The organism is Streptomyces sp. NPDC048361, from assembly GCF_040651795.1.
Taxonomy (GTDB): Bacteria; Actinomycetota; Actinomycetes; order Streptomycetales; family Streptomycetaceae; genus Streptomyces.
Genome location: NZ_JBEZKW010000031.1, coordinates 1 through 56079 on the forward strand (window position 1 = coordinate 1; position 56079 = coordinate 56079).

A 56079-nucleotide genomic window follows, 5' to 3' on the forward strand; every position below is an offset into this window, starting at 1 on the left:
GGGAGTTTGAGGGCGGGCGCCCTTCAGGCGCGAACGGGGGTGCAGGGGGCGGAGCCCCCGCCGGGGTTCGAGGGGCGGAGCCCCTCAGGGGGTCTGGGGCGCAGCCCCAGGGAGCCGCACCCTCAAGTAGCCGCACGGGCGGAGGGCGGGCGAACCCGCCGGGGCGGAGCCCCAGGGGGCAAGCCGAGCCCACCCTCAGTGCGCGTCCTCCGTCGGCCGCAACCCCTTGGGAATCCGCGCCCAGGCAAGCACCGCCGCCGCCAACGGCAACCCCGCAGCCAGCAGAAACGTCGGAGTCATGCCCGCAGTGAACGCCACCGAAGCCTTCTCGAGGAGCTGCGCCCCGGCCGGCCCGCCGAGCGCGGCCGCCACGTGGGCCGCCTCGCCGACGGAGTCGCGTACGGACGACGTCGCGGCCCCGTCCAGACCGAGCTGCGGCAGATGCCCGCGGTACAGGGCCGCCGCGACGCTGCCGAGGATGGCCACGCCCATCGCCGCACCCAGCTCGTAGCAGGTCTCCTCGACCGCGGCCGCGCCACTCACGTGCTCCTTGGGCGCGGAGGCCATCAGGGTCACGGAGGCGGCGGTGGTGGCGATGCCGACGCCGCAGCCGAGTACGCCGAGCGCCACGGCCACCCCGGGGTAGGCCAGCGGTCCCGACTGCTGGAACAGCCAGGGCAGCGCGAGACCCGTAGTCATCAGGAGGAGTCCGCCGCCGATGACGTGCCGGATCGGCAGCCGGTGCATCAGGACGGGTGTCACCAGGGAGGTGACGACCAGGCCGAGCGGCGCCGGAAGCAGCCGGATACCGGCCGCGAGCGGGCTGTAGCCCTGGCCGTACTGGAACCACTGGGTGACCAGGAACAGCGCCGAGCCGAGCGCGATCATCCCGAGGAAGATCGAGGCGGCAGCGATGCTGAACGAACGGTTGGTGAAGAGCCGCACATGGAAGAGCGGCTGGACCAGACGCAGCTGGCGGCGGACGAAGACCGTCAGCGCGACCACGGCCACGGCGAGCAGCACCCAGGCCACCGGGTCGGCCGGGCCGCCCTTGCCCAGCTGCTTGATCCCGCCGGCCAGGGCGAGCATGCCGACCACGGACTGGCCGACGCCCCACCAGTCCCAGCGGCCCTCGCGGGGCTGTCGGGACTCGGGCAGGATCCATGCGCCGAAGGCGATGATCACCAGGGCGACCGGCACGTTGATCAGGAATGCGGACTGCCAGCCGTTCTGCTCGACGAGCAGCCCGCCGACCACCGGACCGAGCGCCATGCCGCCGCCGAAGACCGCGGCCCATACGGCGTAGGCGAGCGCGCGTTCGCGGGCGTCGGTGAAGACGTCGCGCAGGATCGACAGAGTGGACGGCATGATGGCCGCGCCGCCGACGCCGAGCAGCGCACGGGCGGCGATGACCTGCCAGGCCGCGGTCGCGAAGACCGCCATCAAGGAGGCGAGCGCGAAGATCGAGAAGCCGGCGAGCAGCAGCCGCTTGCGTCCCCAGCGGTCGCCGAGCGCGCCGGCCGTCACGAGGAGGCCGGAGAGGGCGAGCGCGTACACGTCGATGATCCACAGCTGTTGTACGGAGCTGGGCTGAAGGTCGCTCACCAGCGAGGGGAAGGCCACGTTGAGGATCGTGGTGTCCATCGCGATCAGCAGCAGGCTGCCGGAGAGGATCGCGAGGACGACCCAGCGCCGGGGATCGAGGGGCGACGTCATGGAACACTCCAGTATCGAATGAGACACGATTGTCTCACACGGGGCAGGGGTGCGCACCTCGACGTGCCTCGGGCGCTGGAGCTGCCCCTCCGCGTACCAGAACCGGAGCCGTCCCTGCCGGGAACACCGGACGGGAACAACAGAACGGCCCCCTCGCCGTTGCGAGGGGGCCGTAAGGGCCGGAAGAGTGCGGGCTACTCCGCGGTGCGTTGGGCCGGACAGGCCCTAGCGAAGGAAGTCGCTCGCGATGTTCTGCGCGACCCGTTCGAGCAGCGGCCCCGCATTCGCCATGCAGCGGGCCGGGTCGGGTTCCAGGTCGGTGAGGGCGTAGGCGCGACGGATGCCCGCCTCGCCGAGCTGACCGGGCTGGAGCAGCAGCCGGCCGCAGACCGCGACGACCTCGATGCCCGCCGCGCGGGCCGCCGCGGCGACGCCCGCCGGGGCCTTGCCGTGCAGGGTCTGCTCGTCGAGCGAGCCCTCGCCGGTGATGACCAGGGTGGCGCCGGCCAGCGCGGGCGCGAAGCCGAGCACGTCGAGCATCACCTCGATGCCCGGCCGGAACGTGGCGTCGAGCGCGACCAGCGCGCCGTAGCCGATGCCCCCGGCCGCGCCGGCGCCCGGGGCGAGCGCGGCCTCGGCGGCCTTCGCTCCGAGCACGCCTTCCAGGACCTTGGCGTAGTGGGCCAGGGCCGCGTCCAGGCTCGCCACGTCCTCGGGCGACGCGCCCTTCTGCGGACCGTAGATCGCCGGGGCGCCCTTCGGGCCCGTCAGCGGGTTGTCCACGTCGCTGGCGAGGACGAGCTCGACGTCCTTGAAGCGGGCGTCCAGACCCGAGAAGTCGGCCGTCGCGAGGTCGGCGAGCGCGCCGCCGCCGGGGCCGACGGGCTCACCCGCGGCGTCCAGGAAGCGAGCACCCAGGGCGGCCAGCATGCCGGCGCCGCCGTCGGTCGTCGCGCTGCCGCCCACGCCGAACACGATGGTCCGGGCGCCCGCGTCCAGGGCGGCGAGCAGCAGCTCTCCGGACCCGTACGTGGTCGCCGTGGTCGCCGCGAAGACGCCGTCGGGAAGGTGCTGGAGCCCGGAGGCCTCCGCCATCTCGACCACGGCCACGCCGTCGCGTACCGCGTACGCCGCGGTCACCGGGGTGCCGAGCGGTCCGGTGACCCGCGCCTCACGGCGCTCGAATCCGGCCGCCACCGCGGCCGCCACCGTGCCGTCGCCGCCGTCGGCCACCGGCAGGGTCTCCACCCGCAGATCCGGGACGACCCGCCGCAGCCCGGCCGTCACCCGCTCAGCGACCTCCACGGCCGTGAGTGAGCCTTTGAACTTGTCCGCCGCTACGAGTACGCGGGCGGTCTCCAAAACTGCGCCGTCCGTCACCTTGCTATCCCTTGCTTTCGAACAGGCAGTCGCGCCGCTTCAGACCCTATCCGCCCGGCGCGCACCTGCCCATAGCTGCCCGGGCCCACGGGCGGCGCGCCACCCCGGAAAATAGGCACATAGACCACCATAGTGGGGCGCCATGAGCATGGATTCGATCGATCATTCCGGCTCCGGCACCCCGCCGGACGATTCGCTCAGTGACCCCGACGACCTCGACCCCTCCCCCGACCGCAGCGTGATCACCATCGGGGTGGTGGCCGTGGTGGCGGCCGTCGCGTGGGCGGCCCTGGGCAAAAGCTCCTTCGACGGCGCCTCGTCGACCGCGCTCGCCTGGGTCCTGTCCAACTTCTCGTGGCTCTTCGTGGTCGCCGCCGACACCTTCCTCGTCCTGTGCGTGGTCCTCGCGATCAGCCGGTACGGGCGGATCAGGCTGGGCGCCGACGACTCCGAGCCGGAGTTCACCAATCTGGCCTGGATCGCGATGATGTTCAGCGCCGGGATGGGCATCGGCCTGATGTTCTACGGGGTCGGCGAACCGCTCACCCACTTCCTCAGCCCGCCGCCCGCGACCGGCGCCCTGCCCGGCTCGGGCGACGCCGCCCGCACGGCTCTGGAGTACTCCTTCTTCCACTGGACGCTCACCCCCTGGGCGATCTACGGGATCGCAGGGCTCGCGCTGGCGTACGCGGGCTTCCGCAAGCAGCGCGGCAACCGGCTCTCCTCCGCGTTCGTGCCGCTCATCGGCGCGCGGCGGGCCGAAGGGCCGGCCGGCAAGTGCATCGACCTGCTGGCCGTCTTCGCGACCGTCTTCGGCACCGCGACCAGCCTGGGCCTCGGCGCGCTCCAGGTCGCCGAGGGCCTCGACATCACCTCGGGCATCACCAACTCCCGGACGGCCCAGCTCGTCATCATCGCGTCGCTCTCGGGGGCCTTCGTCCTGTCCGCCTTCTCGGGTCTGCACAAGGGTGTGAAGTGGCTGTCCACCATCAACATCGTGCTGGCTGCGGTGCTGATGCTCTTCGTCTTCCTGCTCGGTCCGACCGTCTACGTCCTGGACACGATCCCGGCGTCGATCGGGGGCTATCTGCACGATCTGCTGCCCATGGCGAGCCGGACCGGCGCCTTCACCGACCGCGCGTGGCTGGGCGCCTGGACAGTGTTCTACTGGGCGTGGTGGCTGTCCTGGGCGCCGTTCGTCGGCACCTTCATCGCCCGGATCTCGCGCGGCCGCACGATCCGGGAGTTCCTCGTCGGGGTGCTGCTCGTGCCGAGCGGTGCGACCGTCATCTGGTTCTGCGTCATGGGCGGCACGGCGATCCGGCTCGAAGCCACCGGCGCGGCCGACCTCGCGGGCACGGTGAAGGACGGCGCCGAGGCCTCGCTCTTCGCGATGCTGGACGCGCTGCCGATCGGCACGGTGACCTCGTACATCGCGATGGTCCTGGTGATGACCTACTTCATCACCAGCGCCGACTCGGCCTCCCTGGTGATGGGCTCGCTCACCAGCCGGGGTTCGCTGCACCCCCCGACATGGCTGGTGGTCATGTGGGGCGTCCTCATGGCCGCGGTCGCCGCGGTCCTGCTCGTCGCGGGCGGCCTCAAGTCCCTGCAGACGGCCACGATCCTGGTGGCGCTCCCCTTCGTGCTCGTGATGCTGGGCCTGTGCTGGTCGCTGGTGAAGGAACTGCGCGAGGACCCCGGCGCGGGGCCTTCGCGCCACGGCGCGCTGCACGGGCTGCGCGACGCGGTACGGGCGATGGTGGGCGACGCGATCACCGAGCAGAATCCCGCCCTGCACCACCGGCTGCGCCGAGCCGCCAAGTCCCGTACGGGGGACGGCGGTTCCGGTCCGGCCCAGCCCTGACGGGCCGAGGTGCCGGGAGCTTGCGCTCCCTCAGGCCCCCAACGAGCGCTTCAGGAAGTCCAGTTCGAGCCGGAGCAAAGTGTCCGCGACGCCTTCCCCGGCCACCCTGTGCCCCACACCCGGCAGCAGCAGCACCCTGTGGGGCCGCCCCGCGGCGAGCAACTCGGCCGAGAGACGCGCCGTGTGCGCCGGGGCCACATTCTCGTCGGCGAGTCCGTGGACGAGCAGCAGCGGCCGGGTCAGGTTCCCGGCGACCGGCAGCAGGGAGCTGCACTCGTAGCCGAGCGGTTCGAGGTCGGGGTGGCCGAGGAAGCGCTCTTCCCAGTACGTGTCGTACAGGCGCCGGTCGGTCGGCGGCGCCCCCGCGACCGCCGCATGGAACACGTCGGGACGGTGCAGCACGGCGCCCGCGGCGAGATAGCCGCTGAACGACCAGCCCCGGATGCCCACGCGTGCCAAATCCATGGCGCCGCACTGTTCGGCGGCGGCGTGCAGCCCGTCGATCTGGTCGTCGAGGACGGGCCCGAGCCGGTCTCCCACGACGGCCCGCTGCCACCGCACCCCACGCCCGGGGGTGCCCCGCCCATCCGTGGCCAGCACGGCGAAGCCGTGCTCGGCGAACCACTGGCACACCGCCGAGTACCACCCGTGCGCCTTCGTCACGATCTGCAGGCCGGGGCCCGCGTACGGACTGAGCAGCACCGGCAGCTTCGGCATGCCCGGCTCGTACCAGGACGGCAGATGCAGCCGGGTGCGCAACTGCCGCTCCCCCAGGGTCAGATGGACCGGCCGCGGCGCGACCAGAGGCTGTTCCGCCACGATCGCGATGCTGCCCACCCGCTCGCCGCCGCGCAGCACCGTCATCGTGTGCCCGTCCAGGGTCCTGCTGTCCACGACCAGGGTGTCGCCGCCGGCCGTCGCCGTGTGCACCCCCGGGGTGTGCGTCAGCCGCTCGAAGCCGCACGCCGCGTCGTACGCCCAGACATGCGTTTCGGTCGGCTCCTCGCCGGCGGTGAACAGCACCCGCTCGCCCACCGCGCCCAGTACCGCGCGGACTTGGAGACCGGCGGGAGCGAGAACATCGCCCAGCCGGATCGTACGCTCGTCGCCTCGGACCTCGGGCAGCACCAGCATGCCCGCGGCGGTATGCAGCGGCGCGCCCGGCGGATACTGGACCCAATCGTCATCGCTCTGCCGGGCCAGTGGCTCGACGGCGCCGGTCGCCGGGTCGGCCCGCAGCACCCACATCGTCTTCTGGTCCCGGGTCTGCAGACTGATCACCGGCCCCGCGCTCTGCCAGTCGGCGCTGACGACGTATTCGAAGGCCGGCCCCCAGCTGCCGGCCGGGCCGCCCTCCGCGGGCGCCCGATCGGGCAGTTGGAGCCGCAGGGGGGTGTGGGCGCCGGTTGCCGTCACCAGGTACAGCGAGGTGACGGCGTTGGCCGTACCCGCCGCCGGATACCGGATCGAGCGGGGCGCACGCCCGGGATCGGAGGGATCGCTCAGCCAGCGGCGCTGCACGCCGGCGGTGTCGACGCGGGCGACGAGCAGGGCGTCGCTGTCCGGCGACCACCAGTAGCCGCGCGTCCTGCCGATGGACTCCTCGGCGGTGTGATCGGGCAGACCGTAGGTGATGTCCGGGGTCTCGGGGACGACGAGCGGCCGGTCACCGGTCCCGTCGGCGCCCACCACACGCAGGGCGCCCCGGGCGACGTAGGCGATCAGGGTCCCGTCCGGGGAAGGCCGGGGGTCCCGCACCGGGCCGGCGACGGGGACACGACGCGGCGGGTCGCCGCCGTCCGTACGCACCGTCCACAGTGAGCCGTCGCGGACGCAGGCGGCCACGCGAACGTGGCGGTCGGTCGCGTAGGCCGCCGCCGGCCCGGCGAGGATCCGCTCCTGGCCGCCCTCATACGTCCACAGGTGGGCGCGCGGATCGACGCCGGATTCGGACCGCAGGAACAGCACCCGGTCGCCGTCCGGGGAGACGGTGACGTCGCGCGGGACGCCGAGCGAGAAGCGCTGGGTCCGGGCGAATTGGCGGGGAAATCCTTCTACATCCATGAGCTTCCGTCTCTGCGAGGGGGCCGGCCGGCAGCCAGCCGGGTCAAGTCCCGTACGGTGAAGGTGGTTCGAGCAGACCTCATGCGCTGCACGGCCAACCCCGTCGCGCGGCGCACCGCATCTGGCCGGCCCCTCTACCCTGTGCGGCATGACGACCGACAACCTCACCACACCCGCCGTCGACTACGCCGCCTACATCGCCGGACTCCCCCGCGTCCTCGCCGGGGCCGCCACCCTGTTCCGGGACGCCGAGGGCAAGGTGCTGATCGTCGAGCCCAACTACCGCGAGGGCTGGGCACTGCCCGGCGGGACCATCGAGTCCGACACCGGGGAGACCCCGCGCCAGGGGGCTCGCCGCGAGACGCTGGAAGAGATCGGCATCGACCTGGAGCCTGGCCGGCTCCTCGCGGTCGACTGGACGCACGGCCCGGCCCGCCCGCCGATCGTCGGCTACGTCTACGACGGCGGTGTCCTCGACGATGCTCAGCTCCGGGCGATCCGCCTCCAGGAGGAAGAACTCATCTCCTGGCGTCTGGCCCACCGAGACGAGCTGCCCGCCCACCTCCCCTCCCCCCTCGAGAACGGGCGGCGGGTGGGCTGACCCCGGATCGTTCGGATCGTTCGGATCGTTGTGGCAGAACGAAGCCGCCCAGGCTTACGGTCGTGACGCCATGACCACCTGGACGACACGAGGAACGCGCCGCGCCGATGGCCAACCCGCCCCCCATGGAGGACGACCGCGGCTGCCTTCGCCTGGTCCTCGCCGTCCCCTTCGCCTGGTCCTCGCCGTCCCCTTCGCCTTACTCGCCCTCGTACCGCGTTCTTCTGCTGGTTGGCGGTGATCACCCACCCCTCCGGAATATGGGACCGCGACGCGTATACGGACATCGTCGTGTCGTGCGTCCTCGCATCGGTGCGGTGGGTGCGACCGTGGGGTTGTGGATGCTGCCGTCGGTGCGTCGGGTCATACCGGGCTGGTGGGCAGGGCCGGCCCTGCTGTTCGGAGGCGTCGCAGTGGTGCGATGGACGATGAGTACATGAGGTCGCTCCCGCCGGGCAGCCCGCCGGACGACGGCAGCGGCAGCGGCAGCGGCAGCGGCAGCGGCAGCGGCGCCAAAATACGTCGCCGGTGCCTCACGTCCCACATACGCTCACCCGCATGAGCAAGCCACTCGTCGCGATTCTTTCCGGGGCCGGGATCTCCACCGATTCGGGGATCCCCGACTACCGCGGGCCGAACGGCCTGTGGCGGCGCGACCCCGAGGCCGAGAAGCTGGTGACGTACTCCTCGTACATGGCCGATCCGGAGATCCGCCGCAGGTCCTGGCTGATGCGGCGCGACAGTCCCGCCCTGCGGGCCGAGCCGAACGCCGCGCACCGGGCGGTCGCCGAGCTCGAACGGTCCGGCGTGCCGGTGCGGGTGATCACCCAGAACGTCGACGGGCTCCACCAGCGCGCCGGCTTCCCCGAGCGTAAGATCCTCGAACTCCACGGCACCGCACGGGCGGTGACCTGTACCCGTTGCCATGCGCGCTCCTCCATGGCCGAGGCGCTGGCGCGGGTGACGGCGGGTGAGGCGGACCCGCCGTGCACGGTCTGCGGGGGCATCCTCAAGTCGGCGACCGTCATGTTCGGCGAGCGGCTCGATCCGGAGGTGCTCGCCCAGGCCATGGCGATCGCCAAGGCGTGCCAGGTGTTCGTCGCGGTCGGCACCACGCTCCAGGTTCAGCCCGCCGCCTCGCTCGCCGGGATCGCGGCGGACGGGGGCGCCCGGCTGATCATCGTGAACGCCGACCCCACCCCGTACGACGCGCTCGCCGACGAAGTCGTACGCGAACCGATCGGCACCGCGCTGCCCCAACTCCTCGGCGCGCTCGGCTAGCTGCCGTCACAACAGCGCGTCAGAACAGCGCGTCAGAACAGCGCGTTCTCGGGTTCGCCGCGTTCGAAGGCGAGCAGGCGCTGCTTGCGGTCGAGGCCGCCGCCGTAGCCGGTGAGGCTGCCGTTCGCGCCGATGACGCGGTGGCAGGGGACGATGATGCCGACCGGATTCCTGCCGTTCGCCAGGCCCACCGCGCGGGAGGCCTTCGGGCTGCCGAGGGCTTCGGCGAGCTCACCGTAGGAGCGGGTCTGCCCGTACGGGATCTGCTGGAGCTGGTGCCAGACCCGCTGCTGGAACGGAGTGCCGGCCATCTTCAAGTCCAGCTCGAACGTGGTGAGTTCGCCTGCGAAGTACGCCTCCAGCTGGTGGATCACCTCCGGGAAGGGGCCATCGTCGGCGCGCTCGCCGAAGGTCTCCTGCGGCGGTCGGTGGCGCTGGTTCTCCATGGAGAGGCGGCTCAGGACACCGTCGGTGGCGACGAGGGTGAGCGGGCCGTAGGGGCTGTCGGTGACGGTGTGGACGATGTGCACGGCTGACTTCCTTGGGCCTCGACTTCCCTATGCGGGAAGGTAGTTGATGGCGTGGTCCTCGGTCGCCCAGAGGTACTGGACGGCGTAGGCCCGCCAGGGGCGCCATGCGGCGGCGCGCGCGGTGAGGGCGGCGGGCGTGGACGGCAGCCCGAGGTTCCGCGCGGCCCGGCGCATGCCGAGGTCGGTGGGCAGGAAGGCGTCCGGGTCGCCGAGCGCCCGCATCGCGATCGCCTCGACGGTCCACGGGCCGAAGCCGGGCAACGCCATGAGCTGGGCGCGCGCCAGGTCCCAGTCGCTGTCGAGGCCGAGCTTGAGGGTGCCGTCGGCGAGCGCGGCCACGAGCGTGGTGAGGGTGGTGCGCCGGCTGCGCGGCAGCGCCAGGCTCCCGGGGTCGATCTCCGCGAGCTGGGCGGGCGTCGGGAAGAGGTGGGTGAGGCCGCCCGTCGGGTCGTGGACGGTGTGGCCGTGGGCGAGTACAAGCCGGGCGGCGTGGGTGCGGGCGGCGGCCGTCGAGACCTGCTGGCCGAGCACCGCCCGCACCGCGAACTCGGCGGCGTCGACCGTACGCGGAACCCTGCGTCCCGGCGCCTTGTCGACGAGCGGCGCGAGCAGCGGATCGGTGCGCAGCCGGTCGTCCACGGCGACGGGGTCGGCGTCGAGGTCGAGCATCCAGCGGCACCGGCTGATGGCGATGGTGAGGTCGCGCAGGTCGGTGAGGTGCAGGACGCAGCCGATGTGCTCGGGGTGCGGGGTGAGTTCGGCGACGCCGTGGCCGTACGGGAGGGACAGTGTGCGGCGGAACGCGCCGTCGCGCCACTCTTCCACACCCGGGACGCCCGTCGCGGCGAGGTGGCCGAAGAGATTGTCGGGGGTGAGGGGTGCCCGGAAGGGGAGCCGCAGCGTGATGGCGCCCGGCGTCTGACGTGCGATGCCCCGGGTGGCGCGGGCCCGCAGCTCGGTCGGGGCGAGGGCGAACACCTCGCGGACGGTGTCGTTGAAGGTACGGATCGAGGAGAAGCCGGCGGCGAAGGCGACCTCGGCCATGGGAAGCGGCGTCGTCTCGATGAGGAGGCGGGCGGTCTGGGCGCGCTGCGCCCTGGCCAGGGCGAGAGGGCCGGCGCCGAGCTCGGCGAGTAGCTGGCGCTCGATCTGGCGGGAGCTGTAGCCGAGCCGGGACGCGAGCCCGGGCACGCCCTCGCGGTCGACCACGCCGTCCCGGATCAGACGCATCGCGCGGGCCACGGTGTCGGCGCGGGCGTTCCACTCCGGCGAGCCGGGCGTGGTGTCGGGGCGGCACCGCTTGCAGGCCCTGAACCCCGCCTGCTGACAGGCGGCCGCGCTCGGATAGAAGGTCATGTTCTCGACCTTGGGCGGCACGACCGGGCAGCTGGGCCGGCAGTAGATGCGGGTGGTCAGGACGGCGGTGAAGAACCATCCGTCGAAGCGGGCGTCCTTGGACTGCACGGCGCGGACGCAGCGTTCGGTGTCGGTGTGCATGGGGGGCGGGGCTACGGGGGCCATGGGTCCAGGATCCTGCACGGGGGAGGGTGCCGCTGGCGGAAATCCGACATGGGCCTTGCGGCGGTGCGGGGCCGTCCCTCTCAGCTCCCCTGCGGCCACGAGCCCCAGGCCCCCGCCTTTGGCTGCGGACCGTGCGGGGCTGGTCGCGCAGTTCCCCGCGCCCCTAGATGATCGATTCCAAGGTTGGCTGCGCGCATGAGACGAGGGAGTCCACAGTCGGGTTGTGACGCCAGACATGGACACCCTCGCGACCGCAATCTACGTCAGGGCCGATGAACTGCTTAACAGCGGGCAGCCCGTCATGCGATCGCTGACTGCATACGACCACTGACGGCTTGAATCGATCATCTACGGTTCCGCCATGACGACTATGGAGCCCCGCCCCGATCTTCGGCCCCCCGGCCTGAACGCCGACGAGAAGGCCACTCTGCTGACCTTCCTGGACTACCTGCGCGAGTCCGTCCTCGCGAAGGCGGCCGGCGTCCCGGAGCCGGAGGTCCGCACGGCCGGCGTCCCTTCCGGGACCAGCCTGCTCCAGCTGCTCAAGCACCTGACGGCCGTCGAGCTCAACTGGTTCGTCTGGGCCTACACCGGCGCCGACCGCGAGCACTGGGAGGACGAGGGTACGGTGTCCGCCGACGACACCGCGTCGGACTTGGCGGACGCCTATCGCGAGGCAATCGCCCGGGCCAACGAGGTCGCCCTCGCCTGCACCGACCTGGACCGCCCCGGCGCGCGCTCGCTGCGTGAGACCGAGCCGCCGTCGATGCGCTGGGTGCTGGTCCACATGATCGAGGAGACCGCCCGGCACGCCGGTCACGCGGACATCCTGCGTGAGCAGATCGACGGCTCGATCGGGCGGTGATGCCAGTGCGGCAAATCAGGTGCGATCGCCAGGAAGGTCGACCTTGCCAGGGTGCCCAGCACCGGCAACCTCAGCCCGTCCGGCGTTGAGGACAAGAGCCATTCATGCGCGAACCGGGGTGTGGGGCGGAGCCCCAAGCATGTGGACACTTGTCCGGGGAGCGCGGAGTGTGATCTCGTGGTCGCGATCACACGGCGCGGGAACGAGGGGGCTCCGATGGCAGGCGGTACCGGGCAGTTACTGGCCATCAGCGACCTGCACATCGGCTACGCCGAGAACCGCGCCCTGGTCGAGAGGATGGCGCCCGGTTCCGACGACGACTGGCTCCTCGTGGCCGGGGACGTCGCCGAGAAGGCCGCCGACATCCGGTGGGCCCTCGCCACCCTCGCGAGCCGCTTCCGCAAGGTCGTGTGGGCACCCGGCAACCACGAACTGTGGACGCACGCGAAGGACGAGATCACTCTGCGGGGCGTTGCGCGGTACACACATCTCGTCGAGATGTGCCGCGAACTGGGCGTGCTCACCCCCGAGGACCCCTACCCCGTGTGGGACGGCCCCGGCGGCCCCGTCGCCGTCGCGCCGCTCTTCCTGCTGTACGACTACAGCTTCCTGCCGGCCGGCCGCTCCACCAAGAGCGAAGGGCTCGCCTACGCGTACGAGACCGGCATCGTCTGCAACGACGAATACCTGCTGCATCCCGACCCCTATCCGAGCCGTGAGGCCTGGTGCAGGGCCCGGGTCGAGGAGACGGAGCGCCGGCTCGCAGCACTCCCCGGCGACCTGCCCACGGTCCTCGTCAACCACTATCCGCTGCACCGCCACCCCATGGACGTCCTGTGGCACCCCGAGTTCGCCATGTGGTGCGGCACCCGGCTGACCGACGACTGGCATCGCAGGTTCCGCGTGGCCGCGATGGTCTACGGCCATCTGCACATCCCCCGGACCACTTGGCACGAAGGGGTCCGGTTCGAGGAGGTGTCGCTCGGCTATCCCCGCGAGTGGCGCCCCCGCGCGGCGGCGCCGGGGCAGCTGCGCCGCATCCTGCCGGTCACGGCGGACTCCGGCCGCTGATCACCACCCCGAACCGAACCTGCCCGAACCGAACCGGCCCACCCGGGTCCACCCTGACCCACCCCGGCCCACCCCGACCCGTCCCGGACCAGGCCAACTACCGTCTATCGCCCGCTAGGTGGCGCCCCGTCACTGGACCTGCGCGGCGAACGCGTCGTACGCCCGCTCGTCGAAGAGCACGAACCTGACCTCCTGGACCGCCGTCTCCGCGCCCCGAACCGCCTCCACCGCGATGCGCGCGGCATCCTCGACGGGCCACCCGTAGACACCCGTGGAGATCGCCGGGAACGCGATCGTCCGCGCGCCCAGTTCGTCGGCCACCCGCAGCGACTCCCGGTGGCAGGAGGTCAGCAGCGACGCGTCGCCGGAACCGCCCTGATACACGGGGCCGACCGTGTGGATCACATGGCGGGCCGGCAGCCGCCCCGCCGTGGTGGCGACCGCCTGGCCGGTCCTGAGGCCCTTGCCGTACCGGGAGGCTCGCAGATCGCGGCATTCGGCCAGGATGGCGGGGCCGCCGCGCCGGTGGATCGCGCCGTCCACACCGCCCCCGCCGAGCAGCGAGGAGTTCGCGGCGTTGACGATGGCGTCCACCTCCTGCTCGGTGATGTCGCCGCGTACCAGAACGATCTCCGGACGTGCCTGCGTCATCGCAGCCCCTCCTTCCGCAGCGTGCGCCACACGGCCTTCGCCGCGTTGTGCCCTGACATGCCGTGTACGCCGGGGCCCGGCCAGGCGGCCGACGAGCACAGGAACACCGAAGGGTGCCGGGTCGCGTACGGGAAGAGGGAGATCTTGGGGCGGAGCAGGAGCTGGAGCCCGCGGGCCGCGCCGCAGGCGATGTCGCCGCCGACGTAATTGGCGTTGCGCGCGGCGAGCTGGGGCGGCCCTGCGGTCGCCCTGGCCAGGACCTGGTCGCGGAACCCGGGTGCGAATCGCTCGATCTGCCGCTCGATGGCGTCCGTCAAGTCGCCCTCCCAGCCGTTGGGGACGTGCCCGTACGCCCAGAAGACATGCTTTCCTTCCGGCGCGCGTGAGGAGTCGACGAGGCTCGGCTGGGCCGTGATCAGGAACGGCGACGTCGGCGCCGTGCCGCTAGAGGCCTGAGCGAGGGCGGCGCCGATGTCGCGGCTCGACGGCCCGATCTGGACCGTGCCGGCCACCCGGGCCTCCTTCGCGGTCCACGGCACGGGTCCGTCCAGGGCGTAGTCGATCTTGAAGGCGGCGGCGCCGTACTTGTAGTGGTCGTAGGCGCGGCCCAGGCCGGCGATCCGGGCGAGCGCGGTCGGCGAGGTGTCGAAGAGATAGGCGCGGGCCGGCGGCAGATCGTCCAGACGCTTCACCTCGTACCCGGTGTGGACGGCTCCGCCCAGGTCGCGCAGGTACGCGGTGAGCGCGTCGGAGATGGACTGGGAGCCCCCGCGCGGCAGCGGCCAGCCGTTCTCGTGCGCGGCGAGCGCGAAGAGCATGCCGACGCCCGCGGTCGCGATGCCGCCCAGCGGGGCGATGACGTGGGCGACGAGCCCGGCCATCAGAGCCCGCGCCCGGTCGTCGCGGAAGCGGCGCATCATCCAGCTGTACGGCGGCAGGCCCACCGCCCCGAACCGGGCGAGGCCGACGGGATCGCGCGGCAGCGCGGTCGACGGCAGCGACATGAAGTCCCGTGCCAGAACGTCCCATTTGCCGAGGTGGGGAGCGACCAGCCGGCGGTACGTGCCGGCGTCGCGCGGTCCGAAGGAGGCCGCGGTCTCGGCGACCGAGCGGGACAGCACCGCGGCCGTGCCGTCGTCGAAGGGGTGCGCCATCGGCAGCTCGGGGTGCAGCCATTCGAGGCCGTACCGCTTCAGGGGCATGGTGCGGAAGACGGGCGAGCCGATGCCCAGCGGGTGGACCGCGGCGCACGGGTCGTGACGGAAGCCAGGGAGGGTGAGCTCCTCGGTCCTCGCGCCACCGCCGACGGTGTCCTTGGCCTCGAAGACCTCGACGCGCAGCCCCCTCCTGGCCAGTTCGACGGCGGCGGTCAGCCCGTTGGGGCCCGCCCCCACGACGACTGCATCGAGCATCGACGCCACCTCGGACTCCTCACGCCACGGCCAGGGACCCCAGGATATTCCGGTGCACCGACAATCCGGCCCGGGGGGCCGTCCGGCCGGTGAACCCGCCGCCGGAATCCGCCTTCGGCGCCGGCGTCTTCGCCCGCCGCCGGGCAACGCCGCCCTGCGCCGCATACTGGCCGATCGCCGGAGCGAGTTGACGGAGCTTCAGGTCCGGACGCGGTGCTGTCCGAGTCCCTGCGGTCAACCCTGGCCGCGGCGACCTGGGAGGCGGAGTTCTGCGTGATGGCCGCGCGCACATCCGCGAGCGCCCGCGGCGCGCTGCACAGGGCGCTCTGCCCGCGGCGCGCTGCACAGGGCGCTCTGCCCGGGTCGCGGCCGTTCGGCGTTCGTCGTTCGGCGTTCTGGCCCAGGCGCTCCACGCCCATCACCGGCGCCGACTGCGCCCGGCCCGTCGCCGCGGTTGTTCAGACGACGGCCCGCGCGCTCACTCCCCCGCCGGCAACGCTCACTCCCCCGCCAGCAGCCCCCGCACCCGCTCCGCGGTCGCCGCGTCCCGTGCCGCGGTGAACGGCAGTGCGTTGCCTCCGGTGATGCGAAACGGTGCCCCGGCGACGGTGGTCTGCGCGCCGCCCGCCTCGGCGACCAGAAGCAGCCCCGCCGCGTGGTCCCAGGCGTACTCCCAGGAGAACGCCAGCGCGTCCAGTTCCCCGCGGGCGATCGCCAGGTATTCGAGACCGGCCGAGCCGCAGGGCACGGCCTCCACGCCGTCGGTACGCAGGCTCAGCAGGGCCTGCTTCTGCTCGGGGGTCGTGTAGTCCGGGTGGGAGGTGGCGATCCGGAGCACCGCGCCGGGCTGCGGTGAACCGGCGTGCAGCGGCTCGCCGTTGAGGGTGGCGCCCCGGCCCCGGACGGCGACGGCCATCTCGTCGAGGGCCGGCGCGTACGTCCAGGAGGCCAGGAGCTCGCCGTGGTGGGCGAGGGCGACCAGGGTGCAGAATCCGGCTTCGCCGCGGACGAACTGGCGGGTGCCGTCGACCGGGTCGACGATCCACACCGGTGCGTCGCCGCGCAGCGCCTCGTACACCGTCGGGTCGGCGTGCACGGCCTCTTCGCCGACGACCACCGAGCCGGGAAGTATCGCGGTGAGGGCGGCGGTCAGATGCTCCTCCGCCAGCCGGTCGGCGACCGTCACGAGGTCGTGCGGGCCGTTCTTCTCGACGATTTCGTGCACGGCGAGCTGCCGGAATCGCGGCATGATCTCGGCGGCCGCCGCCTTGCGGACCGCCTCTTCCACCGCTGCCAGTCCATCCGCGCCATCTGCGAGAAAAGCTTCGTCGATCATGCGTCCAGGAAAGCACGCGGCACTGACAACGGGCGAGCCACGCCGGATCCCCCGGTGAACAGCGCATGGCCCCGGCATGAATCCCGGTCCGAACACCCCGCCCCGCCGCGCACGGCACTGAGGGTCACCCCAGCCCCGCCTCGCGGCGGACGGCACGGCAGACGCCACGGCGCACGACAGACGCCACAGCGCACGGCAGACGTCACGGCGTACGAGACAGCGCACGGCGGACGACGCCGCAAACCGGGCGTCGCGGCGCACGGCGGAATACTGGCGGCCCCGATTACCGTTGAGCCCGCTCGGAGCAGAGGGAGGCACAACGGTGCACGGCGCATACAAGGTTCCCGGCGGCAAGCTCGTCGTGGTCGATCTGGAGACCCGCGAAGGAGTCCTGCGGGACGTGCGGGTCGCGGGTGACTTCTTCCTCGAACCCGACGAGGCGATCGAGGCGATCAACGGTGCCCTGGAAGGCGCCCCCGTCGACACGACGGCGGCCGGTCTCTCCGCCCGGATCGACGCGGCCCTGCCGCCCGGCACCACCATGTACGGCCTGTCGTCCGACGGTGTCGCGGTCGCCGTGCGCCGGGCGCTGGCCCACGCCACCGACTGGAACGACTACGACTGGCAGCTGATCCACGATGGGCCCCAGGAGCCCGCGCTGCACATGGCGCTCGACGAGGTCCTCACCGCCGAGGTCGCGGCCGGCCGACGCCCGCCGACCCTGCGGGTGTGGGAGTGGGGCGCGCCCGCGGTGGTCATCGGCAGCTTCCAGTCGCTGCGCAACGAGGTCGACCCCGAGGGCGCCGAACGCCACGGCATCACGGTCGTGCGGCGCATCAGCGGCGGCGGCGCCATGTTCATCGAGCCCGGCAACACCATCACGTACTCGCTCTCGGTGCCCGAGGCCCTCGTGCAGGGTCTGTCCTTCGCGGACAGCTACGCCTACCTCGACGACTGGGTGCTGGGCGCGCTCGGCGACATGGGGATCAAGGCCTGGTACCAGCCGCTCAACGACATCGCGACCGAGGCCGGCAAGATCGCCGGGGCGGCGCAGAAGCGGATGGTCGCGGACGGCGGCGCGGTGCTGCATCACGTGACGATGGCGTACGACATCGACGCGGACAAGATGACGGACGTGCTGCGCATCGGCAAGGAGAAGCTGTCCGACAAGGGCACGCGGAGCGCGAAGAAGCGCGTCGATCCGCTGCGGCGGCAGACCGGCCTTGCGCGGGAGGCCGTGATCGAGCGGATGATCGCGTCGTTCCGTGCCCGATACGGTCTTTCCGTAGGCACGGTCACGGACGAGGAGATGGCCCGGGCGCGTGAGCTCGCGGCGGCCAAGTTCGCCGGCGAGGAGTGGACGGCGCGCGTCCCTTAGGGAAGTGCCGTGAGGGGGAAGGCAATTGGTGTCCATGGCTGGGCGGCCGCTGCGGCTCGATGGGCCGGCCGTGCCGCCGCTGCGGGTGGAGACCGTGTCCGGCGGACGGCTGCTGCTGCGCCAGGGCGCGGAGCCGGTCCTGTTCGGGGTGCAGCGGGCCACCCATCGGGGGCTCCACTACGCGAGGACGGGCCGCTACGTCTCGCCCGTCCCACCGCTGCGGGCCGACCAGGCACGCCTGTTCGCCACCTCGCGCGACCGGTCGGCCCGCTGGTCGCACCACTTCTGCGCCGCCCTGCGCGTGAGCCCCAACAGCCCGCTGCACCAAGGGGATTGGCGTGTGCTCGGCTCGCTGCCGCGCTGGTTCGCGGACGCCAACTGGCCCAAGCTCCTCGCGCACGATCCCGACCGGGGCCACCTCACCTGGTTCGGCTACGGCGACCCCGTCGAGGACGCCCGCGATCTGCTTCCGCTGCGCAGGCTGTCGCCGCCCGACGCCCCGCGCGTGAAGGCGTACCGGCGCCAGTACCGCGAGGGCGTGCTGCCCCCGGTGCTGCTGTGGTGGATCAGCGGTCTGAACTCCCCCGTCGTTCTCGACGGCCACGACCGCCTCACGGCCGCCCTCGCGGAGGGCGGCCGTCCGCACCTGCTCGTCCTGACGCGCGCCCGGCCGGACGGCTGGGCGGAGCAGGCGATGCGCCGGCGTATCGAGGCGTACGCAGCGCACGTACGTGACCAGGAGGCGGCGGGTGGGCCGCTCGCCACCCTGCTGATCTCGCATGAGTCCCGCAGGTTCGCGGCCGACCTCGCCGCCCTCGATGAGTCCGCCGCCCTCACCCGCGGCTGGCCGCTGCCCGGCGGCGCCGATGCCTGGCAGCGGGCCGTCGACACCTACGCGCCGGGCTGGGCGCCGGATTCGGCTGTCTGAGGACGCGGAGGCGAGCGCGCCGGTCGACAGGACGACGTACAGCACCAGGGCCGAACCGAGGCCCACCGCCCAGCCGTAGTCCGCGAGCGGCTTCAGGAAGGGGATGAGACCGTCCGTCGGGAAGGGGCCCGCCTTGGCGCCGTGCTCGTCGAGCGTCGAGTAGGAGCCGCCGACCGCGAGAACGCCGCCCACCAGGAAGGCGGCCACAGCCCGCCCGTTCCAGCCGCCCGTGTACCAGTAGCTCATCATTGATCACCGTGGCAGGCCGCGCGGGACCGCGGGTGACAGGGTCGGAGGCATGAGCCAAGGCTACCCAGCGGCGCCCGCACGCCACCGCCCAGGATCCGGCCATGACGATTCGTGCAGTGGTATTCGACGTCGGCGAGTGCCTTGTAGACGAGACCCGTGAGTACGGCACCTGGGCCGACTGGCTCGGCGTTCCCCACCACACCTTCGCTGCCATGTTCGGCGCCGTCATCGCGCAGGGCCGCGACTACCGCGAGGTGTTCCAGGAGTTCCGGCCCGGGTTCGACCTGTACGAGCAGCGCCAGGCACGCGCGGATGCCGGCCGGCCCGAGCACTTCGACGAGAGCGACCTCTACGCCGACGTACGCCCCGCCCTGGCGCAACTCCGCGCGGATGGACTGTGGCTCGGCATCGCGGGCAACCAGACCGTACGGGCGGGCGGCATCCACTGGGCGGGTTCGTCCACCACGTTCCCGAGCGCCCCGACCCGGGCCGGTTCGACTCCGCCGTCCTGCAACGGACCATCGCGGCCATCGAGGGCGCCGGCCACAGCGTTGACGCCGAGTTGTGGCGCTCCCCCGACGACCAGCTCGTCTCAGTGGCGGCGAAGTGCCGGCACTCCGACGACGGTGGCCCGATCGTCATCATCCCCAAGCCGAAGGGTTGACCCCTAGCCTGTGCGGCAGGAGGTAGTCATGGACAGCCAGGAGTGGACGGACCCTCGGTACGCCGAGTTGGTCGAGGACTGGCGCCGGGCCCAGCCGTATCGCAGCCCAGCCAGAGACTGGCGACGAACGCAGAACGAACAGCTTCCGGCGGTACGGGGCTTCCTCGTACCGAAGTCCGAAGCCTGAGCACTACCGCCCCGGCTGGCCGGCGAGGCGGCCTGGGCTTCTACTGTCGGACGAGGTCCGCGAGGGGTACGCCGATCGCGTCGGCGACGAGGATTGTGGGCCATGCCCACCCACAGGGCGGCGAAGTTGTACGTCGTCCACACGCGGCCCTCGGGTGGCACGGGCCGCAGGTCCGCGTTGGTGAACCGGTCGATCGGCGTGGCGGCGGGCGGGTCCTCGGGGTCCGGTGGGTGGGGGGTGGCGGGTATGGCGGAGGCGTCGGGCATGGGCGGGTCATTCGTCCGGCGGGCGGGGATGTGCGAACGGGCCGTGCGGGCAACGGAGTTGGGCGGGCGGGTCAGCGCAGGGCGGGGACGATCTTTTCGCCGTAGGTGTCGATGACGGCCTCGCGGGCGTCGTGCATGGCGTACACCGCGAACTGGTCGACGCCGAGTTCGCGCAGCGCCCGCAGCTTCTCGATGTGTGCCTCGACCGGGCCGAGCAGGCAGAAGCGGTCCACGATCTCGTCGGGCACGAAGGCGGTGTCGGGGTTCCCGGTCCTGCCGTGGTGGCTGTAGTCGTAGCCCTGACGCTGCTTGATGTACGCGGTGAGCGCCTCCGGTACGAGTCCGGAGTGTTCGCCGTAGCGGGAGACCAGGTCGGCGACGTGGTTGCCGACCATGCCGCCGAACCAGCGGCACTGCTCGCGGGCGTGGGCCAGTGCCTGCGGGGAGTCGTCCACCGTCACGTAGGCGGGGGCGGCGACGCAGATCGTCAGGGCGTCGGGGTCGCGGCCGGCGTCCTGAGCGGCCTGCCGGACCGCCTTCACCATCCACTCGGTGAGGAAGGGGTCGGCGAGCTGCAGGATGAACCCGTCGGCCTTTTCACCGGCGAGTGCGAGCGCCTTCGGCCCGTACGCGGCCATCCAGACGGGCAGCTTGCCGTCCTTGACCCAGGGCAGTCTGAGGGCCTGCCCGTCGACGTCGGCCTCCCGGCCCTCGGCGAGGTCGCGGATGACGCCGATCGCCTCACCGAGCCGGGCCAGGGTGTTGGGCTTGCGTCCGGCCACCCGCATCGCCGAGTCGCCGCGTCCGATGCCGCAGACGGTGCGGTTGCCGTACATGTCGTTGAGGGTGGCGAAGGTGGAGGCGGTCACCTCCCAGGTACGGGTGCCGGGGTTGGTGACCATGGGCCCGACGGTCAGCCGGCGGGTGTTGGCCAGGATCTGGCTGTAGATGACGAAGGGCTCCTGCCAGAGCACCGCCGAGTCGAAGGTCCAGCCGTAGCGGAAGCCGTTGCGTTCGGCCCGCTTCATGAGGCTGATGACCTGGGCGGCCGGCGGGTCGGTCTGCAGGACGAGTCCGAAGTCCATGGTGCGGTGCTCCTAGCCGAGGTACTGACAGGTGGCGCGCGGGACGTAGCAGCCGTGTCCGGCCCGTCCCGTGAACTTCCGCTGCTCGATGACGAGTTCGCCGCGCGAGAGGACCGTCTCGACCTGCCCGGTCAGGCGCCTGCCCTCGTAGGCGGAGTAGTCGACGTTCATGTGGTGCGTCTCGGCGGAGACGACCTGTTGGGCGTGCGGGTCGTACAGGACGACGTCGGCGTCGGCGCCGGGGGCGATGGTGCCCTTCTTGGGGTAGAGGCCGAACATCCGGGCCGGGGTGGCGCAGGCGATCTCGATCCAGCGGCGGCGGGAGATGTGCCCGTCGACGACCGCCTGGTGCAGCAGGTCCATGCGGTTCTCGACGCCGGGCAGACCGTTGGGGATCTTGGAGAAGTCGCCCCGGCCGAGCTCCTTCTGGCCCGTGAAGCAGAACGGGCAGTGGTCGGTGGAGACCACTTGGAGGTCGTTGGTGCGCAGGCCCCGCCAGAGCGCGGCCTGGTGTTCCCTGGGACGCAGCGGGGTCGAGCAGACGTACTTGGCGCCCTCGAAGTCCGGCTCGGCGAGGTTGTCGGTGGACAGGAACAGATACTGCGGGCAGGTCTCGCCGAAGACCGGGAGCCCCTTGTCGCGGGCGGCGGCCAGCTCCGCGAGGGCTTCCTCGGCCGAGACGTGCACGACGTAGAGGGGGGCGCCGGCGACCCGGGCGAGCTGGATGGCCCGGTGGGTGGCCTCGGCCTCCAGGAGCGTTTTGCGCACCTCGCCGTGGTGACGGGGGTCGCGCTCACCGCGCGCGAGCGCCTGCTCGACCAGGACGTCGATGGCGATGCCGTTCTCGGCGTGCATCATGACGAGGCCGCCGTTGTCCGCCGCCCGCTGCATGGCCCGCAGGATCTGCCCGTCGTCGCTGTAGAAGACGCCCGGGTAGGCCATGAAGAGCTTGAAGGAGGTGATGCCCTCCGCCACGAGGAGGTCCATCTCCTTGAGGGAGGCCTCGTCGACGTCGGAGAGGATCATGTGGAAGCCGTAGTCGATGGCGCAGCGGCCGTCGGCCTTGGCGTACCAGGCGTCCAGACCGGCCCGCAGGGACTGGCCCTTGGACTGCACGGCGAAGTCGACGATGGTGGTGGTGCCGCCCCAGGCGGCGGCGCGGGTGCCGGTCTCGAAGGTGTCGGAGGCGAAGGTGCCGCCGAAGGGCATTTCCATGTGGGTGTGCGCGTCGACGCCGCCCGGGATGACGTAGCGGTCGGTGGCGTCGAGGACGCGGTCGGCGGTCCAGCCCTGGGCCACGGTGGAGCCGTGCGCCGCGAGCGCCGCGATCCGGCCGTCCTCGATCAGTACGTCGGCGTGCGTCTCGTCGGATGCGGTGATGACGAGGCCGCCGCGGATGAGGGTGCGGGTACTCATGGGTGGAGCTCCCTTTCGTACACGTACAAGTACACGTACAAGTACTCGTGCTGGTGCTCGCGCTCGCGCTCGCGACTGCGTGATCCCGAGCGGCGTCAACTAGGCGGCGCGCAGGGCGCGTTCGAGGATCGACGCGCCTTCCTCGGCCTCCGCGACGGTGAGCGAGAGGGGTGGCGCGATGCGCAGCACGCTGGTGTCGTGGCCGCCGCCCTTGCCGATGAGGAGGCCGCCTTCGCGGGCGGCTTCGAGGACCGCAGCCGCTGCTTGCGGGTCGGCCTCGTCGGTGCCGGGCCGTACGAGTTCGATGCCGGCCATCAGGCCGCGGCCGCGGACCTCGCGGACGGCGGGGAGCTGGGCGCAGATGGCGCGCAGCCGCTCGATGAGCAGTCCGCCGACACGCCGGGCGTTGCCCTGGAGGTCGTGTTCGAGGAGGTGGCCGAGGTTGGCGAGGCCCGCGGCCATGGTGACCGGCGAGCCGCCGAAGGTCGAGATCGAGTTGCCGTCCAGGCAGTTCATGACGTCGGCGCGGGCGACGACGCCGCCGATGGACATGCCGTTGCCGATGCCCTTGGCGAAGGTGAGGAGGTCGGGCGGGCCGTTCTGGGCGTGGGCCTGCCAGCCCCAGAAGTGGTCGCCGGTGCGGCCCCAGCCGGTCTGCACCTCGTCGGTGATCCACAGGATGCCGTGCCGGTCCAGGACCTCGCGGAACGCGGCGTACAGGCCGTCGGGCGGTGAGGTGAACCCGCCGACGCCCTGGACGGGTTCGGCGATCAGGGCGGCCACGTTGCGGGTGTGGCCGAGCAGGTCTTCCAGGTCGGCGACGCAGGCCTCGATGAACTGGGCGTCACTGAGGCGGGCGTAGGGCCCGCGGGTGCGGACGCCCCCGTGCACGTACAGCGTCTGGAGCGGCGAGAGGCTGGTCGGGGACCAGGCGCGGTTGCCGGTGATCCCCACCGCGCTGAAGGAGCGCCCGTGGTAGCTGTTGCGCATCGCGAGGATCTGGTTGGAGCCGCGGTAGGCGGTCGCGAGCAGCAGTGCGGTGTCGTTGGCCTCGGTGCCGGAGGTGGTGAAGAAGACCCGGGCGTCCGGGATGCCCGACAACTGGGCGATGCGCTCGGCGAGTTCGACCATCGGGCGGTCGAGGTAGAGCGTCGAGGAGTGGATGATGCGGCCGGCTTGTTCGGCGACAGCCTTGGTGACCTCGGGCAGGGCGTGGGCGGTCATCGTGGTGAGGATGCCGCCGAAGAAGTCGAGGTACTTCTTCCCTTCGGCGTCCCACACATGGCGGCCCTCGCCGTGGGTGATCTCGATGGGCTCGCGGTAGTAGAGCGCGAGCCATTCGGGCAGGACGGCGCGGTGGCGCTCGTGGAGGGAGCGGGTCACGGCTTCACCAGCCCTTCGTAGGCGTCGGGGCGGCGGTCGCGGTAGAACGCCCACTGCTGGCGGACCTGTTCGATGAGGCCGAAGTCGAGGTCCCTGACCACGAGTTCCTCCTCCTTGTCGCTGGCCACCTCGCCGACGAACTGGCCGCGCGGGTCGACGAAGTAGCTGGTGCCGTAGAAGTCGTTGTCGCCGTACTCCTCGATGCCGACGCGGTTGATGGCGGCGACGAAGTACTCGTTGGCGACGGCGGAGGCCGGCTGTTCCAGCTGCCACAGGTAGCCGGAGAGGCCGCGGGAGGTGGCCGAGGGGTTGTAGACCAACTGGGCGCCATTGAGGCCGAGTTGGCGCCAGCCCTCGGGGAAGTGGCGGTCGTAGCAGATGTAGACGCCGACTTTGCCGACGGCCGTGTCGAAGACCGGCCAGCCCAGGTTGCCCGGTTTGAAGTAGTACTTCTCCCAGAAGCCCTTGACCTGGGGGATGTGGTGCTTGCGGTACTTGCCGAGGTAGCTGCCGTCGGCGTCGATGACGGCGGCGGTGTTGTAGTAGAACCCTTCGCCCTCGATCTCGAAGACGGGGACGACGATCACCATCCCGGTCTCGCGGGCGAGTTCCCTCATCCGGGTGACGGTGGGGCCGTCGGGGACGGGCTCGGCCCAGCGGTAGTGCTCGGCCTCCTGCACCTGGCAGAAGTACGGGGCGTTGAAGACCTCCTGGAAGCCGATGATCTTCGCGCCCTGCCGGGCCGCCTCGCGGGCGTGTTCCTCATGCTTGGCGATCATGGTTTCGGTGGAGCCGGTCCAGGTCGCCTGGACCAGTGCGGCGCGCACGACATCGGCCATGAGCTGCTCCTTCGACGGGTTGTCAGCCAGCCAAATCCACACGCGTAGATCCGTGTGTGGATGCGACCGTAAGGCGCGTTACGCACCGTGGCAAGACCATCGCGGCTTCGGCGAGGCTGATTGCGGCGCCACAGGTCAGCCGAGGGCGGACGGATTTCCGGTACCTGACGCGGCGTCACCTCGCTCGGCGCCGGGTCCGGGGAGGCGGCCCCAGTTGCCGCGCCGGGCGTGGCGCAGGAGTACGGGGTCCTCGCCCACCACCACGGGATGGCCGACCTCGGCGAGGAACGGCAGGTCGGCCGCCTCGTCCGCGTAGGCGTAGCAGCGGGCGGCCAGGACGCGGTGGTCGCGCAGCAGGGCGCGGGCCGCGTACCCCTTGCCCTGGCCGGACATGGGCGCGCCCGGGCGGGAGCAGAGCACGGCGTCGGGCGCCAGATCGCGCTCTATCGGCGCGAGGGCGGTGGCGCTCGCGCGGGTCACCAGGACGACGAGATGCCCGAGCGCGGCATGGCCGTGCAGCGCCGCGAGGACCGGAGGGTGCCAGAGCCGGCCGAGCGGCACGGCGAGCCCGGCGAGGTCCGGGACGTCGAGGAGGGTGCCCTCCACGTCGAAGAAGGCGACGGCGGTGGGCACCTGGGCGCGGCGCCCCTGGCGGGCGCGAGTGGTCGTGTCCATTGCCAGGGACCATGCCCACCTGGATGGGCGGCTCAATCCCCAAAGTTCAACGTTCTGTTGAACTCGTCCGGAATCCGGCCCTTCGGAGGGTCGTGGCTAGATCGCCGCACCCGGATTCTGTGCGTGGGTGAGCGTCTCCCAGGCGACGAAGAGGTCGTCGGTGCCGCCCGGACGCTGCCGTTCCGCCAGGGTGCGCGTCTCGGGCAGCGTCATGTGCAGCCGGTTCTGGAGGTGGTTGAGCAGCACCTCGACGTCGGGCCCCAGGGAGCGGTCGATCTTGCCGGCGCAGAGCCAGGCCGGAGCCTTGGCGCCCAGCTGGTAGTGGGCGTGGAATTCGAGCGCCGCCCTCAGCCGTTCGGCGGTGGGCCCGTACAGGTCGACGCCCTGCTGCCAGGCGGTCTCGGCGATGTGGGCGGAGGCCGCGAGGGAGTAGCCGACGTGCATGAAGTTGCGGCACGTCTCCTGGCCCAGCCCGTCCTGGTAGGTGCGCTGCCCGAACCAGTACGTGGCCAGCTTGTCCGGCGTGGTCATGGAGCCGCCGGGCGGCGCCTTGGGCAGCTTGCCGTCCGATGCGAGGTAGAAGTAGGCGGGGACGCGGGCGCGGTAGCGCTCAAGGGCGTCCTTGAAGACCCCGTGGTCCTCGACGAACACGGCGATACCGATGGCCGCGTCCGTCATCGCGAGCTCCCAATTCCCGTTGTAGTCGGGGACTTTGGCGGTGACGGCGGGCAGATACGCCTTGCGCAGCATCCACTTGAAGCGCTGCACGGCCGGCGCCTGCCACTGCGGGTATCCGGCGTGCACGATGTCGGCGGCCCGTGCCCAGGTGGAGCCCGCCCAGGCGGTCTGGAGGTCGGCGTTGCCCTCAGTGTGCCGCTTCATCACCTTCGCCCAGCCGTCCATGATCTCGACGGCCTTCTTGGCGTGTGCCTCATTGCCGTTCACCGTCCACAGCAACGCCTGCGTGTACGCGGCGATGGCGTCCTCACGCTCCGAAACGCAGGCGGGCGGGCCGGTGTTGGGCGGGCACGGGACCGTCTCGGCGGGATGCGGGCGGTACCGCAGCGAGCCGTAGCGACTGGCCTGCATCTTCTCGTAGGCGGAGTGCCACGGCTCCTGGCCGGCCCGCACCTTCTCGCGCACCGTGTCGAGCTGGCTCCGGCCGACGACCACGCCGGGGTGGTGGAAGACGAGCGTCGCGGGGTCCGCGCGACTCACGGCGGAGGCGGTGGACACGTGCGGGGCGGGGCCGCAGGCGGCGGCGAGGAGCGCCAGGGCGCCGAGCGCGGCGAGGGCGGCCGAGCGCAGCGGCGGGCGCCGCTCGCCGCGGGGACGGCTCTGTGACGGAGTGAACACGCTCCTACGGTCGCCCGGCACTCATCGGGCCGCAGGATCTGTTGCGCCGACCGGGCCGCCGTGGCCTACCCAAGGACGGCGGGCCGGACCGGCCTCGGGGTACGCGGGCCCGGCACCCTCATGCGGCGACCGCGGGCGGCGGCGCGCAGTCGGACACGATCTCGTCCATGGACAGGCCGAGGACCGAGGCGAGCGCCGCCACGGTGAAGAAGGCGGGGGTCGGGGCCCGGCCCGTCTCGATCTTGCGGAGGGTCTCGGCGGAGAGGCCGGCCGCGGCCGCGATCTCCGGCATGCTGCGGTCCCCACGGGCCGACCGCAGCAACCGGCCGAGCCGTTCGCCGCGTGCACGCTCTTCGGGGGTGAGTGGGGTGCGGACCATGCGCCGATTCTAGACCCGGTGCCACGGTGACACGGTGGCACTTGATGGCGCGGGGGCCGGAGGCCGGCCGCCACATCCTCAAGTGCCACCCCGGCGGCACTTGAGGATGCGCTGCCCGTCGCCCCATTGGACCGGCCCGCGTCCCAAGGCCGCTGCCCGCCCCAGGACTGGCCCCCATTAAAATACCGGTATAGTAATGGGCATGGTGAAGATCAAGAGTGACCGGCAGATGGATGCGATGCGCGAGGCGGGACGGGTGGTCGCCCAGGCCCTGGCCGCGGCGAAGGAGGCCGCCGAGGTCGGCGTCGGCCTCGGCGAACTCGACGCGGTGGCACGTCAGGTGCTGGAGAAGGCGGGTGCGACCTCGCCCTTCCTCGGCTACCGCCCCGAGTTCGCGCCCGTCCCGTTCCCCGCGACCGCGTGCATCTCCGTCAACGACGCGATCGTGCACGGCATCCCGGACGACTACCGGCTGTGCGACGGCGACCTGGTCAGTGTCGACTACGGTGCGCTACTCGACGGCTGGGCCGGGGACTCGGCGATCAGCTTCATCGTCGGCCGCCCGCGCCCCGAGGACGTACGCCTCGTCGACACGGCGTTCGAGGCGCTGGACGCCGGGATCGCCGCGGCCGTCGTGGGCAATCGCATCGGCGACATCGCGCACGCGATCGGCCGGGTCTGCCGCGGCGCCGGCTACGGCATCCCGGACGGCTTCGGCGGCCACGGCATCGGCCGGGACATGCACGAGGACCCGGGCGTGCCCAACGAGGGCCGGGCCGGCCGGGGCATGGTGCTGCGCCACGGGATGGTGCTCGCGATCGAGCCGATGGTGATCGCCGACGGAAGCGACGCCTACTACCCGGCGCCCGACGGCTGGACGCTGCGCACGGTGAGCGGCGCGAGGGCCGCCCATGCCGAGCACACGGTGGCCGTCACGGACGCCGGGCCCCGCGTCCTCACCTGCCTCTAGCGGGCCCGCCTGTCCTGTACAGGCCCGCCCGCCGAGCACCCGCCCATAGAGGGCCGCCCGCGTAGGCATCCAGCGGTGGCCCGGCGAAAACCCGCCCGCGACCTGGTCGGTGACGCTCCGTCAGTTGTTGGCCAGGAACCGCTGGGCCAGCGAGTCACCGAGGGCGACCGCGGCCCCGTGGTCCTCGATCGGCTCGGCCTGGGCGCCCTTGAACAGGATGTAGGTGACGTCGGACTCGGCGCCGCCCGAGCGCGGGCTGGGGTTGAGCCCGAGCGCCTTGGCGGTGGCGTACGACGCCTCGCCGATGGTGGAAGCGGGGCCGGTGTCACCGACCACGGCGTACGCGACCTTGTCACCGTGGATGACGGCGGCGACCCCGCCCCCCTCGATGCCGGCCGCGCCGTAGTCCCAGACGGGGCTCGGCTTGGGCACCACGACATACGGCAGCCGCTCCGCGTCGAGCGGCTTGTCGTCGCTCTGGTGGAATCGGGTGTCGGGCTGGAACCAGGGGTCGGTCTTCTTGTTGCAGACCCTGCCGCTGCGGCCGTCGCAGTCGACGTCCAGGTCCGCCTTCCAGAACACGGCCCCGTTCTTGCCGCACACCGGCACGGTGGCCGGGGCGTCGGCGTCCGTGCGGTACTTGCCGTGGGAGACCTGGTCGCAGTCCGTCACCTTGGCGAGGAGTTCGGCCGCACTGACCGAGCCTTCGGGCGCGGCCGCGGGAGCACCCGAGAGGGGGACGCCCGTGGCGGGGTCACCGGCGGCACGGGCACGGGTCCCGGCGCCGGGGGCCAGGGGGATGGAGGCGCCCTGCGCGGTGGCGGGAAGAGTCGTGGCGAGCAGGGCCGCGCCGGCGGCGGCGAGAGCGAGCGTTCTGGAGCGCACGTAAATAACCCTTCTGTCAGGAAAGGTGCTTTACCCGTTGTGCGCCCGCAGCGGACCCTGGTCATGACCGCCGCGGCCCCTGGTCATGACCGCGTCGGCCCCGCCGGCGCCACGCGGCCCGTGGCCCCTGGCGGTCGTGCCGGGGGCCACGGGCCTCATGTGCGTCTTTTCGGGGAGTTACTGCTTTCCACTCGGATGGACCACCAGGGCGGAGCCGCCGCCCCGCCGCACCTTCTCGGCGGCGGCGAGCCAGCGCCCGTCCGGCAGGCGCTGCACTCCGGTCGCCGCGCCGATCTCGGGATTGAGCGAGAACGAGTGGCCGAGCGCTTCCAGGCGGGCTCGCAGCGGGCTGTTGTAGAGGGCGGGTTCCAACTCGGTCCGGGCCGCGTTGCGCTGGCTGGCGCGCGGCGCCGCGATCGCGTCGACGAGCGGCATGCCGCGGTCGAGGTGGTTGACGAGCGTCTGGAGGACGGTGGTGATGATGGTCGCCCCGCCCGGCGAGCCGAGCGCGAGCACCGGCTTGTGCTGCCGGTCCAGCACGATCGTCGGAGAGATGGAGGAACGCGGCCGCTTGCCGGGGCCGGGCAGGTTCGGGTCGTGCACCGCCGGGCTGGCCGGCGCGAAGGAGAAGTCGGTCAGCTCGTTGTTGAGCAGGAAGCCCCGGCCGGGCACCGTCATGGCGCTGCCGCCGGTCTGCTCGATGGTCAGCGTGTACGCGACGACGTTGCCCCACTTGTCGGCGACGGTCAGGTGGGTGGTGTTGTCGCCCTCGTACGTGGTCGGGGCCGCGGTGCCCGAGGCGCCGCACGGCGCCGGGTGGCGCGGGTCGCCGGGCGCGAGGGGGCTGGTCAGGACCGCGTCGTCCTTGATCAGGCAGGCGCGCGAGTCGGCGAAGCGCTGCGAGAGCAGGCCCTTGGTGGGTACGTTCTCGAACGCCCCGTCGCCGACCCAGCGGCCCCGGTCCGCGAACGCGATGCGGCTCGCCTCGATGTAGTGGTGGAGGAACTGCACGTCCGACGCCTTCGACAGGTCGGTGCGCTCCAGGATGTTCAGCGCCTCACCGACCGTCGTGCCGCCGGAGCTGGAGGGCGCCATGCCGTACACGTCGAGCCCGCGGTAGTTCACCTCGGTGGGCGCCTGGTACTTGGCGCCGTAGGCCCGCAGGTCCCGCTCGGTGAGGTCGCCGCGGCGCACCGTGCGGGTCGAGGCGGGGTCGACGGGCGGATTGCGGACGGTGCGGACGATGTCCTTGCCGAGGTCGCCCCGGTAGACGGCGCCGACGCCCTTGCGGCCCAACTCCTCGTAGGTGCGCGCCAGATCGGGGTTCTTGAAGGTGGAACCGACCACGGGGAGCTGCCCGCCGGGCAGGAACAGCTTGGCGGTGTCGGGGAAGTCCGCGAAGCGGGCCTGGTTGTCCTTGGTCTGGGAGCGGAACGTGTCGTCGACGGTGAACCCGTCGCGCGCGAGCCGCTCCGCGGGCTTCAGGAGCGTGTTCAGGGACTTGCTTCCCCAGGCGTGCAGCGCCCGGTCCCAGGTGGCGGCGGTGCCGGGAGTGCCGACACTGAGCCCGCTGGTCACCGCGTCCGCGAAGGGCAACGGCTTGCCGTTCTCCAGGAAGAGCGAGGAGGTGGCCGACGCGGGGGCGGTCTCGCGTCCGTCGACGGTGTGCACGGAGCGGGACTTCGCGTCGTAGTAGACGAAGAAGCCGCCGCCGCCGATCCCCGACGAGTACGGCTCGGTGACGCCGAGCGCGGCGGCGGTGGCGACGGCCGCGTCCACCGCGTTGCCGCCGTTCTTGAGCACCTGGAGGCCGGCGGCGGACGCGTCGGCGTCCACGCTCGACACCGCTCCCCCGTAGCCGACCGCCTCGGGCACCTTGGGCGGCGTATGGCCGCCGGGCGGCGCGGCCGTCGTGGGCGGGGCCGCCGCGACCGAAGCCGCGATCGCGGCCACCGCGGCGAGGAGGGACAGGGTGCGGGCTGCGGGTCGACGCATGCATACCTCCCGTGGGCGAACGTCCGCGCAGCGTAGCGCCGGTGGCGCTCTCACGTCATGAGCACGCCGAACAGAACGTCGAACGGGGGCGCGAACTCCCGCTAGCATGCGCGCCCATGAATGACGACGTACGCAACATCGTCCTCGGCGTGGTGGCCGCGGGCATAAGCGCCGCCGTGGGCTGGCTGACCCGCACCTACCTCTGGAAGCGCAAGCTCCGCCGCAAGCAGGCGTTCTTCGGCCTGCCTGACCACTCCGAATGCCTCCTCGTCGTCAACCGCGAAGCCGGGCACCACAGCGCTGTGCACCGCTATGACGTCGTGGCCCTCCTCGAACTGTCCTCCCTCATCAAGGACTGCGGGGCCCACGCGCAGATCGTGCAGCACGATCTCGCACAGCAGGGCTTCGGGGAGCGCACCGAGTTCTGTGTGGGCGGCCCGTACTCGAATCGGCGTACGGCGGCGCACCTCACCTCGCTCCTTCCGGGCGTGCAGGTCAACCAGGACACCGAGCCGGGCCCCGACCGCGGTTCCTTCCGGATCGGCACGGAGCGCTACCGCATGGAGCACGGTGTCGCCGAGTACGTGGTCCTCGCCCGGATCAGCGTCGCCCAGGACGCGCGGCCCGTGTTCCTCTTCTGTGGACAGCGCGCGATCAACAACCAGGCCGCCACCCGCTATCTCGCCCGCAACGCCGGGAAACTCTCCCGCAAGTACGGCAGCGGATCGTTCTGCCTGCTCCTCAAGGTGGTCAACTCGCAGGCGTACGGCCCCGATGTGGTGGAGCTCGTCGCCGATGTGACGCGGGCCGCGCAGGAGCCCGCCCCCGCGGTCCGCACGTCGCACCGGGCGGCCGGTTGAGCTTTTCGTCTAACCCACCTTGAATTGGCTAACCCACCTTCAGTTCAAGCGACTTGATGCCGTTGATGAAGTTGGAGACGAGGCGGCGCGGCGGCCCCGCCAGTTCCGTGCCCGGCAGGACGCGCAGCGCCTCCTCGTGCAGCACCCGCAGTTGCAGCCGCGCGAAGTGCGCGCCGAGGCAGACGTGCGGGCCGTCGCCGAAGGAGACGTGCGGGTTCGGGGCGCGGGTCAGGTCCAGGCGGTCCGGGTCGCCGAAGACGCGTTCGTCACGGTTGGCGGAGGCGTGGAACACGACGACCTTGTCGCCGGCCGCGAGGGGCTGCCCGGCGAGCTCGGTGTCCCGCACGGCGGTGCGCCGGAAGCTCAGCACCGGCGGATGCCATCGCAGGAGCTCTTCGACGGCGATGTCCACCCCGATCTGACCACTCGTCAGCTTGGCTCGCTGGTCCGGGTGTTCGGCCAGCGCGAGCAGCCCTCCCGGTGCCGCGGCGCGTACGGTGTCGTTGCCCGCCACGGTCAGCAGGAAGAAGAACATCTCCAGCTCGGCGTCGGCGAGTTCGCCGTGGGCGAGCGAGGTCATGATGTCGTCGCCCGGCCGCTCACGCTTGTACGCGGCGAGGCCCTGGGCGTACGCGAACATCTCCGCGAGCATCGCCGGCGAGCGCGGGTTGACCGGCCGGCCGTCGGCGCCGACGACCCCGGGTTCGTCCGGGTCCTGGTAGGCGATGACGCGCTCGGTCCACTCCAGCAGGAGCCCCCGGTCACCCGGCGGCACGCCCAGCAGGTCGGTGAGGTTGAGCAGCGCGTAGTCGTCGGTGACGTCGGCGACCACATCGCACACGCCGTCCTCGGCGCCGTCGCGGGCCGCGGTCAGCAGGGCGCGGGCCCGTTCGCGGGCCAGCGCCTCGAAGCGCTCGATGCGGCCCGGTGTGAAGGCGCGGCTCACCAGGCGGCGCAGCCTGCCGTGGTCCTGGAGCGCGGGACCGGCGTCGCGGGAGCGGGGGCCTGGGCGGGGGTCCTGGTTGAGCATCATGCGGCGGATGAACGGCAGATCCGCCGGGTCGGGGTCGCGGATCTGGGTGGCGCCGAGCGCGGAGGAGTAGGTACCCGCGTCCTTGAGGACCCGTACGACGTCGGCGTGGCGGGTCACCGCCCAGAAGCCGGGGCCGGCCGGCCAGCCGAGCACTTCGGGCTCCGCCTGCCACGCGACGGGCCGGTGGTCGCGCAGTTCGCGGTAGGCGGCGTACGGCGGCCCCGCGGCGTACTGGCGGGGGTCGAAGATGTCGGGCGCGTCGGTCATCACGGGTGGCCTCGGACGGGGGCGGGCTCAGGGCCGGCCGGATCGGACAGGGCAGGCTCAGACATGGTCGGCCCGCAGGAAGTCCTCCACGGTGCGTATGAGGTCGAGTGGGGTCTCGTCCATGGCGTGGTGTCCGGCGTGGGGCAGTTCGACGAGCTGGCCCGCGGGGTACCAGCGCATCCACGTCCCGCGCAGGAAGGCCGCGTTGATCGCCGGGTCGAGGGCGCCGACCACCGCGAGCGCCGGCACCGGGGAGCCCTCGGTCTCCTCGTGGAAGTCCTCGCCCGCCCAGGAGTCGAGCCAGGCGCGGAACGCCTTGGGGTCGCTGCGCTCCACCGAGCGCCAGGTCATGCGGTCGAGCCAGGCGTCGGGGCGGTTGCCGCCGGTGGTGAGGTCGATGATGGCCCGGCGCTTGGCGGGCCGCTCGGCCGCCGCGGTGAACAGTGCGCGCGTCTCCTCATCCATGGGCATGCCGCTCGCCGGGACCGGTGATATGCCGACCATGCGGCGCACCCGGTCGGGGGCGGCGGCCAGGACGCGCTGGACGACGGCGCCGCCCATGGAGTGTCCGATCAGCGAGAAGCGGTGCCAGCCGAGCCGGTCGGCGAGCGCCAGTATGTCCTCGGCGCCCTCGCTGGTGGTGAACGCGCCGGGGGCGTCCCGTGCCTCGCCGTATCCGCGCAGGTCGACGAAGGCGTAGGTGAACTGGGCGGCGTCCAGGTCGGGCAGGACCGCCGCGTAGCCGGCGCGGTCGGCGAGCCAGCCGTGCACGGCGACGACGCGGTGCGGTCCGTCGCCGTGGAGGGTGTGGGGCAGCGTGAATCCGGCCATGGGTACTCCGATTCCGGACGGCGGTCGGCGGCGTACGGCTCGCGGTGGTGCCGTCGGTGTGCGAGACGTACGCGTACACGGTGGCGGTCGCCCTGCCGCGAGGCAAGAAGCCGGTCAGAACTGCCAGGGACTGCGTACGGGTTGCGCCGTGTGGTCGTCGACGGCCACCTCGGCGGGGGCCAAGCGCCCCACCTCCGCCAGGGCGTCGGCCGCGTCGAAGGCGAAGATCTGCTCCTCGAAGCAGAGCCCGTGCGCGCCGGTGGGCCGGCCGAGCACGGGCGCCAGGCGGCGGTACATGGAGCGGGGCCGGCTGATGTAGGGGAGCGCGGGCGAGCGCAGGTCGACGACGAGGAAGCGGCGCACCTTGGTTCCCGTTCGCAGGGCGATGGCGCTCACCGCGTTCACCTCGTCCCAGTCGATGCGCCCGGCGAGCCAGGTCGGCAGCCGCACGGTGAGGGTGTCGGTGTCCACCTCGATGCGCAGGGGGCGCAGAAGGTAGCCGACGAAGACGGCGGCGACCCCGAGCAGGACCACACCGGCGACGGCCATCACCGGGCCGGCGACGTCGCCGTTGGGGCCGTCGAAGACGGACGCGACCGCGAGCCACCAGAGCACGGCCACCCCGATCGCGGCGAGCGGGACCCAGATCAGGGGCCGCCGCAGCGGCAGGACGATCGGGCCGGCGGCGGGCTGTGTCGGACTGGCTGAATTCTCCACACGCAGAGCTTGGTCCGTCAGCGGCCCGCGCGCCAGAGTGTTACCCATGGGTTTACTGAATTGAAGTCAATGAGGTGGTCGCCGGTCCGGCGCCGGGTCAGGTCGTGCAGCCGACGGGGTCGAGCGCGTTCCCGGCGCCGGTGCCCCTGATCGTCACCCTCAAGTCCGCGCCGCGCGCCACCGCTCGCAGGGCCGTGCAGGCGATCTGCCGCCGGGCGACCACGGTGATCTTCGAGACGTCCTGGCCGAACACCACGGTGACCTCGCCCTCGCCCACGCCCATCTTCAACGGGCCCCGCAGCGGCGGGAGTTCGGAGCGGAGCCCCGCCGCCTTCTCGTTCGCGTCCGGGCCGGCGAAGAGCAGCGGGAGCGCCGGCCCCGGGCCGCCATCGCGCACCACCGGCATCAGGCCGTCCGGCCCGACGAAGTACAGCACGGTGCCCTGGTCGGGAGGCGGCACCGCCTGCGCGGACGCCGGGTCGCCCACCGCGATGACGTCGGTGGACTGGATGCCACAGCCCGCCGCGAGCAGCCCGGCGGGCAGCAGGGCGAACACGGCGAGGACGCGGGGCACGGCGGCCCTGACATGGGGCACGGCGGCCAGGACGCGGGGCGCGGCGGCCAGGAGGCGGGGCGCAGTGACCTTGAATCTCATCGGGCCGCCTCCGCGGGCGCGGCCGCGCCGAGCCCGGTGGGCAGCTCGACGGTGAAGACGGCGCCGCCCTCCGGCCCGTTCGCCGCGCCGACCGTGCCGCCGTGCAGCCGTACGTTCTCCCTGGTGATCGCGAGGCCGAGACCGCTGCCGGCCGAGCGGGTACGGGCCGCGTCCGCCTTGAAGAAGCGGTCGAAGATGTGCGGCAGGACGGCCGCGTCGATGCCGGGCCCGGCGTCGGCGACCTCGACGACCAGCGGGCCGTCGTCGCGGGCCGGGCGAAGTCGCACGGTCACCGGCTCCGAGCCGTGCCGCAGGGCGTTGCCGACGAGGTTGGCGATCACGATGTCGAAACGCCTGGGGTCGATCATCGCCCGTACGCCGTCCGGGAGTCGGGTGACGACACGGTCCTGCCAGTGCCGGCTCTGGAGGGTCTTGCGGATGGCCTCGGCGACGTCGACCTCGTCGGTGTTGAGCTCGGCGGCCTTGGCGTCGAAGCGGGAGATCTCCATGAGGTCCTCGACGAGGGTGGCGAGCTTGCCGGTTTCGGCCGAGATGAGCCGTACCGCGCGCGCCGTGTCGGGGTCGAGGCCGTCGGCGTCCTCGTCGAGTACCTCGGTGACGGCCAGCATGCCGGCGAGCGGGGTGCGCAGTTCGTGGCTGACGTCGGAGGCGAAGCGCCTGGCCCGTGCCTCGGCCTTCTGCAACTCCTCGACGGAGCGCTCCAGTTCCTTTGCCGATTCGTTGAACGTCCAGGCCAGATCGGCGAGTTCGTCCGATCCCTTCACCTCGATACGGGTGTCGAGGCGGCCCTTGCCCATGCTGCTCGCGGCCCGCCGCAGATCGCGCACGGGGCGCAGCACGCTGCGGGCGGCGAGCAGCGCGGGGACCACGGCGACGGCGAGCGCGGGCAGCGCGCCGTTCTTGGCCGCCGAGACCATGGCCTCGATGGTGATGCTCTCGGTCTTGAGGTCCATCACGGCGTAGAGGTAGATCCCGCTGCGCTGCTCGTCCATGGCGCCACGGTCGAACATCACGGGCATGCCGATGGTCAGATACGGGGTGCCGTCCTGGATCACACGCTGGAACGAGCCGTGCGCGTTGGCGTGGGTCTGGCGGCGCAGCGCGTCGGTGACGACGGTGGAGGTGGGCCGGCTGGTGGAGGAGGCGCGCAGTGTGCCGTACTCGGCGAAGACGAACCAGGGGTGCGGTTTGCCCGCCCGTGCCAGGGTGCGGCAGGCGTTCTGCAGCGCGGCGGTGGAGGTGGGCAGCGCGAAGTACTCGGTGGCTATCTGTTCGCGGAACTGCTCGACGGCCTGGTCCTGGGCCTGTTTGAGGATGGCCGAGCGGGCCGACTGGTAGGTGAGAGCGGCGGTGGTGACCGCGCTGACCGCGGCCACCAGGAGGAACGCCGCGATCAGCCGGGTGCGCAGGCCGGGGCGGAAGGCGCGGCGCAGCGGGAACCTCACAGCGGCCCGAAGCGGTAGCCGAAGCCGCGCACGGTCTGGATGTAGCGGGGGGCGCCGTCGCTGCCGCCGGTGTCGCCGAGCTTCTGGCGCAGCCTCCGTACACAGGCGTCGACGAGCCGGGCGTCGCCGTGGTAGCTGTGCTCCCACACCGATTCGAGGAGCTGCTGACGGCTGAAGACCTGCTCGGGCGAGGCGGCGAGGTGGAGCAAGAGCTTGAGTTCGGAGGGGGCGAGCGCCAGGCGCTCGCCGTTCTTGGCGGCGGTCAGGCCCGCCCGGTCCAGGGCGAGTTCGCCGTGGACCTCGGGTCCCGAGCGGGCGACGGGATCGGCGAGGCGGCGCAGGACCGCCCGGATACGGGCTTCGATGACTTCGGTGCGGGCGGGTTTGACGATGTAGTCGTCGGCGCCCGCCTCCAGTCCGATCACCACGTCGAAGTCGTCGCCGCGCGCGGTGAGCATGATGATCGGCAGCTGGCTGGTCTCGCGGATCTTGCGGCAGACCTGGACGCCGTTCATGCCGGGCAGCATCAGGTCGAGCAGCACGAGCTCGGGGTGGAAGGCCTTGAGTGAGGCGAGTCCGGCCTCGCCGGTCCCGGCGGCCCGCACCTCGTGGCCGCGCCGGCGCAGGCCGAGCTCGACCCCTTCGCGTACGGAGGGGTCGTCTTCTATGAGGAGCACGCGAGGCATAGGCGTCAGTATCCCAAGGGTCTGGATTGTCCCGTCACCGGGCTCGGTGCCGGCCGCCGGCGGGGCGCACCTTGTCGAGTACGGCGGTGAGGCCGAGCGGCCGGGCGAGCAGCGCGAGGACGATCACGAGCGCGACGGTTCCCGCGCCGGCCGCGGCGACACTGCCGAGCGGATCGGCGGTGCGCGCGGCCCCGTAACCGAGCGCCGCGGCGGGCCCACAGGCCACAAGGAGCCGCAGGTGGGCGCGGACGGCGGGCGAGCGCAGCAGCGGGCCGCCGCCGAGCCTGCGGTTGAGGGTGTACGCGGTGACCGTCAGGCCCGCGCAGAGCGCCACCGTGTACGCCCCGGCGATCCCGGTCACCGCCCAGCGCGCGGGCAGCGCGGCATGGGCGACGACGGTGAGCGCGGCGTTCACACCGGCGATGACGAGGTTGAGCAGGAAGGGGGTGCGGGTGTCGCCGAGCGCGTAGAAGCCGCGCGAGAGGACGTACTGTCCCGACAGGGCGATCAGGCCGGGTGCGAACGCCATGAGCATGCCCGCCATGACCGTGATCTCGCCGGAGCCGGTCCTTCCGTACGCGTAGACCGAGCCGAGGATCCAGGGCGCGAGCGCGAACAGGGCGCAGGCCGCGGGGACGATCACCGCAGCGCAGGTGCGCAGTCCGTACGACAGGTCGCGGCGCACCTGGGCGAGGTCGCCGTCGGCCGATGCGCGGCTCATCTTCGGCATGAGGGCGGTGATCAGGGAGACGGTGACGATGCCGTGCGGCACCATCCACAGCACATAGGCGTTGGTGTACGCGGTGTAGCCCGCTCCCTCGATGCCCTGGTGCGATGCCTCGGTCCCGGCGGTGGTGGAGAGCCGGGTCACCACCCAGTAGGCGAGCTGGTTGCAGACGACGAGCAGGACCGCCCAGCCCGCCGAGCGCAGCGGCCGGCCGAGCCCGTGGCCGCGCCAGTCGAACCGCGGGCGCCAGCGGAACCCGGCCGCGCTCAGCGACGGCACCAGGGCGAGGGCCTGGACGGCTATGCCCGCGGTGGTGCCCCAGCCGAGCAGCCGGGCGTCGCCCGCGCTCAGCGATCCTCCACTGCCCGCCGCGAGGGCCAGGTAGGACCCGAACACCCCGATGACCACGACGTTGTTGAGGACCGGCGTCCACATCATGGCACCGAACCTGCCGCGCGCGTTGAGGACTTGGCCGAACAGCGTGAAGAGGCCGTAGAAGAGGATCTGCGGCAGGCAGTAGCGGGCAAGGGCGATGGTGAGCTCGGCCTGGGCGCCGCTGTAGTCGGTGTATCCGTGGACGATCGCCGGGGCGGCGACGACGGCGAGCACCGTGACCACGACGAGCGCGCAGGCGCAGGCCGTCATGAGCCGGTCGGTGTAGGCCGCCCCGCCGTCGGCGTGCTCCTTGGCGGCCCGCACCAGCTCGGGCACGAAGACCGCGTTGAGGGTGCCCCCGATGAGCAGCATGTAGAGGATGTTGGGGACGTTGTTGGCGACGGCGTATCCGTCGCCGAGCAGCCCGATGCCGAGCGCGGCCGCGATCACCGCGGAGCGGATGAATCCGGTGGCGCGCGAGACGATGGAGCCCGCCGCCATCACGGCGCTGCTGCGCAGCAGTCCCGGGCTGCCGCTCTTCACGGGGGCGGCGGTCGCGGTCACCGGCGCGCCAGATACGCCTGGAAGGCGCGGTACAGCGCGTTGTTGGTGGTCCCGCCCGTGCATGTCTCCCACTCCCCCAGGGTCTCGACGACATGGCCGCCGGTGCCCAGTTTCCAGCGCAGCAGCCCGAAGGGGCGGTCGTGCGGATCGAGAGTGGAGGGTACCCCGCGCATGTCGTACACCTCGGCGCCGCCGGCGTGGGCGTCCTGGATCATCTGCCACTGCAACGCGTTGCTGGGGCGGACCTCGCGGCGGTGGTCGGCGGAGGCGCCGGTCTGGTACCAGGCCCGGCCGCCCACCGTGATCATGGTGTGCGCGGCGAGCACCTCGCCCTGGTGGACGGCGAGGTAGAGCCGCATGCGGCCGGGCTGTTCGGTGTTGAGCGCCACGTACTGGCGCTCGAAGTACGCGAGGGAGCGCCCGAGGCGAAATCCGTCCCGCTCCTCGGTGATCCTCAGCAGCCGGTAGAACTCGGCCAGGTACTCGGGGCCGGCGACGACGACCTCCACCCCGGCCCGGTCGGCGGCGCGCACGTTGCGCCGCCACTCCTGGTTGAGCCCGGCCCACAGCTGGTCGGTGGTGCGGCCGGCCAGGGGAAGGCGGAAGACGTGGCGGGGCTGTGCGTCGGCATCGCCGCCGTCGTCGCCGCCGCACCGTTTCCAGCCGCGGGTACGCAGCCGTTCGGCGACGGCGGAACCGAGCGGGTCCACCTCGCTGGCGAGGATGTCGCCGATCCGGCGGCCGGCTCCGGCGGCGGCCTTGAGGCGGGACGCCTCCCAGCGCCGGTAAGCGGGCATGGGTCCGATCCGCACCGCGAACGCGCCGGCCTTGCGCAGATGGCGCAGGAGCGGTCCGAGCCAGCGGTCGATGTCGGGGTCGGACCAGTCGGCGACGGGCCCTTCCGGCAGATAGGCGAAGTATTTCCGGGTGCCGGGGAATTGCCGGTAGAGAATCTGGGCCGCCCCGGTCAATGCGCCGCCGTCAAGGGACCATCCGACCCTTTCGCCGACCCATTGGTCCTTCACATCGGCCCACGAAGGACATTGCAGAAAGCTGACGTCGGCGCGGCCCGCGAGAAAAATTCGGTACTCGGCGGCGTCGAGGGCGCGGACCTCGGCGTCCTGGACTCGATCGCCGGTCACCAGCAGTGCGGACACGTCTGTGGCCTCCCAAGTGCGTCCCGGCGTCGGCCTCCGGGGATGCACAGGATGCTCACAGCGGTCCATGACGACTTCTCGCGTCGAATGTGACCGGACGATGACCGTTCTTGTGCGGTCCTTGTCACAGAGGAATCGCAGGGCTTTCCGCTGCGTCCTGCAACCTGAAGTCCGGCTGGTGACTCTCACCTATGGAAAACGCATGTGCAACGGAGGTCCTTCAGTTGAGCCGCACAACTCGCCACCCCTCCCCCTCCCGCCACTCGGTCTCCCGCCGCTCGGTCCGTATGGCCGCCCTCGCCGGAACGGCGGTTCTCGCCGCCGCCCTGACGGCGTGCGGGGGCGGCGGGTCCTCGTCGGGCGACGGAAAGAGCGATCTCAAGGCCGCGAAGAAGCCGGAGATCGTGGTGAATCTGACGGGTGATCAGGCCAAGCCCGGTGAGCCGGTGAAGGTCACGCTGGCCGACGGCACCCTGGGCAGCGTCACGGTCACCGACGCCAAGGGCTCCGCCCTCACCGGCAAGATAGCCGCGGACGGCAAGTCCTGGACCTCCGAGCGCTCCGCCGCTCCGGGCACCAAGTACACGGTCGAGGCCAAGGACGCCAAGGGCGCCACCGCGCAGGCCGCGTTCACGACGGCGGCCGCCGGCAAGGTCAACAAGGTGAGCATGGTGCCCGGCAAGGGCACGACGGTGGGCGTGGGCCAGCCGGTCTCGATCGTTTTCGACAACCCGGTCAAGAACCGGGCCGCGGTCGAGAAGCAGCTGAAGGTGACGACCTCGAACAACACCGAGGGCTCCTGGGGCTGGATGCAGGACTACTCGGGCAAGGACCGCGTCGACTGGCGCCCCAAGGACTACTGGAAGTCCGGCACCAAGGTGACCCTGGAAGCCGACCTCAACGGCGTCGACTCGGGTACGTCGGGCGGCTGGTTCGTGAAGGACTACAAGACCGACTTCACCATCGGCCAGAACCAGATCGTCGAGGCGGACCTCAGCGCGCACCGCCTCAAGCTCTACCGCGACGGCGCGTTGCTGAAGGACATCCCGATGTCGGCGGGCACCCCCGGCGGCGACAAGGCGTCCTGGCGCGGCAAGACGGTCCTGATGGCCAAGGAGGGCACGATCAACATGAACTCCGAGACCGTGGGCCTCGGCAGCTCCTACAACAAGATGGTCGACTACTCGATGCGGCTCACCTGGTCCGGGATGTACGCACATGCCGCGCCGTGGAACGCCGACTACTTCGGCTCCGTCAACCACAGTTCGGGCTGCATCGGCATGAGCGACGCGGACGCCAAGTACGTGTACGGGACGGTGCAGGTCGGCGACCCGTTCGAGATCACGGGCGACGGCTCCAAGGGCACCCAGGCCCTCAACAACGGCTATGGCGAGTGGAACCTGCCGTACGACGCGTGGAAGGCGAAGAGTGCCCTGACCGCCCCCGCGGCCGGCTGACCCGGCATCCGCGAACCGGGCCCGCCGATCGGCACGGGGCGGGTCTTCGGGAGCCGGCCCGCACCGCCGGGCTCTGCGGAGAGCGGCCCCCGTCGCGCCTTTTCGCGACGTGGGCCCGCTCCGCATCGAGCACAACCCGCTCGGCACACAGCTGACCTTCTCCTCGCCCGCGTCGGATCCGTCATCTCTGACGGTGCCGCTCCGCGAGAAGTGATCACCGGCTGCTGCCGGGCGGGCATGGCCCCTGAGCTGCTGCGCTCCCCCCGGGCCTCAAGGGCCCTGTAGGGGCCCCCTCGGCAGCAGCGTCCCTGGTTCGGCCGGTGCGACGTCCACGGCCTCCGTCTTGGGATTGCGCTTCTGTCTCCTGGCCATCCAGGTGGCGAACCAGGAAAGCAGCATGCACATCCCGATGTAGATCGGTGAGATCACCATCACCACGGGGATGAACGGCAAATCGTAGTCGAGATTCGACGCGATGAGCTTCCCCGCGTGGAGGAACTCCTCATAGGTGATCAGATAGCCGAGCGAGGTGTCCTTCAGGGCGACCACCAACTGGCTGATGATGGTCGGCAGCATGGCCCTGATCCCCTGGGGGACCAGCACGTACGTCATGACCTGTGCCTTGCGCATGCCGAGAGAGAATGCCGCCTCCTTCTGGCCGCGTTCCACGGAGTTGACGCCGGCCCTGAAGACCTCGGCCAGGACCGAGCCGTTGTAGAGCGTGAGACCGGCCACCAGAGCCGGCAGCGGCTGCACCTTCAGCGCCACGAAGATGAAGAAGATCATCACCAGGACGGGCATCGCGCGGAAGAACTCCACCAGCAGGGTCGCCAGCCAGCGCACCGGCCGGTGGTCGGAGAGCCGCCCGGTGGCGAGCACCGCACCGAGCGCGAGCGAGAGCACCGAGGCGAACGCGAAGGCCCGCAAGGTGTTGCCGAGCCCGCGGAGCAGCAGCTCCTGGATGCCCTTGTACTCGAACGGCGTCCATTTGGCGGAGGTGAACTGGTCGGTGTCGAACAGGAGATACAGGACCCAGCCGATCAGGGCGAGGATCAGGATCGTCGAGATGATCCCGTAGACCAGGTGCCGCTGCTGGGTCTTCGGCCCCGGGATGTCGTAGAGGGCGGTGGAATCCGTGGCCAGTGGCGCGGTCATCGGGCGACTCCCCAGCGCTTTTCGAGGATGGTGAAGACGGCGCTGATGAAGAGGGTGATGATCAGGTAGCCGACGGCGATCCAGACGAACGTCCAGATGATGTTGTAGCCGAGCTCGCTCAACGTCTTGTACGTGCCGAGGAGTTCGGTCACGCTGAACGCCCCCGCGATCGCGGAGTTCTTGGCGAGCGCGATCAGGGTGGAGCCGATCGGCGGGATCACCGAACGGAACGCCTGCGGCAGCACGACACCCGACAGGGTCTGGCCGAAGGTCATCCCGAGGCTTCTGGCCGCCTCGCCCTGGCCCTTGGGCACGGTGTTGATGCCGGAGCGCAACGCCTCGCAGATGAACGCGGAGGTGTAGCAGCCGAGCGCGATCACCGCGAAGAGCTGGAAGGGCAGCACCAGGCCGAACCGCGGCAGGCCGAGCAGTACGGCGAAGAAGAGCAGGGTGAGCGGCGTGTTGCGCAGCACGGCCACCCATACCGTGCCGAGCGCGCGGAACGAGCCGACCGGCGACACCCGGAAGGACGCCATGACGAAGCCGAGCACCAGCGCGAGGACCGAGGCGTAGACGGTCAGTTCGACGGTGCCGAGGAAGCCCTTGCCGTACAGCGAGAAGTTCTTGGTGAGTACGTCCATTGCGGCCTCAGCTCGCCGGGTAGCGGTCGATGGGCGGCGCGGGGGCCGGCGGGCGCCCGGACAGCCCGAGCGTCGCGGCGTACGCCTTCTTCCAGTCGCCGTTCTTCTCGTGGGCCTCGATGGCGTCGTCGAGGAAGAACCGCAGCGTGTTGTCGCTCCGGGGCACGCCCACGCCGTACGGCTCCTTGGAGAACGGCTTGCCGACCACCTTGAGTTCGTCGGGCACCTTGGCCGCGTAGCCGCTCAGGATGGTGTCGTCGGTGGTGACGGCCGCGACCTGGAAGGTGAGCAGGTTGTCCACGCACACCGAGTAGGTGTCGTAGGCGACCATGTCGACCTTCGGGTAGTCCTTCTCCATCCGCTGGTACGGGGTGGAACCGGCCGCCGAGCACACCCGCTTGCCGTCGAAGTCCTGGGGCGTGGTGAGGTTGTCCTCGTCCGTGCGCACCAGGAGGCCCTGGCCTGCCAGGTAGTAGGGGCCCGCGAAGCCGACGAGCTTCTTGCGGTTGTCGTTGATGGTGTAGGTGCCGACGTAGTAGTCGATCTGACCGTTCTGCAGCGCGGTTTCGCGGTTGGCGGAGGCGATCGTCTTGAACTGGATGGTCGCCGGATCGAAGCCGAGCGAGGCGGACATCATTTTGGCGATCTCGATGTCGAAGCCGGTGTAGACGCCGGTGGCCGGGTCCTTCTCGCCGAGGTAGGGCTGGTCCTCCTTGGCGCCGACGACGAGGTGGCCGCGGCTCTTCGCGCGCCGCCACACCGAGGAGCCGGGCAGGCTGACGTCCTTGGCGACCGTGTAGTGCGGCAGCAGTTCGGCCTTGGGGCCCTTGACCGGCGGGCTGCCCGACTTGCCGCAGCCGGCCAGGGCCAGGACGAGGAGCAGCGCGGCGAGCGCGCGGCGTGTGGCCATCATCGTTGCGTACACCCCCCGTTCAGTGCTTGAGGATCTTGGAGAGGAAGTCCTTGGCCCGGTCGCTCTGCGGGTTGGTGAAGAAGGCGTCGGGGGTGCGGTCCTCGATGATGCGGCCGTCCGCCATGAACACGACGCGGTTGGCGGCGGAGCGGGCGAAGCCCATCTCGTGGGTGACGACGACCATGGTCATGCCGTCCCGCGCCAGCTGCTGCATGACTTCGAGCACCTCGTTGATCATCTCCGGGTCGAGCGCCGATGTGGGCTCGTCGAAGAGCATGACCTTGGGGTCCATGGCGAGGGCGCGGGCGATGGCCACGCGTTGCTGCTGGCCGCCGGAGAGCTGGGCGGGGAGCTTCTCGGCCTGCGCGGCGAGGCCGACCCGGTCGAGGAGCTCACGGGAGCGCTGGTCGGCCTCCTCCTTCTTGCGGCCGCGCACCTTCGTCTGGGCCAGCGAGACATTGGCGAGGACGGTCTTGTGCGCGAAGAGGTTGAACGACTGGAAGACCATGCCGACTTCGGCACGGAGCTGGGCGAGGCCCTTGCCTTCCGCGGGGAGCGGTCTGCCGTCGATGGCGATGGAGCCCGACTCGATCGTTTCGAGGCGGTTCATCGTCCGGCAGAGCGTCGACTTGCCCGAGCCGGACGGGCCGATGACCACCACCACCTCCCCGCGGCCGACGGTGAGGTTGATGTCCTGGAGGACGTGCAGCGTCCCGAAGTACTTGTTGACGTCACGCAGCTCGATCAACGGATCGACGGCCATACACTGTCCTGCCCACTCATCGCTGTGTCGAGGTCAGCGCAAACTATCCAGCCCGGTAAGGGACTTCATCTCGACACGCGCGAATAGGGCATAAACCGTATTTTGGCCGGAGCATCGCGGAGGGGCGCGCGGCCGCCCGGCGCGCCGACCGCGTCAGGCCTCCGCGGCCTCGGCGTAGACCTGGAACAGTTCGGGAGCACCGGTCGCCGCCCAGGTCAGGCCCGCGTCCACCACGTCGATCTCACGGCCGGAGGCGAGCCGCACCACGGGCTGCCCGCTGGGCCATACGTCCCAGCACGCGCCCGGGACGGTGCGGACGATGACGGTGCCGAGATACAGACCCGCGTCGTTGCCCAGCCAGGGCAGCTCCTCCGGATCCTCGCGCCAGCGCGGGGTCAGCTGGTCGAGCGCGTCCAACGAGGCCGGGGAGTCGTCCAGTTCGAGACTGTTCTGCCAGGCCCTGGTGCGCAGCAGTTCACACTCCGAGAGCACCTCCGCGACGCCCTGCGGGTCCTCCCGGTAGATCTCCGCCACGGACGCCGCCGGGTGCCGCCTTCGCCAGTTCTGGAGGAAGTTCATACGATCCACACTGCCATTTGAACGGTCAGTAGCACTACGGGGCACGCAGGGTGCCCCCCGGCCATGATCCGCCAGACACCGCCTCAGGCGCCGGGCCACCGCGCGGGCGGGTCGGTGCCCGGCGCCGGGGCGGTGCCGCCCGGCTCAGACGTCGAGGTCCACCACGACCGGCGCGTGGTCGGACGCGCCCTTGCCCTTGCGCTCCTCGCGGTCGACGTAGCTGTCCTTGACGGCACCGGCGAACGGCTCGTTGCCGTAGACCAGGTCGATGCGCATCCCCCGGTTCTTCGGGAAGGCCAGCTGTCGGTAGTCCCAGTACGTGTAGGGGCGGTCGTACTTCAGCGGGCGGGGCACCACGTCGGTCAACCCGGCCTCGCGCAGGGCCGCGAGCGCCGCGCGCTCCGCCGGGGTGACGTGGGTGAGGCCCTCGAAGACGGCCGGGTCGTAGACGTCCTCGTCGGTGGGGGCCACGTTGTAGTCGCCGAGCACCGCGAAGGGGCGCGGGCCCGCCGCGTCCTCGGCGACGGCCGCCTTCAGGGCCGCGAACCAGCTCAGCTTGTACGCGTAGTGGTCGTGCTCGACCTCGCGGCCGTTGGGCACGTACACCGACCAGAGGCGGACGCCGCCGCAGGTCGCCGAGATCGCGCGCGGCTCCTCCACGCCCTCGTAGTCCGGGCCGCCGGGCAGCCCGAGCACGACGTCGTCGAGGCCGACCCGGGAGACGAGGGCCACCCCGTTCCACCGGCCGCTGGCGTTGACCGCGGACTCGTAGCCGAGCTCACGCAGCTCGGCGGCGGGGAAGCCCTCGACCGTCGTCTTGGTCTCCTGGATGCACAGCACATCGGTGCCGCTGCTCTCCAGCCAGGCCAGCAGACGGGGCAGCCGAGCGGTGATCGAGTTCACATTCCAGGTGGCGATACGCATGGAGCCCAACCTACCGCCCGGCACTGACAGTCACAGATGGGTCGACTCCCCCGGGGTCAGCCGAGCGTGGTCGGTGCCGCCGAGCGCGCCGATCTGCGAGTCGTAGATGGGCCGGGCGAGGTCGGTGAGCAGGGCGTCGTGGATGTCAATGGCGCGGCGCGGCTTGACCTCGCGCACGTAGTCGATCACCTCGGAGATCTTGTTCCAGGGGGCCATCACCGGAAGCATCAGGGTGTCGACGGTGTGGTCGGGCACGGTGAGCGCGTCGCCCGGGTGGAAGACCGAACCGTCCACCAGGAAGCCGATGTTGGTGATGCGCGGGATGTCGGGGTGGATCACGGCGTGCAGTTCGCCGTGGACCTGGACGTCGAACCCGGCCGCCTCGAAGGTGTCGCCGTGGCCGACGGTGTGGACGCGGCCGGGGAAGGCCGCCGAGATCTTCTCCGCGACGCTGCGCAGGGTCCAGAGCTCGGCGGCGGGGTTGGCTTCGAGGCCGGCCCGCAGCCGCTCCTCGTTGAAGTGGTCCAGGTGCTCATGGGTGACGAGGATGGCGTCGGCACCCACCGCCGCGTCCTGTTCACTGAACGTGCCCGGGTCGATGACGAGGGTGCGGCCGTCCTTGCTGAGCTGGACGCAGGCGTGGGTCTTCTTGGTCAGGTGCAGACTCATGGACCCATCCTGCTCCCGGCCCGGCGCACGGACACGGAATCAGGTCATCCGCGCGGGGTCGTTTCCTCAAGGATCACCGCGCCGACGACCCGGAAGGCGGCGCTCGCCGCGGGGGCGCCGCAGTACACGCCGGTCTGGAGGAGGATCTCCTTGATCTCGTCCGGGGCGAGTCCGGCGCGCAGCGCGGCCCGGGTGTGCGCCGCGAGGTCGTCCAGATGGCCGCCCGTGGTGAGCGCGGCGAGGGCGACCGCGGCCCGGGTCCGCCGGTCGAGGCCGTCCCTCGACCACACCTCGCCCCACATGTGGCGGGTCGTGACCTCGTCGAAGTCGCTCCTGAAGGAGTCGGCTCCGGCCGTCTCGGCGTCCACGTGGGCGTCGCCGAGGACCTCGCGCCGGATCTTCATGCCGCGCTCGTACGCGTCCGCGACTCCTGCGGGCTCGACCTGCGCGGGGGCCGCCGTATCGGCCGGGGCCTCGGGGCCGAGCGGGACCCCGGCCACCGGGGGCGCCAGGGGCGCGGGCACGGCGGGCGGCACGGTGATGGCGGTGAGCGTCTCCTGCCACGCCGTCGAGAAGTGGCGTACGAGGAGGTCGGTGACGGCGGCCGGCTGCTCGACCGGGGCCAGGTGGGAGGCGCCCGGCACCACGGCGAGACCGGCGCCGGGGACGCCCGCGACCAGCGTGCGGGCCTCGCCGGGCCCGGTCACCCGGTCCTCGGCGCCGACCAGGGCGAGCGTGGGCACGGTGATCCGGCCGAGCTCGGCCCGGATGTCGAACGCGGCGAGCGCCTCGCAGGCCGCGATGTAACAGGCGGGGTCGGTGGTGCGGACCATCTGCACGGCCCACTCGACGATGGCGGGCTGGGCGGCGGCGTACGCGGCGGTGAACCAGCGCTCGGGCGCGGAGCGCGCCATCGGGTCCATGCCGTTGGCCCGGACGATCACACCGCGCTGGCGGTACTCGTCGGCGGTGCCGAACCGGGGCGAGGCGGCGACCAGGGCCAGCGACGCGACGCGGTGCGGGTGGCGCAGCGCCAGGTCGGCGCCGATCGCGCCACCTATGGAGCACCCGGCGTAGCCGAAGCGCTGGACGCCGAGCCCGTCGAGGGTGGCGATCAGCCGGTCCCCGAGCTCGGCCACGGAGTGCGCGGGCTCGGCGGGCGCCCCGCCGTGCCCCGGCAGATCGAACCTCACCACGCGCCAGGTGGCGGCCAGCTCGGGTATCTGGCGGTCCCACATGTGCCAGGTAGTCCCCAGCGACGGCCCCATGACCAGGACAGGAGCGTCTTCTGGCCCGTCAACGCGGTATTGCAGGGTGTTCTTCGGTGTCTCGCTCACCCGCCCGACCCTCTCATCAGTCACAAAAAGTCACATCGCCGGGGTGCTTGGCTCTCTCGCGACGGCAGGTCCGGGCGCCGGTGGAACCGTTGAACGTCCAGGTACAGCTCCGGGCCGTCGAAGACGGTTTCGCGCCCGTCAGGAAGCCAGTCGGTAGGACGGTAGGACCGCAGTGCTGGAGTCCTTTGACACCCAAGTCAGTCCGACGCGGGGTCCCGGCCTGGAGCGACTAGGTTGAATGCCGAACGATCAGGCTTTATTTGCTGCCTCTGCGAGTTCCGCAAGATCCACCCCGACCGGTACGGCCACCCAGCCCACCCAGTGCACGGCTTACCTCGGCGCGGGCCCGATGTTCGTTCTCGTGGTCCGGTTTGGATACCCGCGGGGGTGTGGGCGATCCGCGTGGTGGCGATGGCCGGTTGTTCGGGGGTTCCGAGGGTGATGAGGACGGTGGGGGCGCCCTTCTGGGCGCGGGTGCGTGCGAGTTCCGTCAACTCGCGCTTGGACCAGGGAAGGTTGACGGGTTCGGCGGTGCCCCAGCCCGTGGGTGGGGCACCGGTGAGGTGCTGCCAGGTGGCTTCGAGTGCGCCGCCGAGGACGAGGTCGGCTGTGGCGGGGTGGACTGTACGCAGGGCGAAGGCGACCTGGCGCTCGCCCTCTGGGGTGGGGGCGCCGATGGTAGTCGTGAAGGGCGCGGCGACGCAGGGCGTGCCGTCGGGGCCGTGTTCCTCGGTGAAGGCGCCGTCGTTCCAGTGGAGTCGGGTGCCTCGCAGTCCGTCGTAGTAGCCGGTCTCGGGATGTTGGACGACCCAGCGGCGCGGGCCGACGGCCAGGGCTGTACGGGTGGGGAGGGCCAGGCGGCTCGTGGGCGGGGTGACGATCTGCAGCTCCCGGCCTCGGTCGGCGGCTTCGGCGAGTGCGTTCGAGAGCCAGGTGGTCAGCGCGATGATGGAGCGGTCCTGGACGACGACGGACGCCCGGTCGGTGTGGATGTCGGCCGCCGGCGGCTGACCGGCGGGAGCCTGATTGGGAAGGAGAGCGGGACGACTTCGGTGTGGGCGGCGTCGGGGGGCCAGACGGCACCGCCGAGGACGGCAGTGAGCCGCCCGGCGAAGGAGGCGGCGAGGTGCTCGGCTCCGGGAAGTGCGCCGGTGGCGCGGGCCTCAGTCCACCAGAACGGGCCGTCGGGGAGCGGAACTTGGGCGCCGAGGAGGCGGTGGGCTTCGTGGGGGTGGTGGACCAGGTGCGGGGCCTCGACGGAGAGCAGGGGGATGCCGTCGGGGGTGCAGAGCTGGAGGACCGCGCCGTCGGCGAGGGTGTTGACGGTGAGGTCGGGGCCGCCCGCATACAGGCCGGCGAGGAGGGAGGCCGGGTCGGGCATGGCGGGGGTGAGGGCGATGACGTCTTTGGTCACGGCTGGGGTTCTTCCGGTCGGTGGGCGTCGTCGCGCAGAGGGCTCGACGAGTTGGTGGGGGTTGCCGTCGCGGATGAGGATGCGGCGGCCGGGTGGTTGGAGGAGGCTGGGGGAATGTCGACCTCCGGCGCGGTCGCCGGTCACGTATGCGCGCCGCCCTGCTGTCCGTGGACAGAGGACATCAGGGTGGTGGCATCGATTTGTGAGCGAACCGCTTGAGTGCGCTTCATTCCCGCCCTGAAAGGTCCTGGAGGTCCTCCAGCGAATCAGCCGTCCGCAACGAACCCGGGGTGACAGCGCCACCCCGTGTATCTGCGCGTGACAAGGCCAGTTCATGCAGTGCCCGCGTCGGGGACAGGCCGCGTGCCTTCGCCTCGCTGAGGCGACCCAACCACTCGACGGCGGCATCGAGCGCCGCCTCGCCCATGGGAGTGCGTGGTTCGTATCCAGCGGCGTCGTCGGACGCGGATGCCCACAGATACCCGATGGCTGTTCCACCGCTGGCAACTTCGAAAAAGTTGACCGGCGATTCGGTGACATTGTCGAACTGCGGACCGCCCTCCGGCAGTTGCTGCAGGAGCCGGTCCGTCCGCCGGGGAACTTCGAACATGTACCAGGAGTCCAGCAGATCCGGGTCTTCATCGGGGAGATCGTCGAACCCGTCCTTTGACGGAACACCGAATGATGTGGTGTCCCCGGGGACCACGTCGGCATCGAGGAGGCGTGTGATGCCGGTGATCGCAGACGCGAGGCGCGGTGCGGTTTCCTCCTGCACCCCGGGTTGTCTGCATCCGCGGAGGTCGTGCGACATCCCGGCATCGCCGAAGGTGCGAAGCGTTACGGTTCCCGCGCCACTTGCCCAGGCATCGGCAGAGACCATGAAGAGCCTCTCCACGCTGTGAGGAACGCATTCACGCAGAACGACACCAGGAATGGACAGATCCACCGACACCCGCGACGCCTCATCAGGGGCCACCAAGCGCAAGACGTGGGACAGTTCAGTATCAGCCGGAATGTCCCCCGTCGCCGGGACGCGTAGCCCACGCCGGATAACGGCCGTCGTACCGCTGATCCCGTCCCGCACGGAGATGTCGCACAGGGCATCGTGATCGACGCCGATGCCCACGCTCCTCAGGACCAGCCACGCACGGAGGGCCTGCCGCGCGCAACGCACCGCCAAGTCGCTGCCGGACGGCGAGCTTTGGGTCTCCCAGGACCAGCTACCGACGGGGAGCGTTGTAATCACAGCTCACCTCCTGGATCGACCTCTGCGCCTGGCGGGAACGAGTTGACTACTGTTGTCTTTTGCTGCCGACTGGAACGTCAGAGCCTGTCCGTGACGTCGGGACCGGAACCGTCCTCAAGTGCGTCGGGCGTTTCCACTCCGAGATCGCCCGAGATCCCAAAGTAAGTTGCTTCTCCAGGCTCGGCGTTGACGCCGAGCATTGGGTTGAGATCGGTGAGAGCTGCGGCCAGCCGTGGCGCGTTCCGCTCCTGCACCCCGGGGTGCGGACGCCCGGCAAAGTCGAACCAGCCCCAGATGTCGTGAAAGACGGTCATGTCCTGCGCTGCCTGGTGCCAGGGCCTCACCCGCCTGGTTGCCGTGTGAGTGGCTGGCTTCCGGAGTGCGCGCCCCGACTCCTGCGAGTTCGGGCTCGTGTACCGGTGCGGTGGAGGGGATGCGCTGGTCGGCTGGGAGTTCGTGCGGGGCGGGCTTGGTGTTGGGGATCCCGTCCTTGCTGATAGTGAACTCGCCATCGCCGACGTGGAGTTGAGCCGCCCTTCAGGTCGATGATGCTGTGCACGCCGTGGGCCTCGGAGGTCGCCTTGGTGACGGCGGCGATGTTCTTGGCGAGCTCGGACACCTTGGGCAGAGCGCGGACGCCGGTGCCGACGACCTTCGCGGTCGCGCCGATCGGGTCGAGGACCTCGCCCACCTTGGACACCACGCCTGCCGTGCGGGCGGCGACGGAAGCCGCTTCGCCGGCTTTGCCTACCTTCGAGGCTGCGCCCAAGGGCCCTGAAGCGAAGGTGAGGAGGTTGAAGACGACGGTGCCCGTTGCCTTGCCCGGGTTGGTCTTCCAGTCGTCCCAGCCCACCAACGACTTGCCGAACTCCTTCGCATAGGCGCGGCTTTCAGTGATGACCTGGGCCTTTGGGCGCTTGCCGTCAGGGTCCATCAGGTAGTCCTCAGCGCCCACGATCGTCATGAACAGGCCCTTGCGGGTTGCCTGCCCCTTCTCGCCGGGGCGGAACAAATCGACCAGGCCAGTGACGGCCCCCGTGATGTTCTCGCCTACGCTCTCGCCGAACTGCTGCATGTGCCAGTCAAGTCCGAAGGGCAGTTGGGAATAGTGCTCCGGGGTGTCCCAGGGGAGCTCGGCGTCCCCGTCGAGCTGCCCCTCGCTGAAGCCGTAGGGATTGCTTTGCTTGGCGCTGCCATTCGCAAAGGCGCCATTGGGTTCCGCCGACCACGGACGTGATCCTGTCGGCGGTCGCCACCTCGGCGTCCTGGAAGGCGCGTACCGTCGCTGCCACCTCGTGCATGAGCGCGTTGTGAGCGTCCATCTTCGCTTTGTCGCGGTGCCACTTGGGGTCGATGTCGCCCTGGCTACGGCTCCCTGGTGGCCGACCCCTGCTACATGCCCGAGCTCCTTGCGGTGTCGGCCATCGAAGCGGCCTCCGGCGAATGGCGTCTGGGCGGCGACGACCACTGGCTGGGGATGATGGCCGCGCGTGGCGTCGATCGGGGCATCGCCGAGGGCCTGTTGAACGCACTGCGCGACGGCACCCATCGCTATGCGCCGCCTGGTGCCTGGGGCCGGGCCGTCGACGAGGCCCGGGAGACGGCCCGGTGGGGAGCGACCGACGCCGCATGGCGCACGCTGCGCGCCGCGCTCTCTCAGTGGATACCACCCGGGCCTCTGCTACTCGCGCCCCTTGGTCTGCTCGCCGATCCGGTACTGGGGTCGCTGATCACCCCCCAGCGCGGGCGCGAGATCCTCGCGACTCCGCGCGGCGGCGAGTTCGGGCCCACTCCCGAGCCGTCGCCCGATCTCGACCCGCCGGGTCTCACTTGGCTGACGACGACCGGGATATACGGGCAGCCGTTCGCGGCGTACCGCTGCATCTGGATCGAAGGCGCCGACCCCGCCGGCCTGCCCGCTCTGATGGGCGATGAGGGTGCCGAACTGAGTGCGCCCGGTGCAGGCAACCAGGCGTTCACGGTACGAGGCAACGACATCGAACGCTCGGGGCCGATACCCAGCGCCCTCGACCCCGCGCGTTTCATCGGCTCACCGGGGCCTCACTTGGGTTCGGAGGTACGCCTGTTGAGGCCCTCCACGCCGAACTGGGCCTCTCGCTCCCCTGTTTCGCCCTGTCGGAGGGCAGCCTCCCCACGTTCACCACCCGCTTCTGGGCCCGGGCCCCGCGCGACGGCGAACGCTTCGCCCACATGGGCTTCGTACGGCATCACTCCTGAGCCGACGCCACCACAGAGGCCCGGTCCCGGCCCCGGCCGCCGGGACGGCACGGCCACGGGCCCGGGGCCCTCTCCCTCGAAAGGCCGGGCCCGGGTGCACCAGTTGGGCGCGATGGCTATGGACGGACGTGAACATCGCAATGCGGGGACGCCTGAGGGAAAGGAACCCATATGGGCTGTGACAGGTGATTATCGGACACCGTGCGGGTCCTTCACGGAGCCCCCGCCGAGCACCTGACCTGCAGCTTTACCTGTTGTCGCACTCATCGTGCCTGCTCGCCGATCTGTGCGCGCGTCTGCGTCCCCCGCTCTGCGAGCCGGCCTGCGTGACGGTGCGCGTCGTCCCGGTCCACGTCCCGGCCCACGTCCCGGCCCACGTCCCGGCCCACGTCCCGGTCTGCGTCCCGTCTACGCAAGGGCCGATGCCTGGCCATGCGGCTGGATACGCGGCCGGAGATGCTACCGGGCATGCGACTCGGCTCGCGGCCCGGTCGGCCGGCGTCGGGCGGCCCGTCCTCGCGCGCACCGCCCCGCTCACCCCTTCGGGTCGGTGCGGCTCATACGTCTGGGTGAGGGCCGCCACGTTCCACGGTTCCCCTCGCCCGGCCCTCCTTACCGTGAGCGACACGGTGATCGTCGGGCTGCCCGCGATACCGGAAAGCGGGGGGCCGAGGTGGGGGCCGAAAGGCGGGCGGAGGGCGTGGTGCGGTTGGGGTATCTGGCGTCTTTTTGGCGGCGCGTGCAGTACCGGTTCGACACGCTCGTATCGCGCAGCACGTCCGCCCTCATCGGCTGGCTCACGCTCGTCTGTCTGTGCGCCGTCGTTCCGGTGAGCGTGCTGCTCGTACGGACGGACCGCCGGCCGCCGGCCACCTTCACCGGGCAGCTGGTGGCCGTGTGGGTGAGCGTCGGCCAGACGCTGAAGCTGGGCGGGGCCGTGGGCTCGCCCCTGTATGTGCTGGCGTCCGTGCTGCTCGCCCTGGTGGCGCTGCTGTTCGTGTCGACGCTGGTCAGCCTGATCACCACCGGGCTCAACCAGCGGATCATGGAGCTGCGGCTCGGGCACTCCACGGTCCTGGAGGTGGGGCACACCGTCGTCCTGGGCTGGTCCGACCAGATCTTCCCGGTCATCGCGGAACTGGTGTCGGCCAACTCCAACCAGCCGAGGGCCGCCATCGCCGTGCTCGCCGCGAAGGACAAGGTGGAGATGGAGGGCGAGATCGGCGCCCGGATCACTGCGACACGTACCACGACCATCGTCTGCCGCAACGGCTGCACCACCGATCCGGCGGTGCTCGCACGGGTCAGCCCGCGGACCGCGAAGGCCGTTCTCGTCCTGCCGCCCGGTACGGACGACGGTGACGCCCTCGTGGTGAAGACCCTCCTGGCCCTCAACGCGCCGCCGCCGGGCGCCGACGCGACGAGCGATGAGGGGATCAAGGGCCCCGATCCCCTCGACGACCACGACGGTGACGGCGATGGCGATGGCGATGGCGACCACAGCACCGCGGGCGGTCGCGGCGCCGACAGCACCGGGGGCGGTCGCGGACAGAACAGCACCGGCACCGGTCGCGGCGCCGGCCGGTCCGCCCCCACCGACAGCGCCGAACCCGCCTTCGCCGTCGTGGTGGCGGCCGTCCGGGACACCCGTAACCGCCTCACCGCCACCCTGGCCGCCGGGCCGCGCGGTCGTGTGCTGGCCATCGATGACATCGTCGCCCGCCTGCTCGTGCAGACGGCTCGCCAGCCCGGACTCTCGCTCGTCTACCAAGAGTTGCTCGACTTCGCGGGCGACGAGTTCTACTCCGTGCCCGCCCACGCCCTGGCCGGCCGCACCTTCGGGGACGCCCTTCTGGCGTTCACCACGTCCTCGGTGGTCGGTCTGCTGCGCGCCGACGACACGGTCGTCCTCAACCCGGTCGCCGAGACCACGATCGCCGCCGACGACCGTGTCATCGTCATTTCGCGCGACGACGACACGGCGGTCCTCGAGGACGCCACGCCGTACGTCGACGCGGCGGCCATGACCACGGCCGCCCCCGAATCCGCGCGGCCCGAACGGCTGCTGCTGCTCGGCTGGAACCGTCGCGCCCCCCTCATCGTCGCGGAGCTCGCCTCGTACGCGGGCCCCGGGACCACCCTGGACGTCGTCGCGCTCGGGGACGACGCGACCCTGCGCGGCGCCTGTGACTTCGCGGCGCAACGCGGGCCCATGGAGGTGACCCTGCACTGCGCGGACATCACGAGCCCGGTCGTCCTCGGCGCCCTGGACGTACCGTCCTTCGACAGCGTCATCGTCATCGCGGACCCGGGCGACGCGCCTGCCGGTGCCCTCAACTCCGCCCAGGCGGGCCCGGACGTGGACGACAGGACGCTGGTCACGTTGCTGCATCTGCGGGCGATCGAGGAGGCGACGGGCCGGGAGATCCCCCTCACGACGGAGATGTCCGACGAC

Annotated in this window: 51 protein-coding genes and 2 pseudogenes (1 of these 53 only partly in view); 13 read left to right on the forward strand and 40 right to left on the reverse strand. The window is 71.4% G+C overall.

Annotated elements, in window-relative coordinates; all coding sequences use genetic code 11:
• Positions 1–195 precede the first annotated feature (195 nt).
• Entirely contained in the window at positions 196–1716 is a 1521-nt protein-coding gene (locus AB0D31_RS19065) for an MFS transporter (RefSeq protein WP_362724167.1), read from the reverse strand.
• Between the two features lie 225 nt (positions 1717–1941).
• Entirely contained in the window at positions 1942–3096 is a 1155-nt protein-coding gene (locus AB0D31_RS19070) for a glycerate kinase (RefSeq protein WP_362724170.1), read from the reverse strand.
• A gap of 142 nt (positions 3097–3238) precedes the next feature.
• Between AB0D31_RS19070 and AB0D31_RS19075 the strand changes: the two genes are divergently transcribed.
• A complete protein-coding gene (locus AB0D31_RS19075) occupies positions 3239–4963 on the forward strand; it encodes a BCCT family transporter (protein WP_362724172.1) in 1725 nt (574 codons plus the stop codon).
• Positions 4964–4993: 30 nt separating this feature from the next.
• On the opposite strand, the gene AB0D31_RS19080 is transcribed toward AB0D31_RS19075, so the two are convergent.
• Positions 4994–7027 carry a prolyl oligopeptidase family serine peptidase gene (locus tag AB0D31_RS19080; RefSeq protein WP_362724175.1) on the reverse strand — a complete coding sequence of 678 codons (2034 nt, stop codon included), beginning with the start codon at positions 7025–7027 and terminating at the stop codon, positions 4994–4996.
• Between the two features lie 148 nt (positions 7028–7175).
• On the opposite strand from AB0D31_RS19080, the gene AB0D31_RS19085 reads away from it, so the two are divergent.
• Complete coding sequence (locus AB0D31_RS19085) at positions 7176–7628, forward strand: NUDIX hydrolase (protein WP_362724178.1); 453 nt, start codon at positions 7176–7178, stop codon at positions 7626–7628.
• 558 nt (positions 7629–8186) lie between these two features.
• The gene (locus AB0D31_RS19090) at positions 8187–8909 is read left to right on the forward strand and encodes a Sir2 family NAD-dependent protein deacetylase (protein ID WP_362724181.1); all 723 of its coding nucleotides are present in this window, start codon (positions 8187–8189) and stop codon (positions 8907–8909) included.
• Positions 8910–8941: 32 nt separating this feature from the next.
• On the opposite strand, the gene AB0D31_RS19095 is transcribed toward AB0D31_RS19090, so the two are convergent.
• Both AB0D31_RS19095 and AB0D31_RS19100 read right to left on the reverse strand, forming a co-directional pair.
• Positions 8942–9439 carry a methylated-DNA--[protein]-cysteine S-methyltransferase gene (locus AB0D31_RS19095; protein WP_362724184.1) on the reverse strand — a complete coding sequence of 166 codons (498 nt, stop codon included), beginning with the start codon at positions 9437–9439 and terminating at the stop codon, positions 8942–8944.
• Positions 9440–9466: 27 nt separating this feature from the next.
• Positions 9467–10936 (reverse strand): AlkA N-terminal domain-containing protein, encoded by a 1470-nt coding sequence (locus AB0D31_RS19100; protein WP_362724377.1) that lies wholly within the window; start codon positions 10934–10936, stop codon positions 9467–9469.
• A gap of 385 nt (positions 10937–11321) precedes the next feature.
• On the opposite strand from AB0D31_RS19100, the gene AB0D31_RS19105 reads away from it, so the two are divergent.
• Positions 11322–11825 carry a DinB family protein gene (locus AB0D31_RS19105; protein ID WP_362724187.1) on the forward strand — a complete coding sequence of 168 codons (504 nt, stop codon included), beginning with the start codon at positions 11322–11324 and terminating at the stop codon, positions 11823–11825.
• Positions 11826–12041: 216 nt separating this feature from the next.
• Complete coding sequence (locus AB0D31_RS19110; protein ID WP_362724190.1) at positions 12042–12896, forward strand: metallophosphoesterase; 855 nt, start codon at positions 12042–12044, stop codon at positions 12894–12896.
• 129 nt (positions 12897–13025) lie between these two features.
• Here AB0D31_RS19110 and AB0D31_RS19115 read toward each other — a convergent pair whose 3' ends face one another.
• The 3 genes from AB0D31_RS19115 to AB0D31_RS19125 all read right to left on the reverse strand — a co-directional run bounded on the left by AB0D31_RS19115 (position 13026) and on the right by AB0D31_RS19125 (position 16295).
• Positions 13026–13547: an O-acetyl-ADP-ribose deacetylase gene (locus AB0D31_RS19115; protein WP_362724193.1), complete on the reverse strand. Its 522-nt coding sequence runs from the start codon at positions 13545–13547 to the stop codon at positions 13026–13028.
• Positions 13544–14968, reverse strand: a complete 1425-nt coding sequence (locus AB0D31_RS19120) for an NAD(P)/FAD-dependent oxidoreductase (RefSeq protein ID WP_362724196.1) — start codon at positions 14966–14968, stop codon at positions 13544–13546. The genes AB0D31_RS19115 and AB0D31_RS19120 overlap by 4 nt, the downstream gene beginning before the upstream one ends.
• Positions 14969–15458: 490 nt before the next feature.
• Positions 15459–16295 (reverse strand): inositol monophosphatase family protein, encoded by an 837-nt coding sequence (locus tag AB0D31_RS19125; protein WP_362724198.1) that lies wholly within the window; start codon positions 16293–16295, stop codon positions 15459–15461.
• Positions 16296–16617: 322 nt separating this feature from the next.
• Between AB0D31_RS19125 and AB0D31_RS19130 the strand changes: the two genes are divergently transcribed.
• On the forward strand, positions 16618–17673 hold the full coding sequence (locus AB0D31_RS19130) for a biotin/lipoate A/B protein ligase family protein (protein WP_362724201.1): 1056 nt from the start codon (positions 16618–16620) through the stop codon (positions 17671–17673).
• Between the two features lie 34 nt (positions 17674–17707).
• The gene (locus AB0D31_RS19135) at positions 17708–18601 is read left to right on the forward strand and encodes a hypothetical protein (protein WP_362724203.1); all 894 of its coding nucleotides are present in this window, start codon (positions 17708–17710) and stop codon (positions 18599–18601) included.
• Between the two features lie 27 nt (positions 18602–18628).
• Here AB0D31_RS19135 and AB0D31_RS19140 read toward each other — a convergent pair.
• Positions 18629–18841, reverse strand: a pseudogene (locus tag AB0D31_RS19140) (cytosine permease); the annotation flags it as partial.
• 110 nt (positions 18842–18951) lie between these two features.
• Between AB0D31_RS19140 and AB0D31_RS19145 the strand changes: the two are divergent.
• Both AB0D31_RS19145 and AB0D31_RS19150 read left to right on the forward strand, forming a co-directional pair.
• Complete coding sequence (locus AB0D31_RS19145; RefSeq protein ID WP_362724206.1) at positions 18952–19521, forward strand: HAD family hydrolase; 570 nt, start codon at positions 18952–18954, stop codon at positions 19519–19521.
• Positions 19522–19542: 21 nt separating this feature from the next.
• Entirely contained in the window at positions 19543–19701 is a 159-nt protein-coding gene (locus AB0D31_RS19150; protein ID WP_362724209.1) for a hypothetical protein, read from the forward strand.
• Positions 19702–19793: 92 nt separating this feature from the next.
• Here the strand turns inward: AB0D31_RS19150 and AB0D31_RS19155 are convergent.
• The 8 genes and pseudogenes from AB0D31_RS19155 to AB0D31_RS19190 form a co-directional block, all read right to left on the reverse strand.
• Positions 19794–19967 (reverse strand): annotated as a pseudogene (locus tag AB0D31_RS19155) (nitrate reductase); the annotation flags it as partial.
• A 71-nt stretch (positions 19968–20038) separates the two neighbouring features.
• Complete coding sequence (locus tag AB0D31_RS19160) at positions 20039–21052, reverse strand: TIGR03842 family LLM class F420-dependent oxidoreductase (protein ID WP_362724212.1); 1014 nt, start codon at positions 21050–21052, stop codon at positions 20039–20041.
• A gap of 12 nt (positions 21053–21064) precedes the next feature.
• Positions 21065–22468: a dihydropyrimidinase gene (hydA, locus tag AB0D31_RS19165; RefSeq protein ID WP_362724215.1), complete on the reverse strand. Its 1404-nt coding sequence runs from the start codon at positions 22466–22468 to the stop codon at positions 21065–21067.
• A 99-nt stretch (positions 22469–22567) separates the two neighbouring features.
• A complete protein-coding gene (locus AB0D31_RS19170) occupies positions 22568–23851 on the reverse strand; it encodes an aspartate aminotransferase family protein (protein ID WP_362724218.1) in 1284 nt (427 codons plus the stop codon).
• Positions 23848–24690, reverse strand: a complete 843-nt coding sequence (locus AB0D31_RS19175) for a nitrilase-related carbon-nitrogen hydrolase (RefSeq protein ID WP_362724221.1) — start codon at positions 24688–24690, stop codon at positions 23848–23850. The genes AB0D31_RS19170 and AB0D31_RS19175 overlap by 4 nt, the downstream gene beginning before the upstream one ends.
• Positions 24691–24825: 135 nt before the next feature.
• On the reverse strand, positions 24826–25365 hold the full coding sequence (locus tag AB0D31_RS19180) for a haloacid dehalogenase-like hydrolase (RefSeq protein ID WP_362724223.1): 540 nt from the start codon (positions 25363–25365) through the stop codon (positions 24826–24828).
• A 96-nt stretch (positions 25366–25461) separates the two neighbouring features.
• Positions 25462–26721 (reverse strand): alginate lyase family protein, encoded by a 1260-nt coding sequence (locus tag AB0D31_RS19185; RefSeq protein WP_362724226.1) that lies wholly within the window; start codon positions 26719–26721, stop codon positions 25462–25464.
• A 118-nt stretch (positions 26722–26839) separates the two neighbouring features.
• A complete protein-coding gene (locus AB0D31_RS19190; RefSeq protein ID WP_267057243.1) occupies positions 26840–27100 on the reverse strand; it encodes a helix-turn-helix transcriptional regulator in 261 nt (86 codons plus the stop codon).
• 202 nt (positions 27101–27302) lie between these two features.
• On the opposite strand from AB0D31_RS19190, the gene map reads away from it, so the two are divergent.
• Positions 27303–28070: a type I methionyl aminopeptidase gene (gene map / locus AB0D31_RS19195; protein ID WP_362724229.1), complete on the forward strand. Its 768-nt coding sequence runs from the start codon at positions 27303–27305 to the stop codon at positions 28068–28070.
• Positions 28071–28190: 120 nt separating this feature from the next.
• Here map and AB0D31_RS19200 read toward each other — a convergent pair whose 3' ends face one another.
• Positions 28191–28955, reverse strand: a complete 765-nt coding sequence (locus tag AB0D31_RS19200; protein ID WP_362724231.1) for a glycoside hydrolase family 75 protein — start codon at positions 28953–28955, stop codon at positions 28191–28193.
• 177 nt (positions 28956–29132) lie between these two features.
• Positions 29133–30950 (reverse strand): gamma-glutamyltransferase, encoded by a 1818-nt coding sequence (gene ggt / locus AB0D31_RS19205; protein ID WP_362724234.1) that lies wholly within the window; start codon positions 30948–30950, stop codon positions 29133–29135.
• Positions 30951–31066: 116 nt separating this feature from the next.
• Here ggt and AB0D31_RS19210 point away from each other — a divergent pair, with 116 nt between their 5' ends.
• On the forward strand, positions 31067–31810 hold the full coding sequence (locus AB0D31_RS19210) for a hypothetical protein (RefSeq protein ID WP_362724237.1): 744 nt from the start codon (positions 31067–31069) through the stop codon (positions 31808–31810).
• 28 nt (positions 31811–31838) lie between these two features.
• On the opposite strand, the gene AB0D31_RS19215 is transcribed toward AB0D31_RS19210, so the two are convergent.
• The 8 genes from AB0D31_RS19215 to AB0D31_RS19250 form a co-directional block, all read right to left on the reverse strand.
• Complete coding sequence (locus AB0D31_RS19215; RefSeq protein ID WP_362724240.1) at positions 31839–33110, reverse strand: cytochrome P450; 1272 nt, start codon at positions 33108–33110, stop codon at positions 31839–31841.
• Between the two features lie 57 nt (positions 33111–33167).
• On the reverse strand, positions 33168–33941 hold the full coding sequence (locus AB0D31_RS19220) for an alpha/beta hydrolase (RefSeq protein ID WP_362724243.1): 774 nt from the start codon (positions 33939–33941) through the stop codon (positions 33168–33170).
• A gap of 114 nt (positions 33942–34055) precedes the next feature.
• The gene (locus AB0D31_RS19225) at positions 34056–34658 is read right to left on the reverse strand and encodes a hypothetical protein (RefSeq protein ID WP_362724245.1); all 603 of its coding nucleotides are present in this window, start codon (positions 34656–34658) and stop codon (positions 34056–34058) included.
• Between the two features lie 97 nt (positions 34659–34755).
• Positions 34756–35313, reverse strand: a complete 558-nt coding sequence (locus AB0D31_RS19230) for a hypothetical protein (RefSeq protein WP_362724248.1) — start codon at positions 35311–35313, stop codon at positions 34756–34758.
• Complete coding sequence (locus AB0D31_RS19235) at positions 35310–36779, reverse strand: HAMP domain-containing sensor histidine kinase (RefSeq protein ID WP_362724251.1); 1470 nt, start codon at positions 36777–36779, stop codon at positions 35310–35312. The genes AB0D31_RS19230 and AB0D31_RS19235 overlap by 4 nt, the downstream gene beginning before the upstream one ends.
• Positions 36776–37465: a response regulator transcription factor gene (locus AB0D31_RS19240; RefSeq protein ID WP_362724254.1), complete on the reverse strand. Its 690-nt coding sequence runs from the start codon at positions 37463–37465 to the stop codon at positions 36776–36778. The genes AB0D31_RS19235 and AB0D31_RS19240 overlap by 4 nt, the downstream gene beginning before the upstream one ends.
• Before the next feature lie 34 nt (positions 37466–37499).
• Positions 37500–39194, reverse strand: a complete 1695-nt coding sequence (murJ, locus tag AB0D31_RS19245; RefSeq protein WP_362724257.1) for a murein biosynthesis integral membrane protein MurJ — start codon at positions 39192–39194, stop codon at positions 37500–37502.
• Positions 39128–40288 carry a peptidoglycan bridge formation glycyltransferase FemA/FemB family protein gene (locus AB0D31_RS19250; protein ID WP_362724260.1) on the reverse strand — a complete coding sequence of 387 codons (1161 nt, stop codon included), beginning with the start codon at positions 40286–40288 and terminating at the stop codon, positions 39128–39130. The genes murJ and AB0D31_RS19250 overlap by 67 nt, the downstream gene beginning before the upstream one ends.
• A gap of 287 nt (positions 40289–40575) precedes the next feature.
• On the opposite strand from AB0D31_RS19250, the gene AB0D31_RS19255 reads away from it, so the two are divergent.
• Positions 40576–41745, forward strand: coding sequence for an Ig-like domain-containing protein (locus AB0D31_RS19255; RefSeq protein WP_362724380.1), 1170 nt, complete (start codon positions 40576–40578; stop codon positions 41743–41745).
• Positions 41746–42015: 270 nt separating this feature from the next.
• Here the strand turns inward: AB0D31_RS19255 and AB0D31_RS19260 are convergent, their stop codons facing one another.
• The 13 genes from AB0D31_RS19260 to AB0D31_RS19320 all read right to left on the reverse strand — a co-directional run bounded on the left by AB0D31_RS19260 (position 42016) and on the right by AB0D31_RS19320 (position 52461).
• Positions 42016–42900: an amino acid ABC transporter permease gene (locus AB0D31_RS19260; protein WP_362724263.1), complete on the reverse strand. Its 885-nt coding sequence runs from the start codon at positions 42898–42900 to the stop codon at positions 42016–42018.
• Complete coding sequence (locus AB0D31_RS19265) at positions 42897–43541, reverse strand: amino acid ABC transporter permease (RefSeq protein WP_362724265.1); 645 nt, start codon at positions 43539–43541, stop codon at positions 42897–42899. The genes AB0D31_RS19260 and AB0D31_RS19265 overlap by 4 nt, the downstream gene beginning before the upstream one ends.
• A 7-nt stretch (positions 43542–43548) precedes the next feature.
• Positions 43549–44451: a glutamate ABC transporter substrate-binding protein gene (locus tag AB0D31_RS19270; RefSeq protein ID WP_362724268.1), complete on the reverse strand. Its 903-nt coding sequence runs from the start codon at positions 44449–44451 to the stop codon at positions 43549–43551.
• Between the two features lie 22 nt (positions 44452–44473).
• Positions 44474–45217, reverse strand: a complete 744-nt coding sequence (locus AB0D31_RS19275) for an amino acid ABC transporter ATP-binding protein (protein ID WP_362724271.1) — start codon at positions 45215–45217, stop codon at positions 44474–44476.
• A 153-nt stretch (positions 45218–45370) separates the two neighbouring features.
• On the reverse strand, positions 45371–45796 hold the full coding sequence (locus AB0D31_RS19280; RefSeq protein WP_362724273.1) for a DUF6278 family protein: 426 nt from the start codon (positions 45794–45796) through the stop codon (positions 45371–45373).
• A 144-nt stretch (positions 45797–45940) separates the two neighbouring features.
• The gene (locus tag AB0D31_RS19285; RefSeq protein WP_362724275.1) at positions 45941–46720 is read right to left on the reverse strand and encodes an exodeoxyribonuclease III; all 780 of its coding nucleotides are present in this window, start codon (positions 46718–46720) and stop codon (positions 45941–45943) included.
• A gap of 30 nt (positions 46721–46750) precedes the next feature.
• Positions 46751–47389, reverse strand: coding sequence for an MBL fold metallo-hydrolase (locus AB0D31_RS19290; RefSeq protein WP_362724278.1), 639 nt, complete (start codon positions 47387–47389; stop codon positions 46751–46753).
• A gap of 44 nt (positions 47390–47433) precedes the next feature.
• On the reverse strand, positions 47434–48726 hold the full coding sequence (locus AB0D31_RS19295; protein WP_362724281.1) for an alpha/beta fold hydrolase: 1293 nt from the start codon (positions 48724–48726) through the stop codon (positions 47434–47436).
• 197 nt (positions 48727–48923) lie between these two features.
• On the reverse strand, positions 48924–49718 hold the full coding sequence (locus AB0D31_RS19300; protein ID WP_362724382.1) for a DUF6177 family protein: 795 nt from the start codon (positions 49716–49718) through the stop codon (positions 48924–48926).
• Positions 49664–50140, reverse strand: coding sequence for a hypothetical protein (locus tag AB0D31_RS19305; RefSeq protein ID WP_362724284.1), 477 nt, complete (start codon positions 50138–50140; stop codon positions 49664–49666). Before AB0D31_RS19305 ends, AB0D31_RS19300 begins: the two co-directional genes overlap by 55 nt.
• Before the next feature lie 226 nt (positions 50141–50366).
• Positions 50367–51266: a hypothetical protein gene (locus AB0D31_RS19310; RefSeq protein ID WP_362724286.1), complete on the reverse strand. Its 900-nt coding sequence runs from the start codon at positions 51264–51266 to the stop codon at positions 50367–50369.
• Between the two features lie 197 nt (positions 51267–51463).
• On the reverse strand, positions 51464–51700 hold the full coding sequence (locus AB0D31_RS19315; protein ID WP_362724288.1) for a hypothetical protein: 237 nt from the start codon (positions 51698–51700) through the stop codon (positions 51464–51466).
• Between the two features lie 26 nt (positions 51701–51726).
• Positions 51727–52461 carry a hypothetical protein gene (locus AB0D31_RS19320; protein ID WP_362724291.1) on the reverse strand — a complete coding sequence of 245 codons (735 nt, stop codon included), beginning with the start codon at positions 52459–52461 and terminating at the stop codon, positions 51727–51729.
• Positions 52462–54324: 1863 nt separating this feature from the next.
• Between AB0D31_RS19320 and AB0D31_RS19325 the strand changes: the two genes are divergently transcribed.
• Positions 54325–56079: the 5' portion of an NAD-binding lipoprotein gene (locus tag AB0D31_RS19325; protein ID WP_362724294.1), read on the forward strand. 369 nt of this gene lie beyond the right edge of the window; the window shows 1755 of its 2124 coding nt (coding positions 1–1755); it begins with the start codon at positions 54325–54327; the stop codon falls past the right edge of the window.

Excerpts from the sequence above, each read along its gene's own strand:
- AB0D31_RS19290 (WP_362724278.1), bottom strand. The coding sequence starts at position 47,389 with ATGAGTCTGCACCTGACCAAGAAGACCCACGCCTGCGTCCAGCTCAGC.
- AB0D31_RS19145 (WP_362724206.1), top strand. The coding sequence starts at position 18,952 with ATGACGATTCGTGCAGTGGTATTCGACGTCGGCGAGTGCCTTGTAGAC.
- AB0D31_RS19175 (WP_362724221.1), bottom strand. The coding sequence starts at position 24,690 with ATGGCCGATGTCGTGCGCGCCGCACTGGTCCAGGCGACCTGGACCGGC.
- AB0D31_RS19215 (WP_362724240.1), bottom strand. The coding sequence starts at position 33,110 with ATGACCGACGCGCCCGACATCTTCGACCCCCGCCAGTACGCCGCGGGG.
- AB0D31_RS19180 (WP_362724223.1), bottom strand. The coding sequence starts at position 25,365 with ATGGACACGACCACTCGCGCCCGCCAGGGGCGCCGCGCCCAGGTGCCC.
- map (WP_362724229.1), top strand. The coding sequence starts at position 27,303 with ATGGTGAAGATCAAGAGTGACCGGCAGATGGATGCGATGCGCGAGGCG.
- AB0D31_RS19110 (WP_362724190.1), top strand. The coding sequence starts at position 12,042 with ATGGCAGGCGGTACCGGGCAGTTACTGGCCATCAGCGACCTGCACATC.
- ggt (WP_362724234.1), bottom strand. The coding sequence starts at position 30,950 with ATGCGTCGACCCGCAGCCCGCACCCTGTCCCTCCTCGCCGCGGTGGCC.
- AB0D31_RS19160 (WP_362724212.1), bottom strand. The coding sequence starts at position 21,052 with ATGGACTTCGGACTCGTCCTGCAGACCGACCCGCCGGCCGCCCAGGTC.
- AB0D31_RS19190 (WP_267057243.1), bottom strand. The coding sequence starts at position 27,100 with ATGGTCCGCACCCCACTCACCCCCGAAGAGCGTGCACGCGGCGAACGG.
- AB0D31_RS19285 (WP_362724275.1), bottom strand. The coding sequence starts at position 46,720 with ATGCGTATCGCCACCTGGAATGTGAACTCGATCACCGCTCGGCTGCCC.
- AB0D31_RS19210 (WP_362724237.1), top strand. The coding sequence starts at position 31,067 with ATGAATGACGACGTACGCAACATCGTCCTCGGCGTGGTGGCCGCGGGC.
- AB0D31_RS19080 (WP_362724175.1), bottom strand. The coding sequence starts at position 7,027 with ATGGATGTAGAAGGATTTCCCCGCCAATTCGCCCGGACCCAGCGCTTC.
- AB0D31_RS19275 (WP_362724271.1), bottom strand. The coding sequence starts at position 45,217 with ATGGCCGTCGATCCGTTGATCGAGCTGCGTGACGTCAACAAGTACTTC.
- AB0D31_RS19115 (WP_362724193.1), bottom strand. The coding sequence starts at position 13,547 with ATGACGCAGGCACGTCCGGAGATCGTTCTGGTACGCGGCGACATCACC.
- AB0D31_RS19320 (WP_362724291.1), bottom strand. The coding sequence starts at position 52,461 with ATGCAGCAGTTCGGCGAGAGCGTAGGCGAGAACATCACGGGGGCCGTC.
- AB0D31_RS19090 (WP_362724181.1), top strand. The coding sequence starts at position 8,187 with ATGAGCAAGCCACTCGTCGCGATTCTTTCCGGGGCCGGGATCTCCACC.
- AB0D31_RS19260 (WP_362724263.1), bottom strand. The coding sequence starts at position 42,900 with ATGACCGCGCCACTGGCCACGGATTCCACCGCCCTCTACGACATCCCG.
- AB0D31_RS19220 (WP_362724243.1), bottom strand. The coding sequence starts at position 33,941 with ATGGCCGGATTCACGCTGCCCCACACCCTCCACGGCGACGGACCGCAC.
- AB0D31_RS19150 (WP_362724209.1), top strand. The coding sequence starts at position 19,543 with ATGGACAGCCAGGAGTGGACGGACCCTCGGTACGCCGAGTTGGTCGAG.
- AB0D31_RS19240 (WP_362724254.1), bottom strand. The coding sequence starts at position 37,465 with ATGCCTCGCGTGCTCCTCATAGAAGACGACCCCTCCGTACGCGAAGGG.
- AB0D31_RS19075 (WP_362724172.1), top strand. The coding sequence starts at position 3,239 with ATGAGCATGGATTCGATCGATCATTCCGGCTCCGGCACCCCGCCGGAC.
- AB0D31_RS19265 (WP_362724265.1), bottom strand. The coding sequence starts at position 43,541 with ATGGACGTACTCACCAAGAACTTCTCGCTGTACGGCAAGGGCTTCCTC.
- AB0D31_RS19105 (WP_362724187.1), top strand. The coding sequence starts at position 11,322 with ATGACGACTATGGAGCCCCGCCCCGATCTTCGGCCCCCCGGCCTGAAC.
- AB0D31_RS19065 (WP_362724167.1), bottom strand. The coding sequence starts at position 1,716 with ATGACGTCGCCCCTCGATCCCCGGCGCTGGGTCGTCCTCGCGATCCTC.
- murJ (WP_362724257.1), bottom strand. The coding sequence starts at position 39,194 with ATGCACGGGCGGGACCACCAACAACGCGCTGTACCGCGCCTTCCAGGC.
- AB0D31_RS19135 (WP_362724203.1), top strand. The coding sequence starts at position 17,708 with ATGGCTGGGCGGCCGCTGCGGCTCGATGGGCCGGCCGTGCCGCCGCTG.
- AB0D31_RS19230 (WP_362724248.1), bottom strand. The coding sequence starts at position 35,313 with ATGAGATTCAAGGTCACTGCGCCCCGCCTCCTGGCCGCCGCGCCCCGC.
- AB0D31_RS19085 (WP_362724178.1), top strand. The coding sequence starts at position 7,176 with ATGACGACCGACAACCTCACCACACCCGCCGTCGACTACGCCGCCTAC.
- AB0D31_RS19255 (WP_362724380.1), top strand. The coding sequence starts at position 40,576 with ATGGCCGCCCTCGCCGGAACGGCGGTTCTCGCCGCCGCCCTGACGGCG.
- AB0D31_RS19315 (WP_362724288.1), bottom strand. The coding sequence starts at position 51,700 with ATGACCGTCTTTCACGACATCTGGGGCTGGTTCGACTTTGCCGGGCGT.
- AB0D31_RS19125 (WP_362724198.1), bottom strand. The coding sequence starts at position 16,295 with ATGATCGACGAAGCTTTTCTCGCAGATGGCGCGGATGGACTGGCAGCG.
- AB0D31_RS19100 (WP_362724377.1), bottom strand. The coding sequence starts at position 10,936 with ATGCACACCGACACCGAACGCTGCGTCCGCGCCGTGCAGTCCAAGGAC.
- AB0D31_RS19270 (WP_362724268.1), bottom strand. The coding sequence starts at position 44,451 with ATGGCCACACGCCGCGCGCTCGCCGCGCTGCTCCTCGTCCTGGCCCTG.
- AB0D31_RS19280 (WP_362724273.1), bottom strand. The coding sequence starts at position 45,796 with ATGAACTTCCTCCAGAACTGGCGAAGGCGGCACCCGGCGGCGTCCGTG.
- hydA (WP_362724215.1), bottom strand. The coding sequence starts at position 22,468 with ATGAGTACCCGCACCCTCATCCGCGGCGGCCTCGTCATCACCGCATCC.